Below are 56,630 nucleotides of genomic sequence, written 5' to 3' on the forward strand. Positions count from 1 at the left end.
GTGCGCCACGTATCTCTTGAGTGTCTGTTGAAGCCTGCCGCAGCGCGCGGCGTGAAGGATCGGCGACGGGAACGGCGGCAATCAGCTTGCGCGTGTATGGATGTTGCGGGTTTTCGAAGACCGACGAGCGGGGCCCTATTTCAACAATCTGCCCCAGATACATGACTGCAACGCGATGGCTGATCCGTTCGACAACCGCCATGTCGTGCGAGATGAATAGGTATGAGAGACCGAGGCTCTCCTGAAGGTCGATCATCAGGTTGACGATCTGTGCCTTGATAGAGACGTCGAGCGCCGAGACGGACTCGTCGGCAATGATCAGCTTGGGCTCGAGCGACAGCGCACGGGCGATGCAGATGCGCTGCCGCTGACCGCCGGAAAATTCGTGCGGGAAACGTCCGGCCATCTCGGCTGACAGCCCGACACGTTCCAGAAGTTCGACGACACGCTCCTTCGCACGGGAGCGCGAAACGAGCCCGTGCGTAAGCATTGGCTCGGCAATCGACGTTCCCACGCGCGATCGCGGATCGAGGCTGGCGAAGGGATCCTGAAAGATCATCTGCATGCCCCGCCGGGCAGAGCGCAGTTCAAAAGGCTTCATCGCGAGTATGTCCAGCCCGGCGACACGGATCGTGCCCGACGTCGGTTCGGTCAGACGCAGTATCGAACGGCCTGTGGTCGACTTGCCGCAGCCGGACTCGCCGACCAGCGACAGCGTCTCTCCCGGCATCAGCCGGAACGATACGTCCTCCACTGCGTGTATGCGGCCGCGCAGTCGCCCGAAAAGTCCTTTGCGCACGGAGAAGCGTGTCGTAAGCCGTTCGACCTCCAGAACCGGTTGACTATCCGTCCTTACGGTCGCGGTCGCCGATGAGGCGTGCGTTTCGAAAGGCAATCCAGTTGTTGGATCGATCAGCGGGAAGCGCGCCGGTTTGTCGGTGCCGGCCATTGAACCAAGTGCCGGGACGGCCGACAGCAACGCGCGTGTATAAGCGTGCCGGGGCGCGGCGAATATCCGCTCGGTCGGCCCCTGTTCCACCGCCTCGCCGCGATACATGACCACCGTTTCGTCGGCGATTTCGGCCACGACGCCCATGTCGTGCGTGATGAAGAGGACCGACATGCCGTCCTCTTCCTGAAGGCTTTTTATGAGGGCCAGCGTCTGAGCCTGGATCGTAACGTCAAGAGCCGTTGTCGGCTCATCGGCGATGAGGAGCCTGGGCCTGCAGGCCAGCGCCATTGCTATCATCGCACGCTGGCGCATGCCGCCGGAGAAGCGATGAGGATACTCGTCGAAACGTGCGGCTGCTTCCGGAATGCGAACCTTCTCCATAAGTCGGATAGTCTCGGCGCGTGCGGCGGAGAAGGACAGCCCGCGATGCCGAACCAGAACTTCGGCGATCTGATAGCCAATGGTGAGGAGCGGATTGAGGCTCGTCATCGGCTCCTGGAAGATCATTGCGATATCGTTGCCGCGGACGGCCCGCATCTCCTCCATCGACAGTGTCGTCAGCTCGCGCCCGGCGAGCTTTATGCTGCCCCTCGTGGTCGCATTCGCCGCCGGCAGAAGCCGCATGACGGACAGCGCGGTGACGCTTTTGCCGGAACCCGACTCACCGACGATGGCAACGGTCTTGCGTGCACCGATCGAGAAGGAGACGTCCTTCAGAATGGTCCGAATAGAGCCGTCCTTCGACCTGAAGGCGGTACTCAGTTTTTCAACGGCCAGAACTGGCGTTTCATCAGGTTTCATTGCTCGCTCCCTCCTGTCCGCGAGGCGTTTGCCCTCTTGCCGTAGGCCTTCAGGAAGTGCTCGATAAGCTCTCGGTTCTGGTGGAAATGCGGGACCATGATGTTCTCATTGGCCGCATGGTCGTTGGAGCCTTGCCAGGAACATCCGGGATCCTGGACCAGGCTGTAGCCGAGATGGCGCCGGAAGAGGTGTCGCGGGCCTGATCCGGCGCCCATGGGATGAAGGCAATAGGGTTCTTCCAACCGTTCGCAGGCCTCGACCAGGGCGCGCACGACCGGGTCGGACAGGTCGCACTTGTCGGGGTCCCCGCCGCCTTCCTCGCTCAGGATCACATCGCCGAATCCCGCTTTCGCCAGATGGTCACGGACGCGTTGAAACGTTTTGTCGGCGCTCTGTCCGGGCACCAGGCGAATGTCGAGAAAGGCGGTGGCCGATCCGGGTAGGACAGTGGCGCCACCGGGGCCGGCGTCGAGCCATGCGATATTGAAAGTCGGCTCGAACATCAGATGGCGCAGGGGAGATTCGAGGGTATCCTCACGCAACCGGTCGTAGCCAGCTTCGCGGAGAAAGGCGTCGGGGTCGAAGCTCAGTCGCGCAAGCGCCGCCTCGTCTTCGCGGTCCGGACCGGTGATCCCCTCTCGAAACCCCTCTACGAGAATCTCTCCGCTGGCACCATCGCGAAGCGAGCCCAGGGCCGCGACGAGTCGCCATGCCGCGGCAGGCAGTAGGGCTGCCCATTTAGAATGGTTGTCCTTTTCACCTGCCCTGACTGTCATGCGAATACCGCAGCGCCCTTTGCATCCCGCGCGGACTACCATTGCGCCGTCCTCGTCGCGTGCGCCACCCGAATACAGGCCCCCGGCGGCTGCTAGTCGGTCGCGCTCGGTCAGTATGATCGTCTCCAGCGAGGGGCTTCCGATCTCTTCTTCGCCATCGACGAGGAAGGTGACGCCGACGGGTAGCTCTCCGCGCGCTTTCAAGCGCCTGACAGCGGCAAGCCGGGCTATGAAGCTCGCCTTGTGGTCGGACGCGCCTCGTGCCGTCAGTCGGGAGCCATCGAGGTGCGGCTCAAACGGATCATGATGCCAGCGGTTGCGCTCACCGGGTGCAACGACGTCATAATGATTGTAGAACACGAGCCGCTCCGGGCTTGGCGCGTCGAGCGTAGCGACAAGAGCCGGAGCCTCGGCGGGACCGGCAATCGTCACCACGAAGCCAGCCTGCTGCAGGAGGTCCCGGCAGGCAAGGGCGGCTGCCTTCTTCGCTGCCTCGTTGCCGGCGTAACTCGGGATGCGCAGAAGATCGACGAGCTCGGAGATGCCGTCAGTGTCGAACGAGCGCGTCATCACTCGCTCCTTGGGTCGAAGCGATCGCGCATCCAGTCGCCGATGAATATCAGCGACAGCGTGAGCAGGGTTATCATGATCCCGGGGAACGCAGCCAGCCACCAGGCCGTGGCAACGTAGTTCCGTCCGTCAGCGAGCATCCGGCCCCATGTCACCGTGGGAGGCTGCACACCGAAGCCAAGAAACGACAGGGACGCTTCGAGAATGATCAGCATCGCCACGTTCATCGTCGCGATCACGATGATTGGTCCGATGACGTTTGGCAGGACATGCTTGAAAAGTGTCACGACCGGTCGTTGCCCGATCGTTCGGCTGGCTTCGATGAACTCGCGCCTCTTGATCGTCAACACCTCGCCGCGGACGACGCGTGCGAAAGTCGTCCAGTTGATGCAGCCGATTATCAGCACCAGAAGCAGAAGGCTCTGGCCGAAAACCGCGAGCACGGTCAGGTAGAGAAGCGTGTTGGGGATCGCGAGCAGCGAATTCACGATGCCCATCAAAACGGCGTCGAACTTTCCGGAAAAATAACCGGAGACGAGGCCCACGGCGACGCCGATCACCATTGCGACGATGACACCGAAAAAGCCGACGAGCAACGCCACGCGGCTTCCGAAGATCAGACGCGAAAGCATGTCACGACCAAGATGGTCTGTCCCAAGCAGATGTCCGGGTACTCCGCCATCTGTCCAGAAGGGCGGGGCCAGGCGGGCTCGAAGATCGGGCACCGAGGGGTCGTATGGGGCGAGCAACGGTGCGAAAATCGCCATCGCGACGAAGCCGATGACAAGGATGATGCCAAACATAGCGAGGGGGGAAAGACGCGGGCCGAGCCGCGCTGGAGGGCCGCTCCGGGGAGCAGCGATGTTTACGTCAGCCATGCTGGATCCTCGGATCGACAAGGGAATAGAGGACATCGACCAGAAGGTTGACGACCATGACGATCACTGCCGCCAGGATCACGATCGTCTGCACGACTGCCATGTCACGTGAGTTGATCGCCTGGATCGCCAGCAGCCCGATCCCCGGCCAGGCGAAGACCTGCTCCGTGACGACTGCCCCGGCCATCAGCGACGAGGCCTCCAGGCCGACGACCGTCAGGTAGGAGAGGATCGCGTTTCGCATGCCGTGCCGGATGATAACGACCGTCGGAGTAAGGCCTTTGGCGCGCGCCGTGCGAATATAGTCCTGGCTCATCACCTCGATGAGCGAGGAGCGCAGGAGGCGCGTGAGAACCGCGGCAAGACTGGCCCCGAGCGCCAACCCCGGTAGTACGACAGCGAAGGGGTGTTCTCGTCCCGAGACGGGGAACCACCCGAGGCCGATGGCGAAGAACAGGATCAACATGATGCGCAGCCAGAAGTTCGGCATAGCCTGGCCAAGGACTGAGAGAAACGAGGCGACATGGTCTGGCAGGCGCCCACGATAAAGGGCGGCGATAATACCGGCAGGGAGCGAGATGACGATGGCGAACACGAGCGCCGTACCGGCAAGGCTCGCCGTGGCCGGCAGGCGCTCCAGGACAACATCTAGCGCCGGCTGGTTGTTGTAGCGGATCGACTGGCCGAAATTGCCGGTCAGAAGATCGCCCATGTATCGCAGATACTGCGTGTAGAGCGGCTGGTCGAGGCCGTAGGCTTCGCGAAGCTGGGCGATCTGCCCCTGTGTCGCGTCTTCGCCGAGCATCAGCGAAACCGGATCGCCCGAAACCCGCAGCAGCAGAAAGACGATGAGGGTGATCCCTAAGAGAACGGGGATCATCTGCAGGATGCGCCAGAAAACATACCCGATCATACCGACGATCCCCGTTCCTTAGACATCCGAAGCTACCGGCCTCAATCGGCGGGCTTGGCCGCGTACATCCAGAGCTGTTCGTCCGGGCTCGGCGTCCAATCGACGTCGTTGCCGATACCAATGATGTTTTCCGACTGGTGCAGGTAGATGATCGACCGCGAGTCCGACAGGAGCTTGAAGGCCTCCGCAAGCATCCCGGCCCGCAACTCCGGGTCGACGGTGACGGCCGACTTTTCCACCAGTTCGTCGAAGCGGTCGTTGCACCAGCCGGTCCGGTTGGCGAAATCGTAGCCGCAGCGCGCACGCTGGACCGCGTGATAGCCGTCCTGCAGAGAGTTGGCATGCCCGATCAGCCCGAGATGTTCCACCTTGTAGGGCTCCCAGACGCGACTCTGATAAGAACTCCATTCCAGCGCTTCGATCTCGGTGTTGATGCCGACCGCATTCAGCATCACTGCGACGATTTCCATCGTCTCGACGTCGAGGGGGTAGCGGCCACTTGGCCCCTGGATCTTGAGCGTCAGCTCGTTCGGGCCGTAGCCCGCCTCCTGAAGCAGTTTGACGGAGCGCTCGGGATCGTAAAGGAACGTGTCATGGTACTCCATCGGCACGGCCGAAAGGCCGGGCGTGACGGCGGCCCGTACCGGCGTACCCAAGCCATCGAACACGGTATCTATCAACATCTGGTTGTCGATGGCCAGATCGACCGCTTCCCGCACCTTCGGGTCGGCCATTGGCGAACCCTCCTTGGTGTTGACGAAGAGCGTCATCACACGAAAGCTCGGCCAAGGCTTGGTTTCGGCGACTCCGGATTCCGCGACGCGCTGGATGTCCTGGCTCGGTATGTTGGTGGCGATGTCGACACCGCCACTGACGAGTTCGCCGACCCGCGTGGAATCTTCCGGGATTGTGCGGTGGATCAGCCGATCCCAAACCGGAGCGCCACGCCAGTGATCCTTGAAGCCCTCCATGATGATGCGGTCGTCACGCCGCCATTCGACCACACGGAAAGGGCCCGTGCCGATCGGATGCAGTGCGAACTCGTCCCAGCCGACCCTGTCCACATAGGCTTTGGATACTATTCCAGAGCCGATGCGGCTCAGCCGGTTGAGCAGGATCGGGTCTGGCCCGTCGGTGTGTACGATGATCTCGTGCTCGCCGACGATTTCCACTTCGCGGATCGTATCGTAGAAGGAATGCTGAATGACGCTCTCATCCAGGGCCGGACGCTCGATGGAGAACTTGACGTCCTGCGCCGTCAACGGCGTACCGTCGTGGAACAGGACGTCATCGCGCAAGGTGAAGCGCATCGCGGTGTCCGAGATCTGCTCCCATTCGCGGGCAATCGCCGGCTGAAGCTTGCCCGCTCCATCCCGCATGACAAGATAGTCGAAGATATTTACATGAATGGCTTCGATTGCGGCGGTGGTGTGCGCATGGGGATCGAATCCGGACGTATCGATTCCCTGCGCGATGACCAATTCGCGCTCCTGCGCCATGGCCGGAGTGGAAAGAGCCAGGGCCGTAGCGAGGCTCTTGAGGACGAAGCTCGAATGTAACATACGTGCGATGCTCATTACTTTCCCCCTTGGTCACCCTGAAAATTCAGATCGCACTTCCCGTCAGACGGCGGCGAACTTCTCCATGATGCGCGCGACCTGTTTGGTCGTGTAGAACTGGTCCTCGACTGCGATGTTCTCATCAGGCGCGTGCGCGCGGCTGTTGGCGTGTCCTACGCCCAACGCGATGATCGGCATGTCTGGCTGGTGGCGGAAAACAAAGCGCGGACCCGTCCCCGGAGAGCTCGGCAGTACCACTACGGGTTTTCCATAAACCTCGGACCCTGCCTCCGCGACAACCTTGACGAAGGGATGGTCGGTGGCGGTGTAGCTTGGCCAGGCGCCGGCCTTCTTGTTGACGATTTGAATGTCGCCGTAGCCGTGCTTCTCCAGATGGGTAGCGATCATCGCGGCGACGGCGTCGGGATCCTGTCCCTTTACCAGGCGACATTCCAACCGTGCGAAGGCGGTCGATGGGTTCACGGTCTTATGGCCCGGCCCAGTGTAGCCGCCCTCGATCCCCTGGATATTCATGGACGGCGTATAGAACAGCGCACGATTGACCGAATAATCGTCGTTGCCCGGAACCAGTTCGTCAAGACCAAGCTTAGTAGCCTGCCTCAGGCCGTTGGCGGGTGTTTCACGGCAGATAGCCTCGTCCGATGCGCTGAGCGGCGTCACCGACTCGTAGAAGCCGTCCACGAGCACCTTGCCCTGCGGATCGCGCATGCTGGCGAGCGCCGAAACCAGGCGCCAGATGGCGTTCGGATATAGATTGGCCTTTCCCGAGTGGGAATCGGCGCTTGCGGTACGGGCGCGCAACTCGAAAGAGTACATGCCCTTGTTGCCGAGGGTCATGGTAGGGTTGCCGGCGTCGTCTCGGCGGGCGTTTTCCCAGATACAGGCGTCGGCTTTCAGCAGATCCCTATTGTGATCGACGACAACTGGAAGGCTTGGCGAACCCGACTCCTCCTCGCCCTCGATCAGAAACTTGACGGTGACAGGCAGCGTACCACGCTCCTTCAGGAGCGCTTCGACGGCGTGGATACGCGACATCAGCGCACCCTTGTTGTCGTCGGACCCGCGCGCATAGAGCATGCCGTTGCGAACCACAGGCTCGAACGGATCAGAGCTCCAGGCGTCCAGCGGCTCGGGCGGCTGCACGTCGTAATGGTTGTAGAAAAGGATCGTTCGGTCGCTATCGCCCCTGATCTCGGCATAGACAACGGGCATCCCGGGGCTATCGAGCAGGCGCGCCTGAGCCCCGAGGCTCTCCAACCTGGCTATCAGCCAGTCGGCGGCCTTTTGCATGACTGCAATGTCGTTGCGCGCCGAAACTGTCGGGAGCCGAAGAAACTCGACGAGCTCGTCGAGATAGGCATCACGAATATCGTTGCGATCCAGGTAGGCTGACATCGGTCCATCCCAAGGCTGAGGCAGGGCTTGGCCGGCCTTCCCAAAGCAGAGTGGAGGGGAGCCGGCGTCCCAAGCGAGCCGCGATGTGCCGTCTATGTCAAACTGATTTCGATAACGCGCATTGATGCAAATTTGTTATTGGCCGAAATTGTTGAATGACATTAGTTGTCAAACGTCTGCGTTCTGTTGCTTTTGCGTCTTTGGTCGCGCGTGGTCATGTACAAGGATGCGTCCGGAAGAATTCGGACACGACCTGCATGAACGATTCGGCTCCCGGGCTCATAAGCCTGGACTTCAGGCGTACGATGGCGATCTGGGAAGTAAGGCGCGGCGGATCGACGGGGCAGGCGGCGAGCTTCTCATTCAAATGCGAGCGAACGCTGGCGCCGTTCTGGATTGCGATCCCGGCTCCGCTTTCCACAAGGCTGAAGATCGACACCGGCGAGCTGACGATAACCTGGTGATTGAGCGTGTATCCCTCTCGTGCGGCCGCACCGTCGAATATCTGGCGAATGATCGAGTGGGGCGGCAGGGAGATCAGTGGCTCGCCGCTCAACTCTTTCAAGGACACCTTCTGGCGGGTGGCGAACCCATGCCCGGCAGGCACCACAACGTGATAGGCCACGTCGCAGAGTTCTTCGACGACCAGGTCATCGTCGCCTTCCATGAAGGAGGCCAACCCAAAATCGACGACGCCGAACCGGATCTGGTGCACAACTTCCGAACGCAGCGCCTCGCGGATCTCGACAGTGACGTCCGGATGATGGTGACGAAAATTCGCGACGATCTCGGCAAGCATACGGTTGGCGATCGACATCGGCGAGGCAACGATCACATGCCCTTGATGCGATGAGCGCATCGACGAAAGAGCGGTGGCTGCAAGGTCAAACTCGGCGAGCATACGATCGATCACCGGCAAGAGCTGCAGGCCCGCGCTCGTCATGATCACCTGGCGTGTGCTGCGGTGGAAGAGAGTGACGCCGAGTTCCTCCTCGGCGGTGCGGATGAGGCGCGATATTCCAGGTTGCGACATGCGCATATCGACGGAGGCAGCGATGAAGCTCGAATAGCGCGCAACCGTCTGAACGGCGCGCATTTGCTTGATGCTGAGGTTGGGATCGATTGTCGACATGAGAAGCTCCATCATGGCGCATCCCGCTTCCGCGAGTGCGACAGCCGCCGCCTGCGTGCCAGTCGCCGAGTCGCAACGGACCCGAGTTCACCACATCCAAGCCACGAAGGTCTCTTGAGGAATGTTACCGCAGTTGTCCCGTGTCAACGAACCAGCCGGAATTCGGGTTCGATATCATGGCCCGGCAGGTGGGAAAGCGGCAGGCCGGACGAGGAGAGACGTGCCCGCGGCACGTAAGGTCCGGTAGAATAACGTCCGTGAGAAGGCTGGAGCTGACGGAACACCGGTCTCGCAGAGCGGTTTGGAGGCCTCGGCCGGAATCGAACCGGCGTGCAAGGATTTGCAGTCCTCTGCGTAACCACTCCGCCACGAGGCCCCAACGGCGCTGTACCTACTGGCACGAGGTGGGATGCGCAAGGGGCTTTCTCATGGAAAACGTCGTTCAGGTCGGCGACCTAATGTCGGCGCCCCTTGCCCGTCGGTTCTATATGCGGAAGCTGGCCGATGATTCTCTGCGGACGACCCTTGCGCCGTCCCCAGCGCACCGTCGTGCGGCGTCGCCAGCGGCGCACCGAGGCGAAATCGACCGAAAGGATCAGCAGCCCCACCGGAAGCATCCAGATGCCGAGGACCGGCAGGAAGCTGAAGATGCCTCCCGTCACGAAGGCGGCACCCGTGGCAACGCGCGCGGGACGTGAAGCGGGCAGGCGTACGCTGCGACCGAAAACCTCGATCGCATTGCCGCGCAGCCTGACATAGCTGCCGCCCTTTCGCTTTTCCTTGTCCATGTCCGGTGATCAATCTTTCAACAAAAGAGCGTGCGCCCCACCAGTCCCTATAAGCGGTTAATCATGGCAACTTCTAGGGAGCGGACGTGACGGACCGACAGATTTTTTGCGATAGGGTGCTTGGCAAGACGGCGAGGGGTTTGCTATAGGCACCCTCGCTCAGGCAGAGCCAGAGCATTCCCCGGTAGCTCAGCGGTAGAGCAATCGACTGTTAATCGATTGGTCGCTGGTTCGAATCCGGCCCGGGGAGCCACTTCTTCTTATCTCGTTCGTTCCGAAGATGGTGACCGCTTTGCGCAGGCGCAAGCGCTCTGGACGTGTGCGGCCCGGTAAACGCATTCGGTAAAATCGGCTCGCTTCGCGGCGCTCGCTTGCACCCTACCGCCAGCGGATTTATGGAAGCCTGCATATCGAATTGCAGGAGATCGCCGGCATGGATTTCTCAGAGGCGCGTATCAAGATGGTGGACAATCAGGTCCGCACCTCGGACGTGACGGACCATGCGGTCCTGCGCGCGATGCTGACCGTGCCGCGCGAACGCTTCGTCCCCGAGGACAAGCGAATCTTCGCCTATATCGGCGACGAGATCTCCCTCGGCGGGGGGCGCTTCCTGATGGAAGCGGCGCCGTTCTCCAAGCTTCTGCAACTGGCCCGGATCCAGCCCTCTGACGTCGTTCTCGATGTCGGGTGCGGTCTGGGTTATTCCGCCGCGGTGCTGGCCGAAATCGCGGGCTCGGTCGTCGCGCTCGAGGAAGATGCCGCCCTTGCGGATGCGGCAACCCGGAACCTGAGCGCGACGAACACCCTGTCCTCGGTCGTCGTCAACGGTCCATTGAACGAGGGATACGCCAAGGAAGGCCCCTATGACGTGATCCTTTTCGAGGGAGCGGTGGATGCGGTTCCGCCCGTCTTCTTCGATCAGCTGCGCGAGCGTGGGCGCCTGGTGGTTGTGGAGGGGCGCGGCAACGCGGCTGCGGCGCGGCTCTACTCCAAGGAGGACGGAATCGTCTCCAGCCGTTTCGGGTTCAATTGCAGCCTTCGGCCATTGCCCGGTTTTGCGGCGAAGCCGCAATTCGTGTTCTAGGCAAGCAATTTGCGGTAGTGATTATCCGGGCTGCCGACCGGACGGCGCATAACTGTTATCCATCGGTCACACCTGCCGCCCAAAAGGTGAATTGCAATTGGGTTCGCACTGGCGTCCGGTTAACGCAAAGTGCATTTCTGTGATGCTGAGGGGCGTGGCGCGGCGATCGTCGTCGCGTGCGAGTAAATATGGAGGCGTCCGGTACGCTTCCGTGAAGCGGGGTATTTCAATGCGGAAGAGTTTCTTCCTCACGTCGGCGATGTCGCTGGGCCTTCTTGTTGCCAGCATGGGAGTGGCAAGTGCCGATACCCTGCGCGAGGTTCTCGCCAAGGCCTACTCCAACAATCAATCGTTGAACGCATCTCGTGCGGCCCTCCGCGCCACCGACGAAAACGTGCCGCAGGCGCGCGCCGGCCTGCGGCCCACGCTTTCGCTGGGCGCCAGCGCCACGGCAACGCGCAGCCGGACGACGCGTGGCGATGGCCTGCCGCGGATCAACGGCCGCGGTGGTGTGCTGAGCAGCGGCATCGAGCTCAACCAGGTCCTGTTCGACGGCTTCCAGACGCCGAACAATATCCAGTCCGCCCAGGCTGCCGTGCGCGCCGGGCAGGCCGATCTTGCCAACACCGTGCAGAATACGCTTCTCGACACGGTCACGGCCTACATGGACGTGATCCGCGATCGCCAGATCGCGGAGCTTCGCCGCCAGAACCTGGCCTTCCTTCGCGAGCAGGTCCGTGCCGCCAATGCCCGCTTCGACGTGGGCGAGGGTACGCGCACCGACGTCGCGCAGGCCGAGTCCGAGGAGGCCCTGGCGACGGCGCTTCTGAACAGCGCGCTCGCGCAGGTCGCCTCCAGCGAGGCCGTGTACCTGCAGGTGATCGGCGACCCGGCCGGAGACCTGTCGCCCGGCACGCGGCCGCCGTCGCAGCTTGAGCCGAAAAGCATCGCAAACGCCTTGTCGATTTCGCAGTCCGAGCACCCCGCTATCGCCGCCGCCCTCTTCGCGGTCGATTCCGCCGCCTACGAGGTGAAATCTCGTGAGGGCCGCGCTTTGCCTCAGGTGAGCGTGGGCGCTTCGGTCGACAACAGCTATTCGTCGAGCTCGCCGGCCGCCGCGACCGGGCTGCCGGGCGTCGATATCGATGTCGGCTCCTCCAACGAATTGTCCGCCAGCGTGGGCGCCACGCTGACGATACCCCTGTATCAGGGCGGCCTCGTCGCCTCGCAGGTGCGCCAGGCCAAGGAAGTTCTCGGTCAGCGCCGCATCGAGGTGGACAGCATTCGCGATCAGGTTCGCGCGGCGGTGGCATCCGCCTGGGCGCTCATTCAGGCGGCCGAAGCCAACGTGACCGGCTACCGGGCGCAGGTCGCGGCGGCGCGCCTTGCGCTGAACGGCGTCCAGGAAGAGCGCACGGTCGGCCAGCGCACCACGCTCGACGTCCTCGACGCGCAGGCCGACGTCATCAGCGCCCAGATCCTGCTGGCCGGTGCGCAGCGCGACGTCATCGTGCGCTCGTATGAGCTGCTTTCGGCGGTGGGCCGCCTGTCGGCGACCCAGCTTGCGCTGAACGTGCAGACCTACGATCCGGAAGTTCATTACCAGGCCGTGCAGAACAAGTGGCATGGCATGAAGACTCCCGACGGACGCTGACCTCTAAGAAAGTGTTGAAAAATCCCCTCAAGGTTTAACCGACAACCTTGGGGGGATTCATGTAAGGCGGCTTGTCGGTTACGCTGTTCCCAATGATTCTCGCGGCTTTCGCGAGGCGATATCGGGGATTGCGGGATGCGTAGGGCAAACGGCGCAGCCGAGCCGTCGATGGACGAGATACTGGCGTCCATCAGGCAAATCATCGAAAGCAATGACAGCGAACGGGTTTCGACGCGGAGCGTCGAGCCGCTTCCTGCCGATGTCGCTGCAGATACGTCTGCAGGTGCCGCCAACTGGAACGAGTACGGCGAGGCGGCCTACACGCTGCGGCCATCCTATGAAGGGTCGGTCGCCTATGATCTCGCGTCCGACGATCGTTGGTACGCGGAAGAGCCCGCCGCCGAAGAGGGGCCGGAAGCCGGCACCGTAGCCGATGCATGGCCCGAGGGCGGCGATCTGGAGCCAGCCTTCGCCGCCGAGCCGGAAGAGCCCGGCTTCCCCGCACACGCGGCCAATAACGACGATCCCCGGATGCGCGAGTATCGCGACGCCATTCTTCAGGACCGGAGGTTCGACGAAGCACGCGTTACGTCCGAACCGCTGATCTCCGAGGATTCGGAAGCCGCCATCAATGCCTCCTTCGCCGAGCTGACGGAGGCGATCCGTGCCGGTGAACTGCGCTCTTTGGAAGAGATGGCGCAGGAGATGCTGCGGCCGATGATGCAGCAATGGCTGGAAGAAAACCTGGCGCGCACCGTGCAGGAGATCGTGCGCGAGGAAATACGGCGCGCAGTCACCCGGGGGCGTTGATTCCGGCCGGGCAGAAGCGCACCGACGCGTTGCCGGCGCGGCCCTTTCCGTTGACAGGGCCGAAAGCTTGCCTGTAACCGATGGCCGACCACGTCTGGCCGCAACGGACCCGCATCATGATCGACAAGACATACGACGCCGCTCAGGTTGAGCCCCGTATCGCAAACCTGTGGGACGAGGCGGGCGCGTCGCGCGCCGGCGCCGGTGCGCGTCCGGGCGCGGAAGCCTATTCGATCGTCCTCCCGCCTCCGAATGTGACGGGGTCGCTGCATATCGGCCACGCCCTCAACAATACGCTGCAGGACATCCTTGTCCGGCATAAGCGCATGCTGGGTGCAAATGTGCTGTGGCAGCCCGGGCTGGACCATGCCGGCATCGCCACGCAGATGGTGGTGGAGCGCCAGATGGCGGCTCGTGGCGAGCCTGGTCGGCGCGAGATCGGCCGGCAGGCCTTCATCGACAAGGTTTGGGAATGGAAAGCCGAGTCGGGAGGGACCATTCTCGGCCAGTTGCGCCGGCTCGGCGCCTCATGCGACTGGTCGCGCGAGCGGTTCACCATGGATGAGGGCCTGTCGCGCGCCGTTCGCAAGGTCTTCGTGCAACTGTACCGCGAAAGCCTGATCTACAAGGACAAGCGGCTGGTCAACTGGGATCCGAAGCTGCGGACGGCCATCTCGGACCTCGAGGTCGAGCAGCGCGAGATCCAAGGCCATCTCTGGCATATCCGCTACCCTGTCGACGGGCAGTCCTACGACGCGTCCGACCCCACCAGCTACGTGGTGGTGGCCACGACGCGGCCCGAGACCATGCTTGGCGACAGCGGAGTGGCCGTCAATCCGGAAGACCATCGCTATGAGGACCTGGTCGGGCGCAAGGTGCGCATACCGCTGGTCGGGCGCCTCATCCCGGTGGTGGCCGACGATTATGCCGATCCTGAAGCCGGCTCCGGCGCGGTGAAGATCACCCCCGCGCATGATTTCAACGATTTCGAGGTCGGCCGCCGCAACGGCCTGCGCGCCATCAGCATACTGGCTCCGGACGGCACCGTATCGCTGCGCGACAACGCCGAATTTCTGGAGGGGCTGTACGACGAAGACGGCGAGCGGGCCATCGGCATGTTCGAAGGCCTGGATCGCTTCACGGCGCGCAAGCTGCTTGTGGACTGGCTGGAAGAGGAGGGCTACCTCGCCAAGGTCGAGGACCATGTCCACATGGTGCCTCACGGCGACCGTGGCGGCGTGCCGATCGAGCCTTACCTGACGGACCAGTGGTACGTGGATGCGGCGACGCTGGCAGAGCCGGCAATCGCCAGCGTGCGCGCCGAACGCACGAAATTCGTGCCCCGCAACTGGGAGAAGACCTATTTCGACTGGATGGAGAACATCCAGCCCTGGTGCATCTCGCGGCAATTGTGGTGGGGACACCAGATACCCGCCTGGTACGGCCCGGACGGGGAAATCTTCGTCGCCGAGGAGGAAGAGGAGGCCTTCGCCGCGGCATTGGCCCACTATGTAGTGAACGGCACGCTGACGGACGCGGCCGCGCGTGCAATGGCCGACGATCCGGATGGCATACAGCAATTGCTGACGCGGGACGAAGACGTGCTGGACACGTGGTTCTCTTCGGCGCTGTGGCCCTTCTCGACTCTGGGCTGGCCGGACGAAACCAAGGAGGTCGCCACCTACTACCCGACCAGCGACCTCATCACCGGGTTCGACATCATTTTCTTCTGGGTTGCCCGGATGATGATGATGGGTCTCCATTTCATGGACAAGGAGCCCTTCGACACCGTCTACGTCCACGCGCTGGTGCGCGACAAGACCGGCGCCAAGATGTCGAAGTCGAAGGGCAACGTCATCGATCCGCTTGAGCTGATCGACGAGTACGGGGCCGACGCGCTGCGCTTCACGCTGGCCATCATGGCAGCCCAGGGGCGTGACGTGAAGTTGGATCCGCAGCGCATCGCGGGTTACCGCAATTTCGGCACCAAGCTCTGGAACGCCACGCGCTTTGCTGAAATGAACGGTGCCGTGCACGGGAAGGCCCTGTCCGCGCGGGATGTCCAGCTTCCGCTGAACCGGTGGATCCTGACGGAACTTGCGCGCACGGTGTCGAGCGTCGACGAGGCCCTTGCCGCCTACCGGTTCAACGATGCGTCCGGGGCGCTGTACCGGTTTGTCTGGAATACCTACTGCGACTGGTATCTGGAACTCGCCAAGCCAGTGTTCATGGCCAATGACCCGCAGGCGCAGCAGGAAACGCGCCTGGTCACGGGGTATGTGCTGGACAGGATCTATGCGCTGCTCCATCCGTTCATGCCCTTCCTGACGGAGGAACTCTGGTCGGTCACCGCGCCGAAAGACGGGGGCCGGCCGGCGCTGCTGTGCCTTTCGGAATGGCCGAGGGACGAGTTTACAGACGAGGCATCCGCCGCCGACATCAACTGGCTGATCGACCTCGTCACCGAAATCCGGTCCGTGCGGGCCCAGATGAATGTGCCGCCCGCCGCCGAAGTCCGGCTGCTGGCCCTTGGTGCCGACGAGGCAACTTGCGAAAAGCTCGTACGCCACGAAGCGTCGTTGCGCCGTCTGGCGCGCCTGTCCGATATCGAGAACGGCGCCCAGGCTCCCGACAATGCCGCCCAGATCGTCAGCGCCGGCGTCGCCTATGCGCTTCCTCTGGAAGGCATTATCGACATTGCCGCAGAGAAGGCCCGACTGGCCAAGGCCATCGCCAGGCTGGAGGATGAAATTTCGCGCATAGACAAGAAACTGCAGAACGAGCGCTTCGTGGCCAACGCGCCGGAAGAGGTGGTCGAGCAGGAGCGTGAAAAACGGTCGGCCTACGAGCAGGAGCGCGACGCGCTTGCGCAGGCGACGCAGAGCATCGGCTAAACTGTTGTTTCAGCGCAACATGGACTTCTAACTCTTCCGTTTACGGAAGAAAGCTGCAGGCGGACGGCGATAGCGGTCCGCCTGTTTTTTATTTTAGAATCAGCGTGAAAAACATAACCGCTCATACGGCGGGTTAGCTGCCGTCTGGTATTCGAGCCCGTAGAGGCGTGTTGCAAATTCTGCGTGACATCATACCGTCGCATGAAAGAGTGCCGGGCTGGCGGCACCCAGGGGGGGAATGCGACATGGGTAGACTGGGCGGGCTTCTGGCATCGGCAGCGACGTTTGTGGCAGCTGGATCGGGCGCCGCTTCGGCGGCCGGCTTCCAGCGGGGTATCGCCGATACGGATATCTTGTACGAGCCGGGGATGTTTTCCGCGCGCTTCGGCATGACCTATGTCAGCCCGGAACGCGGCTTCTCGTCGATCGAAGGTGTTTCCGGCGATTATGGTCAGTATACCGGCACCTACCGGTTGCCGAGCCCCGCGATCAAGTTCGGCAACGGGCCATTCGCCTGCGCCGGCACCTACATCGAAAGTTTCGCAGCCGAGGCGAACTACTCCAGCCTTCCGGGCGGGGCCCAGCCGGTAGACCCGGCGACGGGATCGCGCGTCCAGAGCCTTGAGTTCGATTCGAACGAGTGGGGCGTCACCTGCCGTGCGAGCTACGATGCCGATATCGGCCGGTTCAGCCTTCTTGGCGGTGTCTTCTTCGAGGACTTCAATTTCGCGGGCACCAGCTTCGGAAGCGCAGCCGTGCCTGCCGCAGCCGTCAACCCGGCGCTACCGGCAACCGCGGCGCTGGTGATTCCCGTTTCGCTTTCCGTCGATGCGCGCGGTGATTACGAGCCCGGCTATCGCATCGGCGTGGCTTACGAAAAGCCGGAAATCGCCCTTCGTGCGCAGATCCTCTACCGTTCGGAAGTCACGCATTCGAGCCCGGACGGAACGGGCGTGGCCACCGTGACCGGCCCGGGGCGCATCATCAGCGCATCGGGCGCGACCCTCGGCATCGTGCCGGAATCGGTCTTGCCGACGTTGCCGGCCGGCGTTGCCTTTCTTAACGATGTCGTCAGCCCGCAAAGCCTCTACGTCAACTTCCAGACGGGTATCGCCGAGGATACGCTTCTTCTCGCCAATTTCCGCTGGACGGACTGGAGCACCAACCGGGACGTCCTTGTGACGTACCGCTCGGCGCTGGGCGTGCGCGAAAACAACAGCCCTTACTACTGGGATGACGGATATTCGTTCCAGATCGGCCTTGGCCGCGCCTTCAACGAGGAGATTTCGGCTGTCGTCATGCTTGGCTACGACAGCGGCGTGTCGACCGGCGCTGAAACCACCTATACGGACCTGTATACGGTTTCCGGCGGCGTCTCCTTCAAGCAGAACTTCGGCGAAATCCGCGTGGGCGGCTTGGTCGGTTACTGGACGGATGGTTCGCAGTCCGTCGACCGGGGCGCGATCTTCAACGCCGAAGTGGGTGACGACTGGGTCTACGCCGCGACTGCGTCATTCAAGCTGAATTTCTGAAAACGGCCATAACTCGTTGTCAGATAACGGGGTGTGCCAATTACCTTGGCGCATCCCTTATGTTTTGTCCGTGCGGCTGCAGGCGTAACGATCCGTTTTCCATTTCTCGGCCGGTGGGCACCTTGTTGTCCGCAAGCAACACCATTGCAAAACAGCATCGGCTATAGATGCAGACACTGGCAATGCCGCGCTGCTGCCATAAACGGGCATCACTTCAAATGCCGATACGGCAGATCGAAGCGTCCAGTCATGGAACCTGCTGCCGGCATTGATGGAACGGGTGGAGCATCGCGGTGAAGCATGTCCTGGGACGGGTAGTGGGTTGCTTGATGGTGCTGACCGCCAGCGCCGCCGCCCCGATTCCGGCCAACGCCCTGGACGCTCCGTTCGACGCGATCATCGGCATGTCGCCGGGAGAGGTCTTTGCGCTCGGCTTCAACGCCTACAAGCGCGGCGAGAAGGTTGAGGCCCTGGAGGCTCTTCGCTTCGCGGCCGATCAGGGGCACCCCGGCGCGCGCTGGAAACTTGGACAGATGTATGCCGACGGCGACGGCGTACCCGAGGACGATTATCAGGCGTTCCAGATGTTCGAGCGGATCGTCCGCGACCAGGACGATGAAATGTCCGGGTCCACCGACGCCGCTTACGTGTCCAGCGCGGTGATCGCGCTGGCTGAATATTTCCGCAAGGGCATCCCCGGTACGCCGGTCCATGAGGATGCGGCGCAGGCCCGCGCCTTGTACAGCCATGCCGCTTCCTATTTCGGCGATGCGCGCGCGCAGTTCGAGCTGGGGCGGATGCTGCTGGCGGGCGAGGGCGGCAAGGCCAATGCGCGCCAGGCGGCACGATGGCTCAAGCTGGCGTCGCACAAGGGCTTTCCAAGGGCCGAGGCGCTGCTTGGCTATCTCATCTTCGACGGCAAGGCCATTGCCATCCGGCCCGAGCCGGTACGCGGCCTTGCGATGCTGACGCGCGCGCTGCGCGACGCCGCGCCGGACGAGCGAAGCTGGATCCAGCCCTTGCAGGAAGAGGCCTTCTCGCTTAGCAGCGAAGACGAAAGGCGCACCGCGCTGGCCTACTCGCAGTCCGAAGGCCCCCTGATCGACCTTCCCTGATGCTTCTCAGTGAAACTGCGCCACCACGGGAACGTGGTCGGAGGGTTTCTCCCATCCGCGGACATACGCGTCGATTCCCACCGAGCGCAGCCGCGATGCCGCTTCCGGCGACAGAAGCAAATGGTCGATCCGGATCCCGTTGTTCTTCTGCCAGGCGCCGGCCTGATAATCCCAGAAGGTGAAAACCTCCTTCCGGTCGGTCGTGGCGCGGACGGCGTCCGTCATGCCAAGGTTGACGAGGCGGCGGTAGGCAGCCCGGCTTTCCGGCTGGAAAAGCGCGTCATTCACCCATGCAGCCGGATTTTTCGCGTCTTTCGGCTCCGGAATGATGTTGTAATCCCCCGCCATCACGAAGGGAATTTCTTCTTCCAGCCGCCGGGCGGCATGTGCCTCGAGCCGGCGCATCCAGGCCAGCTTGTAGTCGAATTTTTCCGTGCCCATCGGATTGCCGTTCGGCAGATACAGGCAGGAAACCCGGATGCGGCCGCCGTTCGGAAGCGGGAACAGCCCTTCGATGAACCGCGACTGCACATCGTCGTCTCCGCCGGGCAGGCCCCTTTCGGCGCCCATTTCGAGCGGCGCCTGGCGTGACAGGATGGCGACGCCGTTGAACCCTTTCTGACCGTGGGTCTCGACGTGGTAGCCAAGCGCCTCGATCTCGCTGCGGGGAAACCCTTCGTCGACGCTCTTGATCTCCTGCAGGCAGGCGATGTCGGGCTTGCGCTCGCCAAGCCACGCCAGAAGCGCGTCGATCCTGGCCTTGACGCCGTTGATGTTCCAGGTCGCGACCAGCGTCATATGGAGAAGCTCGTCCCACAGCCGCAGGACGCGACGGCATTCGGATTGCGGATCTGGAAGGATTGCCCCATCAGGTCGTCCACGAAATCCACGACCGAGCCTTCCAGATAGGGAAGGGATATCTGGTCGATCAACACGCGGGCGCCATCCCGTTCGATGACGAGATCGTCGGGCTCGCCCGCTTCGGTGAGGTCGTACTTGTACGAAAAGCCGGAGCAGCCTCCGCCTTCCACCGATATGCGCAATGCGTTGGCGCCACCGGCAGATTTGAGGATGCTGGAAATGCGCTTGATGGCAGAGTCCGATACCTGAACCGTGGTGCCGTCGCTCATGGACGTATCCGGGGAATCTGCCCCGGCCTCTTCTTGTTGGAACAACGCTCCTAAAGTATGGACGGCCCAGCGCCGGGTCAACGGCGCGCCGGCGGCCTGTGCGCCGCAACCGAAGGGGAGCCGATGGTGCAGGAACTTGGGCACGGGTTCGGACGCGAGCCGCTGGCATCCTTTGCCGCGCACGCAGCCAGCTCTCGCGGGCGGCTCGTCGCGGAGGCGGCCAGCCCGACGCGCACGCCGTTCCAGCGCGATCGCGACCGCATCGTGCACTCCACCGCGTTCCGCCGTCTCAAGCACAAGACGCAGGTCTTCGTCTCGCACGAGGGGGACCATTTCCGCACCCGCCTGACGCATACGATCGAGGTTTCACAGATTGCGCGGGCGCTGGCCCGTGCGCTGCGGCTCGACGAGGATCTGACCGAGGCGCTGGCCCTTGCGCATGATTTCGGCCACACGCCGTTCGGCCATGCCGGGGAACGCGCGTTGGACCGGTGCATGGCCGGGGAAGGCGGGTTCGACCACAATGCGCAGACTTTGCGGATCGTGACCGCGCTGGAGCGCCATTATGCGGCCTTCGACGGGCTCAACCTGACATTCGAAACGCTCGAGGGGCTGGTCAAGCATAACGGTCCGCTGACCGGTCCGCACTCCGGCGGCGGTCCGGTTGCGCCGCCCATCCTGCAGTTCGATGCCGTCTTTCCGCTGGATCTCGGCCGGTTCGCCAGCCTTGAGGCCCAGGCCGCAGCGATTTCGGACGATATCGCCTACAACACCCACGATCTGGACGATGGCCTCAGGGCCGGGCTGATCGCCCTGGACGACCTGCGGGAACTGCCCCTGGCCGGCTCCATCCTGGCCGAGGTGCGTCAGGCCTGGCCCGACCTTTCTTCGGCGCGGATGGGGCACGAGATCATGCGGCGGCATATCACCCGCATGGTGGAGGACGTCCTGTCCGAGACGGTGCTGCGGCTGCGCCAGGACAAGATAGGCTCGCTCGACGATGTCCGCGACAATACGCGCGAAATCGTGGCCTTTTCCGACACGATGCGACAGGCCGTCGATGAAACGCGACGTTTCCTGTTTCGCAGGGTCTATCGCGATGAAACGGTGATGCGCGTCATGCGACGTGCCGAAGGTGTGGTCGAGCGGCTGTTTGCGGCCTATCTCGCCGCGCCGCACGAGATGGGAAAGGGGTGGGCCGGCGAGGATGCCACCGCCGCCGGCACCGGCGCCCGGACCGTGGCCGATTATCTTGCCGGAATGACGGACACCTACGCGCTTGCGGAATACCGCCGTCTGTTTGACGAAACCGTCGATTTGCGATAGGCGCGCCGGTCTGAACAGGCTGGGAACGTCATGAACGTCTTTACCGATTTCGAGGCGCGGGTGCGCAGTGCCGTCGCCTCCGTCAACGCATCCGCGCAGCTCTCCGAGGCGGAGCTGGCGCGCGTCACGGTAGAGCCCCCGCGCGATCCGAGCCATGGCGATCTGGCGACGAACGCCGCGATGGTGCTGGCCAAGCCGCTGGGTCGCAAGCCGCGCGAACTGGCGGAAGAGCTTGCCGCGCAGTTGCGCCAGGATGCCGATGTGGTGACCGCCGAAGTCGCCGGCCCCGGCTTCATCAATCTGCGCCTGACGCCGGCCTACTGGCACCGCCATCTCGGGCAGCTTCTGGCGCTGGGCGAGGATTATGGGCGCGGGGCTCCGACGGGGCGCCGCGTGAATGTCGAATACGTGTCCGCCAACCCGACCGGCCCCCTGCATGTCGGCCATTGCCGGGGTGCGGTGGTGGGGGACGCCATCGCCAATATCGGCGCCTTTGCCGGCGACGAGGTGGCCAAGGAATACTATATAAACGACGCGGGTGCGCAGATCGGCGTGCTGGCGCGGTCGGCCTATCTGCGCTACCGCGAGGCGCTGGGCGAGAGCATCGGGGAGATCCCGGCAGGGCTCTATCCGGGCGACTACCTGAAGGCCGTGGGTGTGGCGCTGGCGATCCGCTACCAGCGCACGCTCCTCGACATGCCCGAAGCCGAATGGCTGCCGATCGTATCGGACTATTCGATCGACGCGATGATGATGTCGATCCGCGATGACCTGAAGCTCCTTGGCATAGAGCATGACGTCTTCTTCTCGGAGCGCACGCTGCACGCGGACAATGGCGGGCGCATCGCCGCCGCCATCGAGGCCCTGCGCGAACGGGGCTTTGTCTATCAGGGTACGCTGCCGCCGCCGAAGGGGCAGGCGCCTGAGGACTGGGAAGACCGCGAGCAGACCCTGTTCCGCTCGACCGAAGTGGGGGACGACATGGATCGCCCGCTGGTCAAGTCGGATGGCAGCTACACCTACTTCGCGGCCGACGTCGCCTACTTTGCCGACAAGTTCGCGCGGGGTTTCGACGAGATGGTCTATGTGCTGGGCGCCGACCATGGCGGGTACGTCAAGCGTCTGGAAGCCGTCGCCCGTGCCGTTTCCGGTGGCAAGGCGAAGCTCGATGTCGTGCTGTGCCAGCTCGTCAAGCTGTTCCGCAACGGCGAGCCGGTCCGCATGTCGAAGCGCGCCGGCGACTTCGTCACCCTGGCCGACGTGGTGGCCGAGGTTGGGCGCGATCCCGTGCGCTTCATGATGCTGTTCCGCAAGAGCGACGCGCCGCTGGATTTCGACTTCCAGAAGGTGACCGAGCAATCGCGCGAGAATCCCGTCTTCTATGTGCAGTATGCCTATGCCCGGACAGCCTCCATCATGCGGCAGGCCGAGGCGGAGGGGATTTCGGATATCAACTTCTCGTCGCTGGATGGCGAGACCATCGGGCGTCTTTCCGACGACAGCGAGCTGGCGCTGATCCGCAAGCTGGCCGAGTTCCCGCGCCTCGTCCGGCAGGCGGCGGAAGCCAAGGAGCCGCATCGCGTCGCATTCTACCTGTACGACGTCGCGCAAACGTTCCACAGCCAGTATAATCGCGGCAAGGATCAACCGGATTTACGCTTTGTTAGGTCTGACGATCCGATATTGACCAAGGCGCGCCTCGGGCTTGTACAGGCTGTTGCGCTCGTCATCGGCCGTGGGCTTGCGCTGGTTGGCGTGTCCGCACCACGGGAAATGCGCTGACGGGCCATCATGTTTTCACCAAGATCATCCCCTAGCGCGTTGTATTGTTAGCGAAAGTTCCGCTTGCCGCTGGCAGGCGGGCCGGGAAGGGGATCCCGCCTCAAGGCAAGGCCAGTAAGTGTGCCGGCTTGTGCCGCCGCCCTGATCTGCCATCGGCGTGGCTTCTCTCCCACCAGGGCATGTAGGAGTCAGCGTGAGGGAACCGCCAGTTTCTCGCTTCATCAGTCGGGCGACCCCGCAGGCATCCGGTGACGTGCCGGTGGAGCCGCGCGCCGTGGCCGACCGCGCCCCAGCGCCGCGTGCCGCAGGCACGCAGCAGCCGCGCGAGATGGATGCGGCCCTGTTCAACCTCAGCGAGCCGGCCCAGCCGCGTGACGCTTCCCCGACGGAAACCGCGTCCTTCGTTCCGGCCTCGCACGTTTCCGCCTATGCGCAGCAGCCCGAGGCCGCCCCGGTGCTGGACGATTTCGACAGGCTGATCGCCAGCGAGATGGCAGCCATGGGGGCGGGTCCTTCGGCCGCCCCGGGCGTAGCTGCGGCAGCCTCCTTCGATTACGATATCGCCTTCACCGACAATGATGCCGGCGCCGTCCATGCCGACGCGGCTTACGAGCCGGAAAGCCTCGAGGATTACGCCCAGCCTGACGACGACCCGGCGCTGGCGGGCGGCGTGCCCGTGGCCCGTCGCCGCAACCGCCGGCCTGGCCCCGTTGCCGTCGGCGGCGGCGTCAAGCGCGGTGTCACCTTCGTTTCCGGTGTGGCCGGTGTCGCGCTCATCAGCATCGTCGCGGCCATTGCCTGGAACAGCCTGTTCGGCAGCGGAGGCAGCAGCGGCGAACCGCTGGTGATCGCAGCCGATACCCAGCCCTACAAGACCCGGCCGGAAGATCCGGGCGGACGGGAGATTCCGAATCAGAACAAGGCCGTCTACCAGCGCGACGCCGGACAGGGTGCGTCGGCTCCGACCCAGGAGGCGTTGATCGCCTCCGAGGAAGAGCCGGTCGATATTTCGGCCGAGGATGCGTTCGAGTTGCCGGGCGTGGCGATCGGCCAGAGCCAGATACCGTTGAACGACGACGATCTCGATGCCCGGATGGCGGCGCTTTCCGGCGATGGCGATGGCGCGGCCTCGTCGGCCGAGGGCCGCACGGGCGTGCTCGAGCCGCGCCGCGTGCGCACAGTCGAGGTGCGCCCGGACGGAACCATCGTCGGGGCCGCGGCGCCGATACCGGCGGCGCCGGCGCCCGAAGGCGTATCGCCAGCCGGGCAGGCACCGGCCGACGAAGACCCGATGGCCGCGCTGATCGCTTCCGCCACGGCGGAGCGCGATGCACTCGCGGCCGGCCAGGTGTCCTTGCCTGCCTCCATGCCGGCCCAGCCGCTTCCTGTAGAGCCGCCGGCGGCCGAAGCTCTGCCGCCGGAGGTGAGCGTCGTGCCGACGCCGGCGCCCGCCCGTCGTCCGGCTCCAAGCCCGGGGCCATCCGCCTCGGCTGCCTCCACGGTCACGGCCCTGGCGCCGGAGCCGCGTCCGGCCCAGATGCCGGCGGCGCCGACCGGATCGGGGTTCTACGTTCAGCTCTCGGCCCAGCCGAGCGAGGCGCAGGCGCGGCAGGCCCTGCGCGATGCTTCGCTGCGCTATGCCAATATCCTGTCCGGCTCGCGGCTCAGCATCCAGACCGCCGCGGTGGAGAATCGCGGCACCTTCTACCGCGTCCGGGCCGAAGCACCGAGTTACGCGGAAGCGGAGCAGGTCTGCAGCCGGTTGCAGCGCGCCGGGGCCGAATGCTTCGTGACACGCTGACGCGAATGGACAGGAAGGCCTGGATATCCGGATGCTCGGGCACCGAGCTGACACCGGACGAGCGCGCTTTCTTCGCGGATGAGCGCCCATGGGGCTTCATCCTGTTTGGCCGCAATGTCGAAAGCGCCGGGCAGTTGACGGCCCTGTGCGCAAGCCTGCAGGCCTTCGGCGACGGGCCGGACCTGCCGATCTTCATCGACCAGGAAGGCGGAAGGGTGCGGCGGCTCAAGCCGCCCATGGCCCGCGCGCTGCCGGCCGGGCAGGCTCTCGGGCGTGTCTATGAAAAAGACAGGCAGGCCGGGATCGCCGCTGCGCGGGCGCACGGCCGTCTTCTGGCCGCGGACCTGAGGCGCTACGGCATCAATGCCGACTGTATCCCGTGCCTCGACCTCGCCTTCGACGGTGCGCACAGCGTTATCGGCGACAGGGCGCTGTCCGCCGATCCGGATGCCGTCTCGGCGCTGGGCCGCGCAATGGCAGAGGGCGCGCTGTCGCTGGGCGTGCTGCCGGTCATGAAGCACCTTCCGGGCCATGGCCGCGTCCAGGTGGACAGCCACTACGACCTTCCGCATGTGGACGCCGACCGGGCCGCGCTGGAGGCCGGGGACATGCGGCCCTTCAAGGCCCTGGCCGACCTGCCGGCCGCCATGACCGCCCACATCCTCTATGAGTCGATCGACCGGACGAGGCCGGCAACCCTGTCGCCGACCGTGATCGCGGAGGCGATCCGCGGCACCATAGGGTTCGACGGGCTTCTGATGACCGACGATATCTCAATGAAGGCGCTCAGGGCGCCGATCGCGGAATCGTCGGCGCAGGCCATCGAAGCCGGCTGCGATATCGTTCTGCATTGCAATGGCGATATGGCGGAGATGCGCGCGGTGGCCGGCGCCGTACCCGTTCTTTCGGGGCAGGCCGCGCGCCGCGCAGCGCGGGCGATGGCACTGGTTGGCCAGCCAGCGGCCGCGGATGCCGATGTCGCGGAAGTTTGGTCGGAATATCAAGGGCTTGTCGAGGCGGTTGCCTGAGGCTCCGTCGTTTATTGGCCATGATCGCGCCGTAAACGAGAATTTCATCGCGCTGTCCGGTATTAAGTCTTCTTCGGCCACCATCTCGCGTTGATCTGTGATGGATAATGGTGTTTGAAGTTGTCAGGCCATGCCGGGCGGCGGGGCATTGGAAATCGCATCCAGGAGAGCAGAATGGGCAGTCTCAGCATCTGGCATTGGTTGATCGTCCTTGCGGTCGTCTTGCTGCTGTTCGGTCGCGGCAAGATTCCCGAATTGATGGGCGACGTCGCCAAGGGCATCAAGAGCTTCAAGAAGGGCATGGCCGATGAGGACACGCCCGAGGCGGTGCAGGAGCGCCGTAACCTGGAGCATCAGGAGGGCGAAATCCTCCATCGCGACACCACGGCTGAAAAGACGCGTATCTGATCTCCGTGTCTTCGGCGGGCTTCGGCCCGCCGGCCGGTAATGCATACTCCGCTACGTTAGGCGCCCAATGTTTGAAGTCGGTTGGCTGGAACTGCTTGTCATCGCAGTCGTCCTTATTGTCGTGGTGGGCCCGAAGGACCTGCCGGGCATGCTCCGTACCTTCGGGCGCGTCACGACACAGCTACGGCGGATGGCGGGCGATTTCCGCAAGCAGTTCGACGATGCGCTGCGTGAGGCCGAGATGGAGGACGTGCGCAAGGCTGCGAGCGACCTCAAGAAGCTCGACCCTAGAAACGACATCCGCAAGGCGATGAACCCCATGAAGTCGGTCGGCGACGAGATCCGCTCGTCCCTCAAGGCCGCGACGCAGGCGCCGCAGCCCAAGGTCCCATCGGCTGACGAGGGCGCGCGCCCCATGGACGATGCCGATCCGGCCGCGGCGGTGCCGCCGTCCGGGACACCGGCCAACAACGTCGATGGGGCACCTTCGGCCACCGCCGCCGAGGCGGCTCCTTCGGCCACCGCTGCCGAGGCTGCGCCCGCCGGGTCGGGCGCGCAAAGACGCAATGCCGGAGAAGTCGCATGAAGAGCGGTCAGGATGAAATCGAGGCCTCCTCGGCACCGCTGATCGAACATCTGATCGAGTTGCGACGGCGCCTGATCTGGAGCCTTGTCGGGTTTTTCATCGCTTTCCTGTTCTGCTTCGCCTTCGCCAAGCAGATCTTCAACCTGCTCGTCATTCCGTACCAGATCGGGACGGCATGGGCCGGCCTGGACGCGACCAAGGTCGAACTCATCTACACCGCGCCGCAGGAGTTCTTCTTCACGCAGGTCAAGATCGCGGCATTCGGTGGTTTCTTCCTGGCGTTTCCGGTCATCGCCATGCAGCTCTACAAGTTCGTGGCGCCGGGCCTCTACCGCGACGAGCGGGAAGCTTTCCTGCCATTCCTGGTCGCAACGCCCATCCTGTTCCTGATCGGCGCGGCGCTGGTCTATTTCTTCTTCACCCCGATGGTGATGTGGTTCTTCCTGTCCATGCAGCAGGCCGGCGGAGGTGGGCAGGCCACCATCGCGCTGTTGCCGCGCGTCTCGGAATACCTGTCGCTCATCATGACGCTCATCTTCGCCTTCGGCCTGGTGTTCCAGCTACCGGTGGTGTCGTCGCTGCTGGTCCGCTCGGGCATCGTCTCTGCCGCGGGCCTTGCATCGAAGCGCAAATACGCGATCGTCATCGCATTCATCGTCGCGGCGGTCATCACGCCGCCCGATCCGCTGTCCCAGATCGGCCTTGCGATACCGACCATCATTCTCTACGAGATTTCCATCATTACGGCCCGGATGATCGAGAAGAAGCGTGCCGAACGCCTCGCCCAAAGGGAGGCGCAGGGCTGATGTGACGGCCATGGGCTCCACCTTCTCGGACAATCGGGCGATCGGTGGGGCGACATGCTGGACATCAAGTGGATACGGGATAATCCCGAGGCTCTCGACGCGGCTTTGAAGGACAGGGGTGCAGCACCGCTGTCCGCCGAGATCCTCCGTCTCGACGAGGCGCGGCGCGATCATCTGCGCCGCCTGCAGGAACTGCAGGGGCGCCGCAACGAAGTCTCCAAGGACATCGGCAAGGCCAAGGGCGCGGGCGATTCCGTGCGGGCCGAGGCGCTGATGCGCGAAGTAGCCGAAATCAAGGGCGCGGTGCAGGAGGGCGAGGAGACGGAACGCCGGCTCGACGCCAACCTGCAGGACGTCCTGTCGCAGATTCCCAACATCCCGCTGGATGACGTGCCGGTGGGCGCGGATGAAGCCGACAATGTCGAAGTGCGCCGCGTGGGCGACAAGCCCGTGTTCGATTTCACGCCGCTGGAGCATTACGACCTCGGCGAGGCGCTCGGCCTGATGGACTTCGAGGCGGCGGCACGCATGTCCGGCGCCCGCTTCACCGTATTGCGGGGTAAGCTGGCGCGGCTCGAGCGCGCGCTCGGCCAGTTCATGCTGGACAACTCCACCGGCAATTTCGGCTACCAGGAGGTATCGCCGCCCTTGCTGGTCCGGGACGAGGCCCTGTTCGGCACCGGGCAGCTTCCGAAATTCTCGGAAGACCTCTTCAACACGACGGATGGCCGCTGGTTGATTCCCACGGCAGAGGTATCGCTGACCAACCTCGTCCGGGAGCAGATCCTGGACGAGGCCGCGCTGCCGCTACGCGTGACGGCCCTGACGCCGTCCTTCCGCTCCGAGGCGGGCTCCGCCGGGCGCGATACCAAGGGCATGCTGCGCCAGCACCAGTTCTACAAGGCCGAGCTCGTCTCGGTGACGACGCCGGAAAACTCCGGCGCCGAACTGGAGCGCATGACCGAATGCGCGGAGCGTGTGCTGCAGATGCTGGGCCTGCATTACCGCGTCGTGACGCTGTGTACGGGCGACATGGGCTTTTCGTCCCGCAAGACCTACGACATCGAGGTCTGGCTGCCGGGGCAGGATACGTTCCGCGAGATCTCGTCATGCTCCGTCTGCGGCGATTTCCAGGCGCGCCGCATGCAGGCGCGTTATCGCCCGGCCGGGGAAAAGCAGCCGCCGCGCTACGTCCACACCTTGAACGGTTCCGGAACGGCTGTCGGACGCGCGCTCATCGCCGTCATGGAAAATTACCAGACCGCGGATGGCGGCATCATTATTCCTGAAGCATTACGCCCCTATATGGGCGGCCTGGACCGGATCGAGAAAGACGCCTGAGGCTCATGAGAATACTGCTGACCAACGATGACGGCATCCATGCCGAGGGACTGGCCGTCCTGGAGCGGATTGCCGGACAGCTCTCGGACGATGTTTGGATCGTCGCGCCGGAGACAGACCAGAGCGGGCTTTCGCATTCGTTGACCCTTTCGTCCCCACTGCGCCTGCGCCGCATCGCCGAACGGCGGTTTGCCCTGTCCGGCACGCCGACCGATTGCGTCATCATGGCGGCCAAGCATCTGATGCCGGCGCCGCCGGATCTTGTCCTGTCCGGCGTCAATGCGGGGCAGAACCTGTGCGACGACGTGACCTATTCCGGTACGGTCGCCGGCGCCATCGAGGGCACCATGCTGGGCCTGCGTTCGATCGCGCTCAGCCAGGCCTTCACGCCCGGGTCGGACAGGGAAACCCTTTGGGACACGGCCGAGCGCCATGCCCCGGACGTGATCCGCAAGCTGTTGTCGGCACCGTTCCGTCCGGGCACGCTGGTCAACGTCAACTTTCCGCCGGTGGCGCCAGAGGCGGTGGCCGGCGTGGCCGTCACGCGCCAGGGCAAGCTGGATTACAGCCTGGGCCTGGAAGAGCGGCGCGACGGGCGCGGCTTCCCCTATTACTGGCTGAAGTTCGGGCGCGAGGCGGGGGCAGACATGGAGCACTCCGACATCGGCGCCATCCGCGACGGCCGCATCTCGGTGACGCCGCTGCAACTGGACCTGACCGACCACGCGATGCGCCGCGAGATGGAGAACCTCTTTGTCTGACACGCGCGGCGCGCGCCCCGGCACCGAGGCGGACCGCGAGCAGCTTGCGGCCTTCCTCCTGTCCATGCGGTCTCGCCTCGGGGCCGACGGGCGGATGCTGTCGGCGCTGGAAACCGTGCCTCGGCGCGTCTTCCTGCCGGGCGTGAGGGGCGATCTCTATGCCGCCCAGTCCTTTCCGCTGCCCTGCGGAGAGACGATGCCCAGCGCCGAACTGACGGTACGCTGCCTGATGGCGCTGAAGGTGCAGCCGGACAGCCGCATCCTGGAGATCGGGACCGGCAGCGGCTATTGCAGCGCGCTGCTGGCGCGGTTGGGCGCGCGCGTCACCACGATGGAGCGGTATCGCACCCTGCACCGCGAGGCGAGCGAGCGGGCGAAGGCGCTCGGCTTCGAAAACATCACCTTCCTGCACGAGGATGGCGCGCGCGGCCACGCCGAAGGTGGCCCGTACGACCGCATCATCGTGCATGCGGCCATGCCCGGCGTGCCGAAGCCGCTTTTCGAGCAGTTGGCCTCGCACGGGGTGCTGCTGTGCGCCCTCGGGCCCGGCGGCGGCATGCAACGGCTGGTGCGCCATGAGAAGGCAGGCAGCAGGCTGGAGGAGGCGGTCGTCGGGACCGTGTGGTGGCAGCCGTTGAAGGCGGGCAAGGCAGCCGCCCTCTGAGGCGCCTGTTTTGACGCTTCTCTCCCGAAGTTGAACAAATTTCCTCGTAATCAATTGCCGGGCTTAACCGTGCGGTAAGATTAACGCGCTCTTATGTGTCCACTGTGATGGCGTAGGCACGGGGACGGAAATGATATTCGGCGAATTGAAAGTGACACGTGGCAAGATCATGCGCATTGCCGGTCTGCTGGCCGTCACCACAGCCGTCGCCGGTTGCAGCAGCGACGCGACCCGCCTGCAGGACAGCTTCTATACGGGGGCCATTCCGCAGAGCGCACCGCAGCAGCCGGCTTATGCCCAGGCGCCGCAGCAGCCGGCCTACGGCGCTTATCCGAGCCAGCAGGGCGGCGACACCTATACGCCGCAGCCATCTGCCGGATCGCCCGTAAGCCGGTCCGAGCTGCCGCCGCCGTCGGCCGCGCAAGCGGCCTCCGCGCCGCAGACCGTGGCCCCGGCCCAGACGGCATCCCGTGCGCCTTCTGGCGGCGGGATCACGGTAGAATCCGGTGACTCGCTCGGCGGGATCGCGCGGCGGGCCGGCGTCAGCGTCGCCGACCTGCGCGCCGCAAACGGCCTGACCTCCGATAACATCCGCATCGGCCAGGTGCTGCAGCTTCCGGCCGGCGCCAATGCCGGTGCAGCCAATACCCGCGTCGCCGCACTGGGCACGCCGCCCAGCACGCTGCAGGAGCAGGCGGCGCGCGTGACCCCCAGCGCGGCGCCCGCCACGACCCCTGCCCAGACGGCGCCGGTGCAGGCTACGGCAGCGCCGGTGCAGACACCGCCAGCCAGCCAGCCGCAGCAAAGCCAGCCGGCGGCCGTGGCAAGCACGACCGTCGAGGAGCAGACCGAGCAGCAGACGGCGGCGCTGGCCCCTGAATCCACCGGCATCTCGCAGTTCCGCTGGCCGGTCCAAGGGCGGGTCGTGAAGAGCTTCGGCGATAAGGTCGGCAGCCGCCGCAATGACGGCCTCAACATTTCCGTGCCGCGTGGCACGCCCGTCAAGGCAGCCGAGAACGGCGTCGTCATCTATGCGGGCGAGGGCCTGAAGGAATTCGGCAAGACCGTTCTCGTCAAGCACGACAATGGCCTTGTCACCGTCTACGGCCATGCCGACGAGATCCTGGTCGAGCGGGGCGCGAATGTGCGTCGTGGCCAGGATATCGCCAAGGCGGGCATGACCGGCGATACGGACGCGCCCATGCTGCACTTCGAAGTGCGCAAGGACTCGTCCCCGGTCAACCCGATGACCTACCTCCAGTAGCGTACTGCGTCCGTTGGAGCGTCGGCCCGGCTCGTCGTCCCGAGCCGGGCCTTTTTTCGTCCGCGCATCGTCAGTCGATACGGTGCCCGCGTTCCGCAGCGTAATCCTGCACGAACTGCCAGGCCACGCGTCCGGATCGGCTTCCCCGCGTCGTATACCATTCCAGCGCCGCGCGCCGGGCATCCTGCGCGTCATGCGGAACCGCATAGGCGGCCAGATAGCCGTCCACCATGGCCAGATACTCGTCCTGCGAGCAGGCATGGAAGCCGATCCACAGGCCGAAGCGGTCGGACAGGGAAACCTTCTCTTCCACGGCCTCGCCCGGCGAGATCGCCGTGGACTGTTCGTTCTCCATCATCGAGCGCGGCAGAAGATGCCGGCGATTCGACGTGGCATAAAAGACGACGTTGCGGGGCCTTCCCTCGACGCCGCCATCCAGGACAGCCTTCAGCGATTTGTAGCTGGTGTCGTCATGGTCGAACGAGAGGTCGTCGCAAAACAGGACGATGCGGTAAGGGCTCTCACGCAGGAAGCCCATCAATGCCGGCAGGTGGTCGATGTCCTCGCGGTGAATTTCGATCAGCTTCAGCCGGGCCTCTGGCACGGTGGCATTCACCTCGGCATGCACCGCCTTCACCAGGGAGGATTTGCCCATGCCGCGTGCGCCCCACAGGAGCGCGTTGTTGGCGGGCAGCCCCTCGGCGAAGCGCCGTGTATTGGTCAGCAGGATGTCGCGGGCGCGGTCGATCCCGGTCAGCAGCGATATCGGTACGCGGCTCACCTGCGGTACCGGGCGCAGCGTCATCGGCGGCTCGAAGACGAAGCAGTCGGCGATGGAAAGGTCGGGCGCACGGGCCGGGGCAGGGGCGATCCGCTCCAGCGCGGCCGCGATGCGCGACAGCGTCGATTCGAGGTCCTGTTGCCGGTGGATATCCATGATTGTGCACTCCTGCTCACATCCGGTTGCGGCACTCATCACGCCGACGCGATGGGACTATGACGCAGCCTTATTGCATTCGGACCGACCGTTCGTATATTGCGGCCACTTCGTAAAGACCCTCGAACACTGATCGATCAGGAGACACCATGTTCGTATCCCCGGCTTACGCCCAGACCGCAGGTGCCGCCGGCGGGACGGAAAGCCTGCTCATCACCATCCTGCCCTTCGTGGCCGTCTTCGCCATCATGTATTTTCTCATCATCCGGCCGCAGCGCCGCCAGATGAAGAAGCGCGACGAGATGCTGCGGAACATCCGCCGCGGCGATACGGTGGTGACGGGTGGCGGCATCATCGGCAAGGTGACCAAGGTTCTCGACAATGGCGAGGTCGAGGTGCAGATTTCCGAGCAGGTCAAGATCCGCGTGCTTCAGTCGACCATCGGCGACGTCCGCGTGAAGGGCGAGCCTGCGGCGGCCAACACGAAATAGCCTTTGTTCCGCCTGACAAGCGGTTGAACAGCCCGGGGTTCTCGACCCCGGGCGCTTGCGTTCAGCAATTCATTGATACGGTGTGCGCCGCGCAGGCGGCTTAAAGCCCTTTCCCGGAACGGCCATGCTCTACTTCTCGCGCTGGAAATCCATTCTCATCTGGTTGGTCGTTGCAATAGGCGTTCTCTTCGCCCTTCCCAACATCCTGAGCCAGCGCCAGTTGGACGCCATGCCGAACTGGCTTCCCGACAGGCCGATGACCCTCGGCCTCGACCTTCAGGGTGGCTCCTACATCCTGCTGGAGGTCGATCGCGCCTCGCTGGTGGCGGCGCGCCTCAACTCCGTGCGGGACGACGCGCAGCTGCAATTGCGCAACGGCAATGTCGGCTTCACCGACATGCGCGAGGTGAACGGCGGCGTCGAGTTCCGCTTGCGCGATCCGGCGCAGGCGGCCGCGGCCCGCACCGCGCTTCGCCCCCTGACCGATCCCGTCTCGTCAGGCTTGATGGCCGGCGGCACGATCACCGAGGTCGATCTTACCGAGCCGCAGTCCGGCGCCTTCCGCCTGACCCTGACCGAGCAGGGCATCAACCACCGATTGTCGACGGCCGTCTCCCAGTCCATCGAGGTGGTACGCCGCCGGGTCGACGAACTCGGTACGACCGAGCCCGTCATCCAGCGGCAGGGTGTGGACCGGATCATGGTGCAGGTACCCGGCCTGCAGGATCCCGCCCGGCTGAAGGCCCTGTTGAACCAGACCGCGCAGCTCACCTTCCGCCTCGTCGATCTGCAGCATTCGGCCGAGGCCGTCGCGGCCGGCCAGCAGCCCGCGCCTGCCGGATCGCAGTTGCTCTACACCACCGATAATCCGGCGATGCCCATCCTGGTGCAGCGCCAGGTGATGGTGTCCGGCGAAAACCTGACCGATGCACAGGCCGGCTTCGACCAGCAGACCAACGCGGCCGTGGTCAACATCCGCTTCGATTCGCGCGGCGCGCAACGCTTCGGCGCGGTCACCCAGCAGAATGTCGGGCGTCCCTTCGCGATCGTCCTCGACGACAAGGTCCTGTCGGCGCCCAATATCCGCGAGCCCATCCTGGGCGGGCAGGCGCAGATTTCGGGCAATTTCACCGTGCAGACCGCCAACGATCTGGCCGTGCTCCTGCGCGCCGGCGCGTTGCCTGCAAATCTGAACATCCTGGAAGAGCGCACCGTCGGGCCTGGCCTTGGCGCGGACTCCGTCGCCGCCGGACAGATGGCCGGCATGATCGGCGGCATCTTCGTGATCGTGTTCATGTTCGCGGCCTATGGCTTCCTTGGCCTCATCGCCAACATCGCGCTGATCATCAACATCGTCCTGCTGGTCGCGCTTCTGTCGTTCCTCGGCGCGACGCTGACCCTGCCGGGCATCGCGGGCATCGTGCTCACCATGGGCATGGCCGTGGACTCCAACGTGCTCATCTATGAGCGAATCCTGGAAGAGCGAAAACAGGGCCGCTCGGTGATCCAGTCGATCGACGCCGGCTTCCACAAGGCGTTCGGCACGATCATGGATGCCAACATAACCTCGCTCATCGCGGCGGCGGTCTTGTTCTTCCTCGGCTCCGGTCCCGTGCGGGGCTTTGCCGTCACGCTGGCGCTCGGCATCCTCACCACCATCTTCACCGCCATCACCCTGACGCGCTGGATGGTCGCGTTCTGGGTCAAGCACCGTCGCCCCAAGGAAGTGCATCGCGGCTTCTTCACCTTCGTTCCCGAGAAGACGAATGTGCGCTTCATGGCGGTGCGCCGTATCGGTTTCGCCATCACCATCATCCTGTCGCTGGCATCCATCGGCGGTCTGGCCACGATGGGTCTCAATTACGGCATCGATTTTACCGGTGGCACGGTCATCGAGGCACAGTCCAAGGGGCCGGAGGCCGACGTCGCCGCCATCCGCGCGGCGCTCGTGCCCATCATCGAAGGCGAGGCACAGGTGCAGGAGTTCGGCTCCGCGCGCGATGTGCTGATCCGCTTCGGGGCGCAGAGCGTCGACCAGGAGACGCCGCAGACCAGCATCAATGCCGTGCGCGCGGCCCTGTCGGCGGATTACGACTTCCAGCGAGTGGAGGTCGTCGGTCCATCCGTTTCCAATGAGTTGGCCATCGCGGCCGTGCTTGGCATTCTCGGCGCCATGTTCGGCATCATGGTCTATGTCTGGGTGCGGTTCGAATGGCAGTTCGCCATCGGCGCCATCGTGTCCACGGCGCACGACGTGATCATGACCATCGGCTTCTTCGTGCTGATGCGGGCCGAATTCAACCTCACCAGTATCGCCGCGGTGCTGACCATCGTCGGCTACTCGCTCAACGACACCATCGTCGTCTTCGACCGCATGCGCGAGAATTTGCGCAAGTACAAGAAGATGCCGCTGGATACGCTGATCGACCTGTCGCTCAACGAAACGCTGAACCGGACGATCATGACGGGCGCCACCATGATCCTCGCCCTGGTCGCACTGTACTTCTTCGGCGGCGACGTGATCCGCAACTTCGTGGCTCCGATGATCGTCGGTGTCATCGTCGGCGTCTACTCGTCGGTCTTCATCGCCGGCCCGATGCTGATCTACTTCAAGCTCCGGCCGGAAAAGGCCGCGATGGACAAGGCCGAATCCGCGTCCGCGGGCACGGCAAAGGAAGCCTGAGCCTTGGCGCACGACACCGCCGAAACGCGCGATGCGCACCTGCCGCGGCAGGTGCCCATCGACGCCTACGGCAATGGCGGCTTCCGCTTTGCGGGCATGTCGCATCGTGGTTCGCTCCTGTGCCTGCCGTCCGGCCTCTATGGCTGGACGGGGACGGCAGAGGCGCCCTTCTCCGGCGAGCGGCTGTTGAGAGCGCTGGAAGAAACGGACATCCGCTTCATGCTTTTCGGTACGGGCAGTGACATCAGGCGCGTCCCGGCCGCACTGGCGGCCCGCTTCAACGCCGCCGGCATGTCTTGCGACGCCATGTCGACAGGGGCCGCGGTGCGCACTTACAACATCATGCTTCTCGAGGGGCGCCCGGTCGGTGCCGCCCTCGTCGCGGTGGACTGACCTTGGACGAGGGCCTTGCCGCCGATTTTGCCGAATGCCGCCGGCTGGTCGACGAGGGCGATGCCGACCGCGCCGTATCCCTGGCCTATGCGCCCGATGACCGCAGGGATGCGTTGGCGGCCCTCTATGCGTTCGATATCGAGACAGGGCGCGTGCGCGCACATGTGAGCCAGCCCCTGCCGGGGGAAATCCGCCTGCAATGGTGGCGGGACCGGTTGGCGGACCCGCAGGACGAAGGGCAGGGCGCGCCGGTTGCGCATGCTCTGCAGGATACGATCCGGCGATACGACCTGCCGCGCGATGCCTTCGAGCGCTATCTCGACGCACGCATCTTCGATCTTTACGACGACCCGATGCCCGGGCGGGCCGAGTTCGAGGTCTATGCTGGCGAGACGGCATCCACAATCATCATGCTGGCGGCGATGATCCTCGGCGGCAGGCCCGATACGGTCGTGGCCGATGCCGCCGGCCATGCCGGGGTTGCAACCCTTGCGGCCGGACTTCTGCGGTGCGAACCCCGGTTGCGAGGGCTGGGGCAGAGCTTCGTTCCGGGCGACCTTCTGTCCGCCGCCGGCGCGGACCATGGGGGCTGGGCGGCCGGGCCGGAGGGGTTGGAGGCCGCACGGCTGGCGCTGGCGGCTTATGCGCGGGACCATCTCAACGCCGTCACGGACCGCCTTTCCCAAATCGCTGCCGCGATCAGGCCCGCCTTCCTGCCGGCCCTTGCCAATAATGAGGCCTTGCGCATGGTGGAACGCAGCGGCGGTCGGCCCTATGTCGAGTCCCGGTTCGCGGCGGTGCATCGCCTGTGGAGCTATTGGCGGGCCATGCGCGCCTGAACAGGCATTCGGGAAGGGGCAGACATGGTGTCCATGCGACACGGCGGCCGGGCCGGAGGGGTTGGAGGCTGCACGGCTGGCGCTGGCGGCTTATGCACGGGACCATCTCAACGCCGTCACGGACCGCCTTTCCCAAATCGCTCCCGCGATCAGGCCCGCCTTCCTGCCGGCCCTTGCCGATAATGCGGCCTTGCGCATGGTGGAACGCAGCGGCGGTTGGCCCTATGTCGAGTCCCGGTTTGCGGCGGTGCATCGCCTGTGGAGCTATTGGCGGGCCATGCGCGCCTGAACATGCATTCGGGAAGGGGCAGACATGGTGTCCATGAGACACGGCGGCCGGGCCGCGTTCCTGACGGCGCTGCCATCGCGCATCCTCAGCGCAGCCGGCGGCGCGGTGTCGCGGTTTCCATTCACCGTCCTGTGTCTCGTCGTAGCGGCGCTGCTTTCCAACGCCTGGATCGCGGGCTACGGCGAGTTGTCCGGCAGCCAGCAGCGCCACATTCTGGCGGCCCTGTCCGTTGCGGTGCTCTGGTCGGTCGGCATGTCGTCCACCTTGGCAGCCGCGGGGCGTCCCCGCGCGGTTTCGCATGCCGCCTCGGCCGCGACAGGGGTGGCGGCCGGCGGCATAGCCTGGCTTCATGAGCCGTTCGAGGGCGCCTCCTCGGTTCTCCAGCTCGCTTCGCTGCTGTTCCTGTTCGTCATGCCGTTTATCCGCAGGTCCGAGCCGGTCGGCCTGTGGAGCTTCGTGCTGCGCAGCTTTGCCGCCTTCGGCCTTGCCTTCGTCGCGGTGCTTGCCTTCGTGTCCGGCATGGTGCTGCTGGTCGAACTGTTTCGGCTGCTGTTCGGCATCGGACCGGGCTGGGAAACCTATGCCCATGTCTATGCGACGGCGCTGTTGCTGGTTGGGCCCATGGCGACCCTGGGTCTCTTTCCGGAAGCCGGGACGAGCCCGCCGTCCGCCCGTCTTGAGGGGCTGGCCCGCAATTTCCTGAGCTTCGTGGCGGTTCCCCTTCTGATCGCCGCGCTGATCGTGCTGCACCTCTACGCGGTCAGGGTCGTCGTGACCGGAGATCTGGCCGTGCGCGACATGGTTTGGATCGTGCCGGTTCTCCTGCTCGATCTGGCCTTCGTCCGCTTCCTGTCGGTGCCCTTCGACGGGGCACGGGCGCCGCGGGCGGTGCGGGCCGTGCGGCGCTTCTGGCCGATGGCCCTGCCTGTGCCGCTGGTGCTGTTCACGCTTGCGATCAGCGCCGAGTCGGCGCGCGGGTGGTCGCTGGGGATGTACTACGCGGCGCTGTTCTGCGTGGTTTGCGCCATGCTCGGCGTCATGCAGTTCATGCCGGCCATGCGCGGCGATCCGCGTTGGTTCCTTGGCTTGCCGGCGGTTGCGCTGGCAGCCTCGCTTTTCGGTCCGTGGGGCGCGGCGGCGGTTACCTCACAGATGCCAGTCCGGCAACCGGCGGCTCCGGTGCCTTCCTTCAGCGACTATAATGCCCCTGCCGCACCGGCCCTGCCGGTGGGCGGGTTCGATCTCGTGCTGGCGGATGTCGCCCTTGGCCGGGAGGCGGGCAACGCCAGCCTGGACTTTTCCGCCCGCTTCGAGGACGGCGACCTCGTGCTGCGCCGTTCCGGCGGGGCGCCGGTCCGGTTTGCGATGACGCCGGTCATGGAGGCGATCGCCGCAAGGCCGGGTGCGCCTCAGCGCGGCACGTTGGCCGCGGCGTCGGGGCAAACCCTGTTCTACGATGTGAAGTTTCTGCGTCTGGTGGACGGCCAGCCGCAAATCGGCCGGATGACCATCCTGCTTCGTGCGGCCGACTGGCGGTAGCGGCCCGCGCCTAGCTTGCCTCGGCCAGCGTATGCGCCGCGTTCCAGGCGGCGAAGTCGGACAGGGCGCGCCCCGCCATCGCCTTCTTCTTGGCAATGGTCTTTTCCTTGCCGCGAAGACGCTTGCCTTCGATCTTCGGCGCATCCATCGGCGGAAACAGCCCGAAATTGATGTTCATCGGCTGGAACGAACGCTTGCCGGGCTCTTCGTCGGTACTGATATGCCCGCCGGTGATATGGTTCAGCAGGGCGCCCATGGCAGTCGTAACCGGCGGCGGCGTTGGCGCGCGGCCAAGAGCCTCCGCAATGGCGAAGCGCCCGGCCATCAGGCCGACGCTCGTCGATTCGACATAGCCTTCGCAACCGGTGATCTGGCCTGCAAACCGAAGATCGGGGCGCGCCTTGAGGCGCAGCGTCTGGTCCAGAAGGACGGGCGAGTTCAGGTAGGTGTTGCGATGCAGGCCGCCCAGCCTTGCAAACTCCGCGGTCTCCAGGCCGGGGATCATGCGGAAGATGCGTGCCTGCTCGGCATATTTCAGTTTGGTCTGAAATCCGACCATGTTGTAGAGGGTGCCGAGGGCGTTATCCTGCCGCAACTGCACCACGGCATAGGCCTTGATGTCGGGCTGATGTGCGTTCGTCAGCCCCATCGGCTTCATCGGGCCGTGGCGCAGCGTTTCCGGCCCGCGTTCGGCCATGACCTCTATGGGGAGGCAGCCGTCGAAATAGGGCGTCCCCTCCCACTCGCGGAACTCTGTCTTGTCGCCCTCCAGCAAGGCGGCGATGAACGCCTCGTAGGTCGGCTTGTCGAGGGGACAGTTGATGTAATCCTTGCCGGTGCCGCCGGGGCCGACCTTGTCGTACCGGCTTTGAAACCAGGCCTTGTCCATGTCGATCGATTCGAAATGCACGATGGGCGCGATGGCATCGAAGAAGGCGAGCGAATCCGCCCCGGTTTCCCGCGCGATCGCGTCGGCAAGGCCGGGGGCGGTCAGGGGGCCGGTCGCCACGATGGCGCCGCCCCACTCGGCGGGTGGCAGGCCGGTCACCTCTTCGCGGCGAATGTCCACCAGCGGATGGGCTTCCAGCGCCTGCGTGACCGCACGCGCGAACCCGTCGCGGTCGACGGCGAGGGCGCTGCCTGCCGGAACCTGGTTGGCGTCCGCCGCGCGCATGATGAGGCTGCCGGCCAGGCGCAGCTCCGCATGCAGGACGCCGACGGCATTGCCCTCGGCATCGTCGGAGCGGAACGAGTTGGAGCAGACGAGCTCGGCCAGGTCGTCCGTCTTGTGCGCATCGGTGCCGCGCACGCCGCGCATTTCATGGATGATGACGGGAATTCCCGCTTCGGCGATCTGCCAGGCGGCTTCCGAACCGGCAAGGCCGCCGCCGACGATGTGGATGGGTCTGTGTGCCATGGCGGATGCTCTACAGCATTACCCCCGAAAACGACAACACCCGCCGGGGGAGGACCGGCGGGTGTCGTTTGGAAACCTGCGATTTGGGAGGAGGAGTTCGCAGGTTCTATTCGCAGCGGCTATTGGGAGGAGAAGCCGCGGCGAAAACTGGTAATTTCAAGTTCAGCGCGTAGCTGCCTTCGCGATCGAAGGAATATCCGCGCGGGAGATGCCGAGATCGGCAAGTTCACGCTGCGAGAGACGGTTAAGTTCCGTGCAGGTCTCGCGGTAACGGCGCCAGCTGGCGTAGGAGCGAACGATGTTCATATGACCCAACAGCCTTTGACTGTATTAGAGTTTAAATCGATTGAAGCTTTAAGTCCGGGTGGTCCGTTGCTTCGATGGTTGGAATGTAGCTGCGCGCCCCGCGCATCACCAGAGCCGGTTTCGCATAGCAGCCTTGCGGATGGTGCAACGCAACACGTCCCGCTGCGGCGTCGTTGCGGCGTTTCCTGTTTGACGTCAAATCTGGCAGTGATATAGAGACGCGCGCTACGCGATGAGCCAAGGCGCTGTGCGGGTGTGGCGGAATTGGTAGACGCACTAGATTTAGGTTCTAGCGCCTATGGTGTGGGGGTTCGAGTCCCTCCACCCGCACCAGCTCCTAGAGTTTCTCGCATCGGAATTGAAATCGACTTCGGCGGTTTTCCGTCGGTCAACTTGAAATCGAAGGGTTTAGAATGCAGGTAACGGAAACCAAGGCCGAGGGCCTTAAGCGCGAGATCGAAGTCGTCGTGCCGGCCGCGGACCTCGAGGCACGGCTCCAGACCCGGCTGTTTGAAGCGAAGGATCAGGTGCGCCTCAAGGGCTTCCGGCCCGGCAAGGTGCCGGTGTCCCACCTGCGCAAGACCTATGGCCGTTCGCTGATGGCCGAGATCGTCAACCAGATCATCAACGAGACGCCGCGCAAGGTCATTGCCGATCGCAACGAGCGGTCCGCCATGCAACCCGAGATCGCGATGAGCGAAGACGAGGCCGAGGCCGAGAAGGTTCTGGGCGGCGGCACCGACTTCCGCTTCACCCTGCGCTACGAGACGCTGCCCTCCTTCGACGTCAAGGACACCTCGGGCATCGCCATCGAACGGCCCGTGGTCGAGGTGGCGGACGAGGAAGTCGAGGAGCAGGTCAAGCGCATCGCCGAGAACGCCCGCACCTACTCCGACAAGGACGGCGCGGCCGAGAACGGCGACCGCGTCACCATGGACTTCGTCGGCAAGATCGACGGTGAGGCCTTTCAGGGCGGCTCGGCGGAAGATTCCAACCTCGTCATCGGCTCGGGTCAATTCATTCCCGGTTTCGAAGACCAGCTCGTCGGCGCCAAGGCCGGTGACGAGCGCGAGGTGAAGGTTTCCTTCCCCGAAGATTACGGCGCGGCGCATCTGGCCGGCAAGCAGGCCGTCTTCGACGTCAAGGTGAAGGCCGTGGCCGCACCTGGCGAGCTGGAGCTGAACGACGATCTCGCCAAGCAGATGGGCCTTGAGTCCATCGAGAAGCTGCGCGAGATCGTGCGCGGCCAGATCGAGAGCCAGTTCGGCGCCATGACGCGCCAGAAGGTCAAGCGCCAGCTTCTGGATGCCCTCGACAAGGATTACGATTTCCCGCTGCCGGAAAAGCTCGTGGAAGCCGAGTTCAACAACATCTGGTCGCAGGTCAGCCGCGAGCTCGAGCAGAGCGGCAAGACCTTCGAGGATGAGGACACCACCGAGGAGAAGGCCCGCGAGGACTATCGCAAGCTGGCCGAACGCCGCGTTCGCCTGGGCCTCGTCCTGTCCGAGATCGGCGAGAAGGCCGGCGTGACCATTTCCGACGAGGAGCTGCAGCGCGCCTTGTTCGAGCAGGTCCGCCAGTATCCCGGCCAGGAGCAGCAGGTCTACGACTACTTCCGCAAGACGCCGGAAGCGATCCAGAGCCTGCGCGCGCCGATCTACGAGGAGAAGGTCGTCGACCACCTGCTCGGTTCGGTCAAGGTGACGGACAAGACCGTCAGCCGCGAAGAGTTGATGAAGGAAGACGAGGAAGAGACCAGCGCCGCCGCCTGACGGCGTCCCGCCACCTCGTGACTCGAACGAAAATAAAGGGCCGCTTCGGAAACGAAGCGGCCCTTTTCACGTCTGGAGGTTCGGCCTGGGTGTCAGGCCGAACCCATACGGCTCTGCCGCTATGCCTCGACTGCCTGCAGCTTGCGCTCGCGCCGGTAGACCGAATAGGCGGCCCAGGCGCTCCAGATGAGGATGAGCGCGGTGACGGCCAGTACGGCGCCGCTGATCGGCCGCTCCACGAAGGTCATCAGGTTCCCGCGCGAGATCAGCATGGCACGGCGGAAATGCTCTTCCATCAGTGGGCCGAGTACGAAGCCCAGCAGCAAGGGGGCGGTGGGCAGGTCCAGCAGGCGCATGACGTAGCCGAGGCCGCCGAAAAAGACCACGAGCCACACGTCGAACGGATTGTTGTTCACCGTGTAGACGCCGATGCAGATGAACATCAGCACGGCCGGGTAGAGCAGGTGGTAGGGGATCAGCAGCAGCCGCACCCACAAGCCGATCAGCGGCACGTTCAGCACCACCAGCAGGAGATTGCCGATCCAGAAGCTCATGATGAGGCCCCAGAACAGGCTGGCCTGCTCGGTCATGAGCTGCGGGCCGGGCGCTATGCCATGGATAATCAGCGCCCCCAGCATCAGCGCCATGGTGGGGCTGCCCGGAATGCCCAGGGCAAGCGTCGGGATGAAGGACGTCTGGTCGGCGGAGTTGTTCGCCGATTCGGGAGCCATGATGCCCTCGATCGCGCCCTTGCCGAACCGCGACCTGTCCTTTGCCACCCGTTTCTCCACCGCGTAGGCCATGAAGGCCGCGACGGAGGGTCCGGTGCCCGGAAGCGTCCCGAAGAACGAGCCGATGCCGGTGCCGCGCGCCATCGGGCCGATGGACCGGCGCAGGTCGTCCCTTGTGGGCTTCATCGCCCTGAGCGTGACGCTGGAGCGATCGATGGCGTTGGCCGATACGTTGCGGATGCCGACGATGATCTCCGAGACACCGAACAGGCCCATCGCCAGCGCCACCAGGCTGATGCCGTCGGCAAGCTCGAGCCAGCCGAAGGTGAATCGCTGGCCGCCCGAATAGATGTCCATGCCCACGCAGCCGAAGGCGATGCCAAGGACCACCATTGCCAGGCCCTTGATCGCCGAGCCGTCTGAGATGGTCGATGCGGCGACGAGGCCCAGCACCATGAGCGCGAAATAATCGGCCGACCCGAAGGAGAGGGCGTAGGCCGCGATGGTCGGCGCAAACAGCATCATCAGGATGATGCCGATGGTTCCGCCGACGAAGGAGGCGACCGTCGTCATCAGCAGTGCGACGCCGCCGCGCCCCTGCTTCGTCATCGGATAGTCGTCGAGGCAGGTGACGGCGTTTGCCGGCGTGCCGGGGATGTTCAGCAGGATGGACGCCGTATTGCCGCCATAGCTGGTCCCGTACCAGATGCCGGCCAGCATGATCAGCGCCGCCGTCGCATCCAGATGGAAGGTGATGGGAAACAGCATCGAGATGGCGGCCAAGGCCCCCAGGCCGGGGATGACCCCGACGACGGTGCCCAGGAAGACGCCGACGAAGCAGTAGAAAAGGTTGTTGAGGCTGAGGGCCGTGGACAGGCCCAGGGCGACGTTGCCGTAGAGCTGTTCCATCAGTGCGGCCACCGCGCCATGGTCAGCGGAAGGCCCAGCCCTGCCTTGAAGATCAGCCAGGCAAGCGTCGCCATCACCACGATGCTGGCCAGGATGGACACCGGGCGGAAGGTGCGCTCGGCAAGCGCCGCGACAAGGACCAGTGCGGCGATGGCCGGGATGAGGCCATAGGGCCGGATGACCATCGCAAAGGCGGCGATGCTGGCGAGCACGGCGAGGGTGGATCGGATCTCGATTTCCTCGAACGTGCCTTGCCGGAAGAAGGCCGGTATCATGATGGCGATGCCGAACAGCGCCAGAATGATGCCGACGGCGACCGGGAACATGCCCGGGCCCATCCGGCGCACGCTGCCGAGGTCGAGCGTGCCCTGCGCATAGAGCGCCATCCACACGCCCGCTGCCATCAACAGCGCGCCCGCTATAATGTCTCGATAGTCTCGCGACAGCAATATCGCCTCCCTTATTGCCGGTTCGAATGCGCCTTGCTGCCGAATTGCCGTCGGCCAGTCCAACCCGGGGGCGATCAAGACTATTCACAAGGTCGTCAGCTCAAGGCCCGGCGCAGGGGGCGGGGCGTCTTGCACAAGGTGCGGCTTCGGCCCTATCTACAGGAGGAGACGCCCCCCGTCGTGATTCTGGCTCCCCGGTCATGATCGCCGGGCGGCGACAACATAGACGGAAGCCAAATTTCATGAAGCATCCAATCGAAACCGCGCTCAACCTGGTACCGATGGTGGTCGAGCAGACCAATCGCGGCGAACGGGCCTATGACATTTTCTCCCGTCTCCTGAAGGAGCGCATCATCTTCGTGACCGGCCCCATCGAGGATTCGATGGCGACGCTGATCTGCGCGCAGCTCCTCTTCCTCGAGGCGGAAAACCCCAAGAAGGAGATCGCCCTCTACATCAATTCGCCCGGCGGCGTGGTGACGAGCGGCATGGCGATCTACGATACGATGCAGTTCATCAAGCCCGCCGTATCGACGCTGTGCGTCGGACAGGCGGCCTCGATGGGCTCGCTGCTTCTCTGCGCGGGCCACAAGGACATGCGGTTCGCGACGCCGAACGCGCGTATCATGGTGCACCAGCCCTCGGGCGGCTTCTCCGGCCAGGCTTCCGACATCGAGCGCCACGCCCAGGACATCATCAAGCTGAAGCGGCGCCTGAACGAGGTTTACGTCGAGCATACCGGCCAGGATTACGAAACCATTGAACGCACGCTCGACCGTGACCATTTCATGACGGCGGAGGAAGCCCAGTCCTTCGGTCTTATCGACAAGGTCTACTCATCGCGCGATGCGCTCGAGGCCGCACTCTCAAGCGGGCAGTGACGGCGTCTTTCGCTGCGGCGCGACACGAAGCAAGGGTCGGTCAAGCTGTCCCGGCTAACGTGAGCTAGAGCAAAACTGTCACATTCGCCCATTGGAATACGGATTGGGCCCGAAGGTCATATTGTGGGCGCCCGGAGAAGCGAATAGCTTTCTTTGCAGCCCACCGGCGGAACCGCCGCAAAGGCGGTTCCCGAGCGGAAGGAACGGAACATGAGCAAGATCAGCGGCGGCGACTCCAAGAACACGCTCTATTGCTCTTTCTGCGGAAAGAGCCAGCATGAGGTTCGCAAGCTGATTGCGGGGCCGACGGTCTTCATCTGCGACGAATGCGTTGAGCTGTGCATGGACATCATCCGGGAAGAGAACAAATCTTCCATGGTGAAGTCCCGGGAGGGCGTGCCCACGCCCCAGGAGATCATCGCGGTTCTGGACGATTACGTCATCGGCCAGTCCTTCGCGAAGAAGGTCCTGTCCGTCGCGGTGCACAATCACTACAAGCGGCTGGCCCATGCGGCGAAGAACAACGACGTCGAGCTGGCGAAGTCGAACATCCTGCTGATCGGCCCCACCGGCTGCGGCAAGACGTTGCTTGCCCAGACGCTGGCGCGCATCCTCGATGTGCCCTTCACGATGGCCGACGCCACCACGCTGACGGAAGCCGGCTATGTGGGCGAGGATGTCGAGAACATCATCCTCAAGCTGCTCCAGTCCGCCGACTACAATGTCGAGCGGGCGCAGCGCGGCATCGTCTACATCGACGAGATCGACAAGATCAGCCGCAAGTCCGACAATCCGTCCATCACGCGCGACGTGTCGGGCGAGGGCGTGCAGCAGGCCCTTCTGAAGATCATGGAAGGAACGGTCGCGTCGGTGCCGCCGCAGGGAGGCCGGAAGCATCCGCAGCAGGAATTCCTCCAGGTCGATACCGCAAACATCCTGTTCATCTGCGGCGGTGCCTTCGCCGGGCTGGATCGGATCATCTCGGACCGGGGCCGGAAGACCTCGATCGGGTTCAGCGCAAACGTGCTGTCGCCGGAAGACCGGCGCACGGGCGAACTGTTCCGGCAGGTCGAGCCCGAGGATCTGCTGAAGTTCGGCCTGATCCCCGAATTCGTCGGCCGCCTGCCCGTTTTGGCAACGCTGGAGGATCTGGACGAGGTCGCTCTCGTGCAGATTCTGGTGCAGCCCAAGAATGCGCTGGTGAAGCAGTATCAGCGGCTGTTCGAGATGGAGAATGTCGAGCTGTCGTTCCACGAGGACGCCCTCAAGGCGATTGCCCGCAAGGCCATCGAGCGCAAGACCGGCGCACGCGGCCTGCGGTCCATCATGGAAGCCATGCTGCTGGATACCATGTTCGACCTGCCGACGCTGGAAGGCGTCCGGGAGGTCGTCATCTCGGAGGATGTCATCGACGGCAATGCCCGGCCTTTGTACATCTACGCGGACCGTAAGGACGAGAAGGAGAACGTCAGCGCCTGACGCAGACGTTTGCGGCAATCCGCCAGCCGGCACGGCTGGTGGACGCCCCCTTATCCGGCAGGCCCGCGTCGCGTGCAGCGGCGCGGGCCTGTTGCGTTTCATGCCCCGGCGCATGGCGATTTTGCAAGGCAGCATGACGCTTGAATGTCGGTGGGTTTGAGACCACATTGAGATTGGTAGTGGGCGGTACGCCGGGTGCTTCGACGAAGGCCCGGCCGGCCGGCCCAAGGCGGCCTTGCCGCAGAAAGGATAGTTGATGTCCATCGATCAAACGGTACAAGCCGGCTCTCCCGAGACCCTGTACCCTGTGCTCCCCCTGCGGGACATCGTCGTCTTCCCGCACATGATCGTGCCGCTGTTCGTGGGGCGCGAGAAATCCATCAAGGCTCTCGAAGAGGTGATGGGCGCGGACAAGCAGATCCTGCTGGCGACGCAGCGCAACGCGACCGACGAAGATCCGGCGCCCGACGCCATCTACGAGATCGGCACGCTTGCCAACGTCCTGCAGCTGCTGAAACTCCCCGACGGGACCGTCAAGGTCCTGGTGGAGGGGATTTCGCGCGCGCATATCGATCGCTTCACCGACCGTGCCGATTGGCATGAGGCGGTTGCCAGCATCGTGCCCCCGCGCGACGAAGATCCGGTCGAGATCGAGGCGCTGGCGCGCTCGGTGATCTCGGAGTTCGAGAATTACGTAAAGCTCAACAAGAAGATTTCGCCGGAAGTCGTTGGCGCAGCTGGCCAGATCGACGATTACTCCAAGCTGGCCGACACGGTCGCTTCGCATCTGGCGATCAAGATCTCCGAAAAGCAGGAGATGCTGACTCTCGTCGGGACGCGTGAGCGGCTCGAGAAGGCGCTTGCCTTCATGGAGTCGGAGATTTCCGTCCTGCAGGTGGAAAAGCGCATCCGGTCCCGGGTCAAGCGGCAGATGGAGAAGACCCAGCGCGAGTACTATCTGAACGAGCAGATGAAGGCCATTCAGAAGGAGCTCGGCGACGGCGAGGAAGGCCGCGACGAGATGGCCGAGATCGAAGAGCGCATCAAGAAGACGCGCCTTTCGAAGGAGGCCAAGGAGAAGGCCAATGCCGAGCTGAAGAAGCTTCGGCAGATGAGCCCGATGTCGGCCGAGGCGACGGTGGTCCGTAACTATCTGGATTGGCTGCTGGGCCTGCCCTGGGGCAAGTTTTCGCGTGCCAAGATCGACCTCAGGAAGGCCGAGGCCTTGCTCGACGCCGAGCATTACGGCCTCGACAAGGTCAAGGAGCGCATCGTCGAGTATCTCGCGGTGCAAAGCCGCCAGACCAAGCTGAAGGGGCCGATCCTCTGCCTCGTCGGGCCTCCGGGCGTCGGCAAGACGTCGCTCGCCAAGTCCATCGCCAAGGCGACGGGCCGCGAGTATGTGCGCGTGGCGCTGGGCGGCGTCCGTGACGAGGCCGAGATCCGCGGCCACAGGCGCACCTATATCGGCTCCATGCCCGGCAAGGTCGTGCAGTCGATGAAGAAGGCGAAGAAGGCCAATCCGCTGTTCCTGCTCGACGAGATCGACAAGCTGGGCCAGGACTATCGGGGCGATCCGTCTTCGGCGCTGCTCGAGGTGCTGGACCCGGAGCAGAACTCCACCTTCATGGATCATTACCTGGAGGTCGAGTTCGACCTGTCGTCCGTCATGTTCGTCACGACGGCCAACACGCTGAACATCCCCGGGCCGCTGATGGACCGGATGGAGATCATCCGCATCGCCGGCTACACCGAGGACGAGAAGGTCGAGATCGCCAAGCGGCATTTGCTGCCGAAGGCCATCCGCGACCATGCCCTGCAGCCGCATGAGTTCTCGGTCAGCGACGACGCGCTGCGGGAGATCGCCCGTCGCTACACGCGTGAAGCCGGCGTGCGCTCCTACGAGCGTGAGGTCATGACGCTCGCCCGTAAGGCGGTGACCCTTATCCTGAAGGGTGAAACCAAGCGGGTGGACGTGACAGCCGCCAACATCTCGGACTATCTCGGCGTGCCGCGTTACCGTTATGGCGAGGTGGAAGCCGACGATCAGGTCGGTGTCGTGACCGGTCTGGCCTGGACGGAGGTCGGTGGCGAGCTGTTGACCATCGAAGGCGTCATGATGCCCGGCAAGGGCCGCATGACGGTGACGGGCAACCTGCGCGACGTGATGAAGGAATCGATCTCCGCTGCCGCATCCTATGTGCGCAGTCGTGCGGTCGATTACGGGATCGAGCCACCGCTCTTCGACCGCCGCGACATCCACGTGCACGTACCGGAAGGTGCGACGCCCAAGGATGGTCCGTCGGCGGGCGTTGCGATGGCAACGTCCATCATCTCGGTCATGACGGGCATCCCGGTGCGCCGGGATATCGCCATGACGGGCGAGATCACGTTGCGCGGGCGAGTGCTGCCGATCGGCGGGCTCAAGGAGAAGCTTCTGGCCGCATTGCGGGGCGGGATCAAGAAGGTCCTTATCCCCGAGGACAACGCCAAGGACCTTGTCGATATTCCGGACAATGTGAAAAACAATCTGGAAATCGTGCCCGTGTCCCGCATCGGCGAGGTGCTCAAGCATGCGCTGGTCCGCCAGCCCGAGCCGATCGACTGGGACGAGTCGGCGCACCCCCTTCCGGCGGTCGACAATGCCGACGATACGGCCGTTACGACGGCCCACTAAGCCGCATTTGCGACACAATGTGGAAAAATGCCGCCTTCGGGCGGCATTTTTTGTGCGCAAAGGCCAGTTTTCCGGGCTTTCGGGGCTTGCAGAGCTTGAATGATGTAACGCTTTTGACCATCGTCTGCAGCCAACCGGTGCGGTGCGCCGTAGTCAGGAGGATACTGATGAACAAGAATGAACTCGTTTCGGCCGTGGCTGAAAAGGCCGGTCTCAGCAAGGCGCAGGCGACCGAAGCGGTCGACGCCGTCTTCACCTCGATCGAGGGTGCGCTCTCCGGCGGTGACGACCTGCGTCTCGTCGGCTTTGGCACCTTCTCGGTTTCGCGTCGCGAAGCCAGCAAGGGCCGCAACCCGTCCACGGGCGCGGAAGTCGATATTCCGGCACGTAACGTACCGAAGTTCACGCCCGGCAAGGGCCTGAAGGACGCGGTCAACAAGCGCTAAGCATCTGGTGCAAAAGTTTCGCCAGCCATAAGGCTGGCCAAAAGGGGTGGGTGCCATTGGCGTCCACCCCTTTGTCTTGTCCGTTCCCGGCACCCCCGGGATCGACACAAGAAGCCGGTCGGGCCGCTAGGCGTCGCAACACGCCGATCTGTTCGCGACATGCCCCTTGTAGCCCCGGGCAGGCGTGAGAGCCCAGGCGATTACCGCCAGCCCCAGGGCGATCAGCGACAACACGGCGCCGGCCCAGTTCGGAGAGGCGATGCCGAGCCCGGCGGTAATGGTGACCCCACCGACATAGGCGCCGATGGCGTTGCCCAGGTTGAACATACCGATGTTCACCGATGCGGCCATCGTCGGGGCACCGGCACTGGCTGCGCGATCCATCACCAGTTTCTGGAGGGGCGAGCAGGTGGCAAAACCGAATGCCGCCATGAGAAAGACCGAGATGCAGGCGACGGCGCTATTGTCCGCCTTCAGCCAGAAGATGAAAAGAACGGCGGCCTGCGCGGCCAAGGTGACGAACAGTGTTCCGAACAGCGACCGGTCGGCGAAGCGCCCGCCGAACCAGTTTCCGACGGCGAGGCCAAGGCCGAAGAGAATCATGATCTGCGCGACGCCGGCTTCCGTGAACCCGGCCACTTCGATCATCATCGGCGCAATGTAGGTGATGGAGGTGAAGAACGCGGCAGGGCCGAAGACGGTGATCGCCATGGCCAGCAGGACCTGGGGATCGACGAAGGCCCGCAGTTCCGATTTCAGTTCTATGGCCTTGCCGGCCTTGATCGGCGGCACGAGCAGCGCCACGCTGACGACGGTTGCAACGCCGATGGCGGCCGCCAGCCAGAACGCCAGCCGCCAGTCGTACATCTGCGCCAGCCACGTTCCGGCGGGTACGCCGAAGAGATTGGCGAAGGTCAGCCCCGAGAACATGAAGGCAATGGCACTTGCCTGCCTGTCCTTTGCCACCAGCGAGGCTGCGATGATGGAGCCGATCCCGAAAAAGGTGCCGTGATTGAAGGCCGTCAACACGCGGCCCGCAAGGGCGACGGTCAGGTTCGGCGCAAGCGCGGTGACGATATTTCCGAGGGTGAAGACGATCGACAGGACGACGAGCATCGTCTTGCGTGGAACGCGCGATCCCAGCACCGTCAGGATCGGGGCGCCAACGAAGACGCCGAGGGCATAGATGGTGGCCATCAGCCCGGCTTGCGGAATACCGACGCCGAAATCACCGGCGATCTGGGGCAGGATGCCGGCGACGACGAATTCGGTCAATCCGATGCCGAATGCGCCGATCGCCAGCGCAAATAGTGCGACTGGCATGGCAGTCTCCATAGAGTGTGCTGGACACCGAACCTCGTTCGGTCGTAGCCTTAATAGGAGACATAAAATCCGGTTAGAAGGCTGTTATGGGCATGTCCTATAAAGAAACAGACGTCATTCGGCAGGCGCGGCATCATCCGGCCGAACTGGACCGGATCGACCGAAGGATATTAGGCGCGCTCGCGCAGGATGCTTCCCGCAGCTACGCGGAACTCAGCGCGTTGGTGAATCTCTCCGCGCCCGCCGTGCATGACCGGGTAAAGCGCCTCAAGCGGGACGGGGTCATCAAGGGCACGGTCGCGGTGCTGGATGGCTGCAAGCTGGGCCGCACGCTGCTGACCTTCCTGGTGGTCGACACGAGCAGCTACAGCGCGACACGACATCTCCTGAAGTTTGCGGATCGGCCCGAGGTGGAAGAGCTGCACACCGTGGCGGGCGACGGGTGCGTGTTGATCAAGGTGCGTGCCGTCGACACCGAGGGATTGGAAAGTTTCCTGATGGAGATCCAGAGCCTGGAAGGTGTCCGGTCTGTCCGCAGCTACATCACCCTCTCGACCTTTCTCGAGCGAGGCCCCGCCCCGGAGCAGGGCACGCCATAGAGGCGGTAAGACAAGTTCGTGCTGCGATGCATGCAGCCGAGACCGCAGGTGTGGCGCAGGTCTGCTGCTTAGCCAAACAGCGTTGGACGCCCTGACTCATGGTCGAGCAGCCACTGCTTTCGCGACAGGCCGCTTCCGTAACCCGTCAGGGATGCGTTGGCTCCAACTACGCGGTGACACGGAACGACGATGTTGATTGTGTTGAGCCCGTTTGCCGATCCAACCGCGCGAAAGGCGGTCGGACGTCCGATGCGGCGTGCAAGTTCACCGTAGGTGATGGTGGTCCCGACAGGAATTCGGAGCAGCTCGTTCCAGACGCTGCACTGGAACGGTGTCCCGTTCATACGCACCGGAAGCGAGGAGAGGGCGCCGACCTCACCTGCGAAGTAAGCCTCAAAGGCGCAGTAAGCGGCAGACCGTCCCGCCCGGGCGATGATTGCGACCGAGCCGTACTGGAGAAAGAGGCGGCGGTGCATCCGGACCTCGTAGTCGACCCAATCGGCGACACGAAGGCGGTCGTCGACATCGGTCAACAGGACCAGCTGCCCGATAGGAGTGCGTTGGCGCTCAAGGAAGAACGTTTCGACCAACGTTGTATTCTGTTCGCCAGCGTCTCCGGGCAACTTCGGCATGATCAGGCCGTTTTCGGGAGTTGTGTGCTCGGCAGGAAGGCCGCAAGGACGCCGATGATCGGTAGAAAGGCGCAGGCCTGGAATACGAAAGCGATGCTGGTGTAGTCGGCCAGAACGCCAAGGAGTGCTGCTCCAATGCCACCGATACCGAAGATGAACCCGAATAAGAGCCCGGACACCATGCCGACCCTTCCTGGCATAAGCTCCTGTCCATAGACCACGATGGCTGGGAAGGCGGACGACATGACGAAGCCGATTACAACCGAAAGAACCGCCGTTAGCGTCAGACCGGCGTATGGAAGCAGCAGGGTGAACGGCAATACGCCGAGGATCGATACCCAAATCACGACCTTGCGTCCCAGCCTGTTGCCGATCGGCCCACCCGCCACCGTTCCTGCCGCGACCGCCGCGAAGAAAACGAACTGGTAGACCTGTGCGATCTGGGTCGAGAGTGCGAAACGCTCCATCATGAAGAAGATATAATAGCTCGTGAACGACGCGAGATAGACGTACTTCGAAAACAGGAGCGCGATCAAGATCGTCATCGCCGTCGAGACCTGGCGACGGGAGAGAATGGGATGCCCTGCCGGAGCCGTGCCGGACGGTTTCTTCGCGTGGCCGTTCTGTTCGTACCAACGCCCGAGTGCCGTCAGGATCAGGATGCCTGTCAACGCTGCCACGGCAAACCAGGCCGGGCCAGTCTGTCCTCGCGGCAGCACGAAAAGGCGGCGGCGAGCGGCCCGAGCGCGGAGCCGAAATTGCCACCGACCTGGAAGATGGACTGCGCCAGGCCGTGCCGTCCCCCGGATGCCAGGCGGGCAATGCGCGAGGCCTCGGGATGGAAGATCGCCGAGCCGAGGCCAAGGAGAATCCCGCCGATGAGAAGTATGGTGAAGTTCGGGGCGTAGGCCAGCGTCAGCAGTCCGGCCAGGGACGACGCCATGCCGACAGGGAGCGAGTACGGAAGGGGATGGCGATCGGTATAGTGACCAATGAACGGCTGAAACAACGAGGCAGTGATCTGGTAGACGAAGGTCAGTAGCCCGACCTGGGTAAATGACAGGCCGAACTCGTCCTGGAAGATCGGATAGGTCGCCGGCAAAAGTGCCTGCATCAGGTCATTCAGAAGGTGGCAGAGGCTGGCTGCACCGAGAGCGGAGACAACATCCGTTGTCGGTGCCGTGGTGATCGTCGTGGTCTGACTCATTGTCCCGAGCCCTGTGATCCTGATCTTGGACGCAAGGAGTTGCGCACCCGAAAGGCCATAGATAGAAAATTCCGGAGTTGGCCCGCCACTCGATACGAGCCTATCGGCTTGGTGAGTGGGCCAGGATGCGCGAAATCCACATCGACACTATCGACATCACGCCACGGTCGATCGTAGCCATCGCCAAACGCTACCCGTCGGGGCATTACATCGAACCGTACGAACACCGACGTGGCCAGTTCATGACCGCAGGCCGTGGCGGTATCCTGCTGACCACGCCGGAGGGCGCATGGCTGATGCCGCCTGAGCGCGGGATGTGGATTCCCCCTGGCACCGTGCACAACGTCCGCATGATCGGGATCGTCGAGATGCACAGCCTTTACATCGACGCGAATGCCGCGCCCGACATGCCCGGGACATGCCAGGTGGTCGGACTGTCATCGTTCATGCGGACGTTGATGATGGAAGCGGTCGACTGCCCGCTGGGATACGACCTTGAGGGCCGCGACGGTGCGTTGATGGAATTGATCCTACACGAGGTCAGGTGCATGCCGGCGCTGCCCCTGTCTCTGCCGTATCCAAGCCACGAGGCCCTTGCGACACGCTGTCAGGCATTCATCTCCGAGCCGTCGATCAGCGAGACGATCGATGACTGGTGCGCCGAGCTTGCCATGAGCCGCCGTACGTTTACGCGTCTCTTTCGGGCGCAGACAGGACTAAGCTTTGCCGCCTGGCGTCAGCAGGCCTGCCTCATGTCCGCGATGACGAAGCTGGTTGCCGGAGCGTCGGTGACGTCCGTGGCAGGAGAACTCGGTTACGACAACCCGGCCGCCTTCACGACCATGTTCAAGCGGGCGTTCGGCGCACCCCCCTTGGCCTACCTCCGCGTCCGTGCGTCGGCGCGCCAGGCAGCATGAGCATCGTCCGCGCGGCCGTTACCGACCCTGCAACGGGCGACCAGTTCGCCGACCCTTGCCGCCGCATGAATTGCGGCATCGCTGACCCGGTCGAGGTTGGCCACGAGGCGTCCGGTGGGTCCGGCCAGCTTGATCGCGGCAAAAGGCGTCCCCGTCGCATTCGGGACGGCAACGGCAACACAGGCGACACCGTCGATCTCGTGCGAGTTGTGTAACACGTAGCCATCCTTGCGAGCATCGCTGACACTTGCCTGAAGAGCGTGTGCCTCACGCGCAGTCAGCCGTGCAGCTTCGATTTAGCGGGCGATGACCGCAGGCACGCTTGCCATGAGAATCGCAATGCCGCACGCGTCCTCCTCAAGGCGCGGCGTTGCACCAATCGCCGGGTCGCAAACGATCTGTTGCCCGGGGAGGCATTTGCGGAGGAAGCGGATGTTGTGACCGTCGACGGCGGCTAGGATACCGGTCTCTCCGGCGGAGTGTACCGCCTCTTCGAGGATCGGCGTTGCGAACACCTTGAGCGCGCCATGTCTTCCTGCCTGGATCGCGTGGTACCCCGGCAAGTGAATCAGGCTGTAGCTTCCGTCCCCACCCTTCTGCAGGTAACCGCGATCGAACCCGGAGCATGAGAAGCGCACTGGACTTCGGCATGTTCAGGGCCCTGGCCACGTCAGACAGGTGAGCGGCATCGGAGACCGTTCCGAACCATTCGAGCATGTCCAGCACGCGATTGACGCCAGGGCGAGTCCGCGAGGGAAGCCTATGAGATGCGCTTTCGCAGGAGCATCAAAGTCACGTAGCCAATGAACCACCAGAACGCGATCCCGCAAAGAAAACTGATCGCAATGAAGTAAGCCGGACCTTGATCTCCATCCATTGATCCAAATGCATGGAAGGCCACCGCAAACGGGTAGATCACAAACGAGACCGCCGTGCCTAGCAGTCCGCCCGGAATAACCAAGGCCATCAGAAATCCGGGACTTATGACGAAGTCACTGTTGGCTATCGTTAGGATAAGCGCCGGGACCATCAAAGCTAGCAACGCGCAAAATATGCGGCTCTGCACCAGTTGATTAATCGCCTGCATCGGCTTGTCTCTATATCGCGTCGTAAAATCCGCACCGTATCATGACAGGGGATAATCAAATCTCCAAATGCTGTGGCTATTCGCGTCCATTTAAAACCGTGCGTAGCGCCCGACCGGCAGGGCGCTGGTCCGAAGCTCCTGCTGCACAATCGCCCGGATGGAGTTTTCGGCAGCTTTCGCAGTCTGGCGCGTGAGGTCGGCATTCTGTTCCTGAGTGCCGCCATTGGCGCTAACGTTGATGACAGGCGCAATCGTGATGCTCTGCCCGGCGCTCGCCGACGCACCTGCGTTCCCGATATGGACGTAGATCGGCAGGGATACCCTTGCGGGCAACGTAGCTATTGCCCTTCGTGTGAAGGTGTCGTGGGTTCGCGGACTTCGCCATGCGCACTAGACCATTTTGGACCGATCTTGGGACCGGAAGCCCTTATGCGCAGGAAGTTTCAACGATTTCAAGGGGATAGATGGTGGGCGATGAGAGACTCGAACTCCCGACATCCTCGGTGTAAACGAGGCGCTCTACCAACTGAGCTAATCGCCCGCGCGCCTTGAAGGGCCGCGTCTGGAGCGATTGCCTACCGGTTCGTCCGCTGATTTGCAAGCCGATCTTTTCAGCTTGTCGGAAGGGCCATGACGATTCGGTCGGCCGCTTCGATTCGTCGATCGGGGCCGAAGGGGCGACCCGTCTTAAGTCATTGAAATGGCGTCTTCGGCCGAAGAAAGTTTCGAACGGTTCGCGATCCGCTTGACAGGGGGGCAGGGGTCCCTTAAACGACCGCTCACGCCGCCGACGCAAGCAGTCGTCGGCGCCAAGCGCGGGTGTAGCTCAGTCGGTTAGAGTGCCGGCCTGTCACGC

Annotated in this window: 49 protein-coding genes, 5 tRNA genes and 1 pseudogene (2 of these 55 running past the window's edge); 33 read left to right on the forward strand and 22 right to left on the reverse strand. The window is 63.9% G+C overall.

Features of this window, described 5'->3' with window-relative positions; all coding sequences use genetic code 11:
* The 9 genes from IGS74_RS10015 to IGS74_RS10055 form a co-directional block, all read right to left on the reverse strand.
* Window positions 1-1,753: the 5' portion of an ABC transporter ATP-binding protein gene (locus tag IGS74_RS10015; RefSeq protein ID WP_192391266.1), read on the reverse strand. It extends 98 nt beyond the left edge of the window; the window shows 1,753 of its 1,851 coding nt (coding positions 1-1,753); the start codon lies at window positions 1,751-1,753; the stop codon falls past the left edge of the window.
* Entirely contained in the window at window positions 1,750-3,099 is a 1,350-nt protein-coding gene (locus IGS74_RS10020) for a M20/M25/M40 family metallo-hydrolase (RefSeq protein ID WP_192391267.1), read from the reverse strand. Before IGS74_RS10020 ends, IGS74_RS10015 begins: the two co-directional genes overlap by 4 nt.
* The gene (locus IGS74_RS10025) at window positions 3,099-3,731 is read right to left on the reverse strand and encodes an ABC transporter permease (RefSeq protein WP_246723105.1); all 633 of its coding nucleotides are present in this window, start codon (window positions 3,729-3,731) and stop codon (window positions 3,099-3,101) included. Before IGS74_RS10025 ends, IGS74_RS10020 begins: the two co-directional genes overlap by 1 nt.
* Window positions 3,732-3,969: 238 nt before the next feature.
* Complete coding sequence (locus tag IGS74_RS10030) at window positions 3,970-4,890, reverse strand: ABC transporter permease (protein ID WP_192391269.1); 921 nt, start codon at window positions 4,888-4,890, stop codon at window positions 3,970-3,972.
* Window positions 4,891-4,931: 41 nt separating this feature from the next.
* Window positions 4,932-6,467: an ABC transporter substrate-binding protein gene (locus tag IGS74_RS10035; RefSeq protein ID WP_192391270.1), complete on the reverse strand. Its 1,536-nt coding sequence runs from the start codon at window positions 6,465-6,467 to the stop codon at window positions 4,932-4,934.
* A gap of 45 nt (window positions 6,468-6,512) precedes the next feature.
* Window positions 6,513-7,865 carry a M20/M25/M40 family metallo-hydrolase gene (locus IGS74_RS10040; RefSeq protein WP_192391271.1) on the reverse strand — a complete coding sequence of 451 codons (1,353 nt, stop codon included), beginning with the start codon at window positions 7,863-7,865 and terminating at the stop codon, window positions 6,513-6,515.
* A gap of 214 nt (window positions 7,866-8,079) precedes the next feature.
* Entirely contained in the window at window positions 8,080-9,012 is a 933-nt protein-coding gene (locus IGS74_RS10045) for a LysR family transcriptional regulator (protein WP_039190005.1), read from the reverse strand.
* A 287-nt stretch (window positions 9,013-9,299) separates the two neighbouring features.
* Window positions 9,300-9,373, reverse strand: a tRNA-Cys gene (locus IGS74_RS10050).
* Between the two features lie 79 nt (window positions 9,374-9,452).
* Window positions 9,453-9,785, reverse strand: coding sequence for a hypothetical protein (locus IGS74_RS10055; RefSeq protein ID WP_192391272.1), 333 nt, complete (start codon window positions 9,783-9,785; stop codon window positions 9,453-9,455).
* Window positions 9,786-9,963: 178 nt separating this feature from the next.
* Between IGS74_RS10055 and IGS74_RS10060 the strand changes: the two genes are divergently transcribed.
* From IGS74_RS10060 to IGS74_RS10090, 7 genes are all read left to right on the forward strand, one after another.
* Window positions 9,964-10,038, forward strand: a tRNA-Asn gene (locus IGS74_RS10060).
* 180 nt (window positions 10,039-10,218) lie between these two features.
* Window positions 10,219-10,869: a protein-L-isoaspartate O-methyltransferase gene (locus IGS74_RS10065; protein WP_192386034.1), complete on the forward strand. Its 651-nt coding sequence runs from the start codon at window positions 10,219-10,221 to the stop codon at window positions 10,867-10,869.
* A gap of 229 nt (window positions 10,870-11,098) precedes the next feature.
* The gene (locus tag IGS74_RS10070) at window positions 11,099-12,523 is read left to right on the forward strand and encodes a TolC family outer membrane protein (protein WP_246722519.1); all 1,425 of its coding nucleotides are present in this window, start codon (window positions 11,099-11,101) and stop codon (window positions 12,521-12,523) included.
* A 135-nt stretch (window positions 12,524-12,658) separates the two neighbouring features.
* Window positions 12,659-13,333, forward strand: coding sequence for a DUF2497 domain-containing protein (locus IGS74_RS10075; protein ID WP_192386035.1), 675 nt, complete (start codon window positions 12,659-12,661; stop codon window positions 13,331-13,333).
* A gap of 116 nt (window positions 13,334-13,449) precedes the next feature.
* Window positions 13,450-16,227 (forward strand): valine--tRNA ligase, encoded by a 2,778-nt coding sequence (locus IGS74_RS10080; RefSeq protein ID WP_192386036.1) that lies wholly within the window; start codon window positions 13,450-13,452, stop codon window positions 16,225-16,227.
* A gap of 245 nt (window positions 16,228-16,472) precedes the next feature.
* Window positions 16,473-17,759: a long-chain fatty acid transporter gene (locus IGS74_RS10085; RefSeq protein WP_246722520.1), complete on the forward strand. Its 1,287-nt coding sequence runs from the start codon at window positions 16,473-16,475 to the stop codon at window positions 17,757-17,759.
* A 293-nt stretch (window positions 17,760-18,052) separates the two neighbouring features.
* Window positions 18,053-18,874, forward strand: a complete 822-nt coding sequence (locus tag IGS74_RS10090; RefSeq protein WP_246722521.1) for a tetratricopeptide repeat protein — start codon at window positions 18,053-18,055, stop codon at window positions 18,872-18,874.
* Between the two features lie 6 nt (window positions 18,875-18,880).
* Here the strand turns inward: IGS74_RS10090 and xth are convergent, their stop codons facing one another.
* Entirely contained in the window at window positions 18,881-19,672 is a 792-nt protein-coding gene (gene xth / locus IGS74_RS10095) for an exodeoxyribonuclease III (RefSeq protein WP_192386037.1), read from the reverse strand.
* Window positions 19,669-20,004, reverse strand: coding sequence for an iron-sulfur cluster assembly accessory protein (locus IGS74_RS10100; protein WP_039190017.1), 336 nt, complete (start codon window positions 20,002-20,004; stop codon window positions 19,669-19,671). Before IGS74_RS10100 ends, xth begins: the two co-directional genes overlap by 4 nt.
* Before the next feature lie 123 nt (window positions 20,005-20,127).
* Here IGS74_RS10100 and IGS74_RS10105 point away from each other — a divergent pair, with 123 nt between their 5' ends.
* From IGS74_RS10105 to IGS74_RS10155, 11 genes are all read left to right on the forward strand, one after another.
* Window positions 20,128-21,330, forward strand: a complete 1,203-nt coding sequence (locus IGS74_RS10105) for a deoxyguanosinetriphosphate triphosphohydrolase (protein WP_192386038.1) — start codon at window positions 20,128-20,130, stop codon at window positions 21,328-21,330.
* A gap of 30 nt (window positions 21,331-21,360) precedes the next feature.
* On the forward strand, window positions 21,361-23,112 hold the full coding sequence (gene argS / locus IGS74_RS10110) for an arginine--tRNA ligase (protein ID WP_192386039.1): 1,752 nt from the start codon (window positions 21,361-21,363) through the stop codon (window positions 23,110-23,112).
* Window positions 23,113-23,305: 193 nt separating this feature from the next.
* On the forward strand, window positions 23,306-24,913 hold the full coding sequence (locus IGS74_RS10115) for an SPOR domain-containing protein (protein WP_192386040.1): 1,608 nt from the start codon (window positions 23,306-23,308) through the stop codon (window positions 24,911-24,913).
* Window positions 24,914-24,918: 5 nt separating this feature from the next.
* Window positions 24,919-25,941, forward strand: a complete 1,023-nt coding sequence (nagZ, locus tag IGS74_RS10120) for a beta-N-acetylhexosaminidase (protein WP_192386041.1) — start codon at window positions 24,919-24,921, stop codon at window positions 25,939-25,941.
* A gap of 174 nt (window positions 25,942-26,115) precedes the next feature.
* Window positions 26,116-26,349, forward strand: a complete 234-nt coding sequence (locus IGS74_RS10125; RefSeq protein WP_060607153.1) for a twin-arginine translocase TatA/TatE family subunit — start codon at window positions 26,116-26,118, stop codon at window positions 26,347-26,349.
* Between the two features lie 67 nt (window positions 26,350-26,416).
* Entirely contained in the window at window positions 26,417-26,935 is a 519-nt protein-coding gene (gene tatB / locus IGS74_RS10130; protein ID WP_192386042.1) for a Sec-independent protein translocase protein TatB, read from the forward strand.
* On the forward strand, window positions 26,932-27,741 hold the full coding sequence (tatC, locus tag IGS74_RS10135) for a twin-arginine translocase subunit TatC (protein ID WP_039190032.1): 810 nt from the start codon (window positions 26,932-26,934) through the stop codon (window positions 27,739-27,741). Before tatB ends, tatC begins: the two co-directional genes overlap by 4 nt.
* 54 nt (window positions 27,742-27,795) lie before the next feature.
* Window positions 27,796-29,082, forward strand: coding sequence for a serine--tRNA ligase (gene serS / locus IGS74_RS10140; protein ID WP_192386043.1), 1,287 nt, complete (start codon window positions 27,796-27,798; stop codon window positions 29,080-29,082).
* 5 nt (window positions 29,083-29,087) lie between these two features.
* Window positions 29,088-29,843 carry a 5'/3'-nucleotidase SurE gene (gene surE, locus IGS74_RS10145; protein ID WP_192386044.1) on the forward strand — a complete coding sequence of 252 codons (756 nt, stop codon included), beginning with the start codon at window positions 29,088-29,090 and terminating at the stop codon, window positions 29,841-29,843.
* The gene (locus IGS74_RS10150; protein WP_192386045.1) at window positions 29,836-30,507 is read left to right on the forward strand and encodes a methyltransferase domain-containing protein; all 672 of its coding nucleotides are present in this window, start codon (window positions 29,836-29,838) and stop codon (window positions 30,505-30,507) included. The genes surE and IGS74_RS10150 overlap by 8 nt, the downstream gene beginning before the upstream one ends.
* Before the next feature lie 151 nt (window positions 30,508-30,658).
* The gene (locus IGS74_RS10155; RefSeq protein ID WP_246722522.1) at window positions 30,659-31,771 is read left to right on the forward strand and encodes a peptidoglycan DD-metalloendopeptidase family protein; all 1,113 of its coding nucleotides are present in this window, start codon (window positions 30,659-30,661) and stop codon (window positions 31,769-31,771) included.
* A 70-nt stretch (window positions 31,772-31,841) separates the two neighbouring features.
* Here IGS74_RS10155 and IGS74_RS10160 read toward each other — a convergent pair whose 3' ends face one another.
* The gene (locus tag IGS74_RS10160) at window positions 31,842-32,708 is read right to left on the reverse strand and encodes an ATP-binding protein (RefSeq protein WP_192386047.1); all 867 of its coding nucleotides are present in this window, start codon (window positions 32,706-32,708) and stop codon (window positions 31,842-31,844) included.
* A gap of 149 nt (window positions 32,709-32,857) precedes the next feature.
* Between IGS74_RS10160 and yajC the strand changes: the two genes are divergently transcribed.
* From yajC to IGS74_RS10190, 6 genes are all read left to right on the forward strand, one after another.
* A complete protein-coding gene (gene yajC, locus IGS74_RS10165) occupies window positions 32,858-33,199 on the forward strand; it encodes a preprotein translocase subunit YajC (RefSeq protein ID WP_039190044.1) in 342 nt (113 codons plus the stop codon).
* A 124-nt stretch (window positions 33,200-33,323) separates the two neighbouring features.
* Complete coding sequence (secD, locus tag IGS74_RS10170; protein WP_192386048.1) at window positions 33,324-35,882, forward strand: protein translocase subunit SecD; 2,559 nt, start codon at window positions 33,324-33,326, stop codon at window positions 35,880-35,882.
* A gap of 3 nt (window positions 35,883-35,885) precedes the next feature.
* Window positions 35,886-36,275: an MTH938/NDUFAF3 family protein gene (locus IGS74_RS10175; protein ID WP_039190051.1), complete on the forward strand. Its 390-nt coding sequence runs from the start codon at window positions 35,886-35,888 to the stop codon at window positions 36,273-36,275.
* A 2-nt stretch (window positions 36,276-36,277) separates the two neighbouring features.
* Window positions 36,278-37,114, forward strand: a complete 837-nt coding sequence (locus tag IGS74_RS10180; protein WP_192386049.1) for a phytoene/squalene synthase family protein — start codon at window positions 36,278-36,280, stop codon at window positions 37,112-37,114.
* Between the two features lie 61 nt (window positions 37,115-37,175).
* A complete protein-coding gene (locus tag IGS74_RS10185) occupies window positions 37,176-37,403 on the forward strand; it encodes a hypothetical protein (RefSeq protein WP_192386050.1) in 228 nt (75 codons plus the stop codon).
* A 24-nt stretch (window positions 37,404-37,427) separates the two neighbouring features.
* Window positions 37,428-38,942: a DUF4153 domain-containing protein gene (locus tag IGS74_RS10190; protein ID WP_192386051.1), complete on the forward strand. Its 1,515-nt coding sequence runs from the start codon at window positions 37,428-37,430 to the stop codon at window positions 38,940-38,942.
* Window positions 38,943-38,952: 10 nt separating this feature from the next.
* Here IGS74_RS10190 and trmFO read toward each other — a convergent pair whose 3' ends face one another.
* Both trmFO and IGS74_RS10200 read right to left on the reverse strand, forming a co-directional pair.
* Window positions 38,953-40,359, reverse strand: coding sequence for a methylenetetrahydrofolate--tRNA-(uracil(54)-C(5))-methyltransferase (FADH(2)-oxidizing) TrmFO (trmFO, locus tag IGS74_RS10195; protein ID WP_192386052.1), 1,407 nt, complete (start codon window positions 40,357-40,359; stop codon window positions 38,953-38,955).
* Between the two features lie 162 nt (window positions 40,360-40,521).
* Complete coding sequence (locus tag IGS74_RS10200) at window positions 40,522-40,665, reverse strand: DUF1127 domain-containing protein (protein WP_073469294.1); 144 nt, start codon at window positions 40,663-40,665, stop codon at window positions 40,522-40,524.
* Between the two features lie 249 nt (window positions 40,666-40,914).
* On the opposite strand from IGS74_RS10200, the gene IGS74_RS10205 reads away from it, so the two are divergent.
* Window positions 40,915-40,998, forward strand: a tRNA-Leu gene (locus IGS74_RS10205).
* 80 nt (window positions 40,999-41,078) lie between these two features.
* On the forward strand, window positions 41,079-42,437 hold the full coding sequence (tig, locus tag IGS74_RS10210) for a trigger factor (protein ID WP_039190068.1): 1,359 nt from the start codon (window positions 41,079-41,081) through the stop codon (window positions 42,435-42,437).
* A gap of 119 nt (window positions 42,438-42,556) precedes the next feature.
* Here tig and IGS74_RS10215 read toward each other — a convergent pair whose 3' ends face one another.
* Entirely contained in the window at window positions 42,557-44,077 is a 1,521-nt protein-coding gene (locus IGS74_RS10215) for a tripartite tricarboxylate transporter permease (RefSeq protein WP_192386053.1), read from the reverse strand.
* Window positions 44,077-44,604, reverse strand: a complete 528-nt coding sequence (locus IGS74_RS10220) for a tripartite tricarboxylate transporter TctB family protein (RefSeq protein ID WP_348641863.1) — start codon at window positions 44,602-44,604, stop codon at window positions 44,077-44,079. Before IGS74_RS10220 ends, IGS74_RS10215 begins: the two co-directional genes overlap by 1 nt.
* A gap of 164 nt (window positions 44,605-44,768) precedes the next feature.
* Here IGS74_RS10220 and IGS74_RS10225 point away from each other — a divergent pair, with 164 nt between their 5' ends.
* The 4 genes from IGS74_RS10225 to IGS74_RS10240 all read left to right on the forward strand — a co-directional run bounded on the left by IGS74_RS10225 (window position 44,769) and on the right by IGS74_RS10240 (window position 50,009).
* A complete protein-coding gene (locus IGS74_RS10225; protein ID WP_039190077.1) occupies window positions 44,769-45,407 on the forward strand; it encodes an ATP-dependent Clp protease proteolytic subunit in 639 nt (212 codons plus the stop codon).
* A gap of 210 nt (window positions 45,408-45,617) precedes the next feature.
* On the forward strand, window positions 45,618-46,886 hold the full coding sequence (gene clpX / locus IGS74_RS10230; protein WP_039191114.1) for an ATP-dependent Clp protease ATP-binding subunit ClpX: 1,269 nt from the start codon (window positions 45,618-45,620) through the stop codon (window positions 46,884-46,886).
* Window positions 46,887-47,142: 256 nt separating this feature from the next.
* On the forward strand, window positions 47,143-49,563 hold the full coding sequence (gene lon / locus IGS74_RS10235; protein WP_192386055.1) for an endopeptidase La: 2,421 nt from the start codon (window positions 47,143-47,145) through the stop codon (window positions 49,561-49,563).
* 17 nt (window positions 49,564-49,580) lie between these two features.
* On the forward strand, window positions 49,581-50,009 hold the full coding sequence (locus IGS74_RS10240; RefSeq protein WP_281412999.1) for an HU family DNA-binding protein: 429 nt from the start codon (window positions 49,581-49,583) through the stop codon (window positions 50,007-50,009).
* A gap of 126 nt (window positions 50,010-50,135) precedes the next feature.
* Here IGS74_RS10240 and IGS74_RS10245 read toward each other — a convergent pair whose 3' ends face one another.
* A complete protein-coding gene (locus tag IGS74_RS10245) occupies window positions 50,136-51,332 on the reverse strand; it encodes an MFS transporter (protein ID WP_192386056.1) in 1,197 nt (398 codons plus the stop codon).
* A gap of 86 nt (window positions 51,333-51,418) precedes the next feature.
* On the opposite strand from IGS74_RS10245, the gene IGS74_RS10250 reads away from it, so the two are divergent.
* Complete coding sequence (locus IGS74_RS10250) at window positions 51,419-51,931, forward strand: Lrp/AsnC family transcriptional regulator (protein ID WP_192386057.1); 513 nt, start codon at window positions 51,419-51,421, stop codon at window positions 51,929-51,931.
* Window positions 51,932-51,999: 68 nt separating this feature from the next.
* Here IGS74_RS10250 and IGS74_RS10255 read toward each other — a convergent pair whose 3' ends face one another.
* Both IGS74_RS10255 and IGS74_RS10260 read right to left on the reverse strand, forming a co-directional pair.
* Window positions 52,000-52,521 (reverse strand): methylated-DNA--[protein]-cysteine S-methyltransferase, encoded by a 522-nt coding sequence (locus IGS74_RS10255; RefSeq protein WP_246722523.1) that lies wholly within the window; start codon window positions 52,519-52,521, stop codon window positions 52,000-52,002.
* Window positions 52,522-52,565: 44 nt separating this feature from the next.
* Window positions 52,566-53,770: pseudogene (locus IGS74_RS10260) on the reverse strand (MFS transporter).
* A 125-nt stretch (window positions 53,771-53,895) separates the two neighbouring features.
* Between IGS74_RS10260 and IGS74_RS10265 the strand changes: the two are divergent.
* Window positions 53,896-54,687 carry a helix-turn-helix transcriptional regulator gene (locus tag IGS74_RS10265; RefSeq protein WP_192386059.1) on the forward strand — a complete coding sequence of 264 codons (792 nt, stop codon included), beginning with the start codon at window positions 53,896-53,898 and terminating at the stop codon, window positions 54,685-54,687.
* Here the strand turns inward: IGS74_RS10265 and IGS74_RS10270 are convergent.
* From IGS74_RS10270 to IGS74_RS10285, 3 genes are all read right to left on the reverse strand, one after another.
* Entirely contained in the window at window positions 54,648-54,983 is a 336-nt protein-coding gene (locus IGS74_RS10270) for an IclR family transcriptional regulator C-terminal domain-containing protein (protein ID WP_192391724.1), read from the reverse strand. The genes IGS74_RS10265 and IGS74_RS10270 overlap by 40 nt on opposite strands.
* Window positions 54,984-55,447: 464 nt before the next feature.
* Entirely contained in the window at window positions 55,448-55,774 is a 327-nt protein-coding gene (locus IGS74_RS10280; RefSeq protein ID WP_192386061.1) for a hypothetical protein, read from the reverse strand.
* A 465-nt stretch (window positions 55,775-56,239) separates the two neighbouring features.
* A tRNA-Val gene (locus IGS74_RS10285) sits at window positions 56,240-56,315 on the reverse strand.
* A 274-nt stretch (window positions 56,316-56,589) separates the two neighbouring features.
* Between IGS74_RS10285 and IGS74_RS10290 the strand changes: the two genes are divergently transcribed.
* Window positions 56,590-56,630 (forward strand) — tRNA-Asp (locus tag IGS74_RS10290) (it continues 36 nt past the right edge of the window).

Source organism: Aureimonas sp. OT7 (assembly GCF_014844055.1).
Classification (GTDB): domain Bacteria; phylum Pseudomonadota; class Alphaproteobacteria; order Rhizobiales; family Rhizobiaceae; genus Aureimonas; species Aureimonas altamirensis_A.

What these genes read in the sequence shown, in the direction of transcription:
- IGS74_RS10020 (WP_192391267.1), bottom strand. Translation starts at nt 3,099, where the DNA reads ATGACGCGCTCGTTCGACACTGACGGCATCTCCGAGCTCGTCGATCTT.
- IGS74_RS10025 (WP_246723105.1), bottom strand. Translation starts at nt 3,731, where the DNA reads ATGCTTTCGCGTCTGATCTTCGGAAGCCGCGTGGCGTTGCTCGTCGGC.
- IGS74_RS10030 (WP_192391269.1), bottom strand. Translation starts at nt 4,890, where the DNA reads ATGATCGGGTATGTTTTCTGGCGCATCCTGCAGATGATCCCCGTTCTC.
- IGS74_RS10035 (WP_192391270.1), bottom strand. Translation starts at nt 6,467, where the DNA reads ATGAGCATCGCACGTATGTTACATTCGAGCTTCGTCCTCAAGAGCCTC.
- IGS74_RS10040 (WP_192391271.1), bottom strand. Translation starts at nt 7,865, where the DNA reads ATGTCAGCCTACCTGGATCGCAACGATATTCGTGATGCCTATCTCGAC.
- IGS74_RS10045 (WP_039190005.1), bottom strand. Translation starts at nt 9,012, where the DNA reads ATGATGGAGCTTCTCATGTCGACAATCGATCCCAACCTCAGCATCAAG.
- IGS74_RS10055 (WP_192391272.1), bottom strand. Translation starts at nt 9,785, where the DNA reads ATGGACAAGGAAAAGCGAAAGGGCGGCAGCTATGTCAGGCTGCGCGGC.
- IGS74_RS10065 (WP_192386034.1), top strand. Translation starts at nt 10,219, where the DNA reads ATGGATTTCTCAGAGGCGCGTATCAAGATGGTGGACAATCAGGTCCGC.
- IGS74_RS10070 (WP_246722519.1), top strand. Translation starts at nt 11,099, where the DNA reads ATGCGGAAGAGTTTCTTCCTCACGTCGGCGATGTCGCTGGGCCTTCTT.
- IGS74_RS10075 (WP_192386035.1), top strand. Translation starts at nt 12,659, where the DNA reads ATGCGTAGGGCAAACGGCGCAGCCGAGCCGTCGATGGACGAGATACTG.
- IGS74_RS10080 (WP_192386036.1), top strand. Translation starts at nt 13,450, where the DNA reads ATGATCGACAAGACATACGACGCCGCTCAGGTTGAGCCCCGTATCGCA.
- IGS74_RS10085 (WP_246722520.1), top strand. Translation starts at nt 16,473, where the DNA reads ATGGGTAGACTGGGCGGGCTTCTGGCATCGGCAGCGACGTTTGTGGCA.
- xth (WP_192386037.1), bottom strand. Translation starts at nt 19,672, where the DNA reads ATGACGCTGGTCGCGACCTGGAACATCAACGGCGTCAAGGCCAGGATC.
- IGS74_RS10100 (WP_039190017.1), bottom strand. Translation starts at nt 20,004, where the DNA reads ATGAGCGACGGCACCACGGTTCAGGTATCGGACTCTGCCATCAAGCGC.
- IGS74_RS10105 (WP_192386038.1), top strand. Translation starts at nt 20,128, where the DNA reads ATGGTGCAGGAACTTGGGCACGGGTTCGGACGCGAGCCGCTGGCATCC.
- argS (WP_192386039.1), top strand. Translation starts at nt 21,361, where the DNA reads ATGAACGTCTTTACCGATTTCGAGGCGCGGGTGCGCAGTGCCGTCGCC.
- nagZ (WP_192386041.1), top strand. Translation starts at nt 24,919, where the DNA reads ATGGACAGGAAGGCCTGGATATCCGGATGCTCGGGCACCGAGCTGACA.
- IGS74_RS10125 (WP_060607153.1), top strand. Translation starts at nt 26,116, where the DNA reads ATGGGCAGTCTCAGCATCTGGCATTGGTTGATCGTCCTTGCGGTCGTC.
- tatB (WP_192386042.1), top strand. Translation starts at nt 26,417, where the DNA reads ATGTTTGAAGTCGGTTGGCTGGAACTGCTTGTCATCGCAGTCGTCCTT.
- tatC (WP_039190032.1), top strand. Translation starts at nt 26,932, where the DNA reads ATGAAGAGCGGTCAGGATGAAATCGAGGCCTCCTCGGCACCGCTGATC.
- serS (WP_192386043.1), top strand. Translation starts at nt 27,796, where the DNA reads ATGCTGGACATCAAGTGGATACGGGATAATCCCGAGGCTCTCGACGCG.
- surE (WP_192386044.1), top strand. Translation starts at nt 29,088, where the DNA reads ATGAGAATACTGCTGACCAACGATGACGGCATCCATGCCGAGGGACTG.
- IGS74_RS10160 (WP_192386047.1), bottom strand. Translation starts at nt 32,708, where the DNA reads ATGGATATCCACCGGCAACAGGACCTCGAATCGACGCTGTCGCGCATC.
- yajC (WP_039190044.1), top strand. Translation starts at nt 32,858, where the DNA reads ATGTTCGTATCCCCGGCTTACGCCCAGACCGCAGGTGCCGCCGGCGGG.
- secD (WP_192386048.1), top strand. Translation starts at nt 33,324, where the DNA reads ATGCTCTACTTCTCGCGCTGGAAATCCATTCTCATCTGGTTGGTCGTT.
- IGS74_RS10190 (WP_192386051.1), top strand. Translation starts at nt 37,428, where the DNA reads ATGGTGTCCATGAGACACGGCGGCCGGGCCGCGTTCCTGACGGCGCTG.
- trmFO (WP_192386052.1), bottom strand. Translation starts at nt 40,359, where the DNA reads ATGGCACACAGACCCATCCACATCGTCGGCGGCGGCCTTGCCGGTTCG.
- IGS74_RS10200 (WP_073469294.1), bottom strand. Translation starts at nt 40,665, where the DNA reads ATGAACATCGTTCGCTCCTACGCCAGCTGGCGCCGTTACCGCGAGACC.
- tig (WP_039190068.1), top strand. Translation starts at nt 41,079, where the DNA reads ATGCAGGTAACGGAAACCAAGGCCGAGGGCCTTAAGCGCGAGATCGAA.
- IGS74_RS10215 (WP_192386053.1), bottom strand. Translation starts at nt 44,077, where the DNA reads ATGGAACAGCTCTACGGCAACGTCGCCCTGGGCCTGTCCACGGCCCTC.
- IGS74_RS10225 (WP_039190077.1), top strand. Translation starts at nt 44,769, where the DNA reads ATGAAGCATCCAATCGAAACCGCGCTCAACCTGGTACCGATGGTGGTC.
- clpX (WP_039191114.1), top strand. Translation starts at nt 45,618, where the DNA reads ATGAGCAAGATCAGCGGCGGCGACTCCAAGAACACGCTCTATTGCTCT.
- lon (WP_192386055.1), top strand. Translation starts at nt 47,143, where the DNA reads ATGTCCATCGATCAAACGGTACAAGCCGGCTCTCCCGAGACCCTGTAC.
- IGS74_RS10240 (WP_281412999.1), top strand. Translation starts at nt 49,581, where the DNA reads ATGTGGAAAAATGCCGCCTTCGGGCGGCATTTTTTGTGCGCAAAGGCC.
- IGS74_RS10245 (WP_192386056.1), bottom strand. Translation starts at nt 51,332, where the DNA reads ATGCCAGTCGCACTATTTGCGCTGGCGATCGGCGCATTCGGCATCGGA.
- IGS74_RS10250 (WP_192386057.1), top strand. Translation starts at nt 51,419, where the DNA reads ATGGGCATGTCCTATAAAGAAACAGACGTCATTCGGCAGGCGCGGCAT.
- IGS74_RS10265 (WP_192386059.1), top strand. Translation starts at nt 53,896, where the DNA reads ATGCGCGAAATCCACATCGACACTATCGACATCACGCCACGGTCGATC.
- IGS74_RS10280 (WP_192386061.1), bottom strand. Translation starts at nt 55,774, where the DNA reads ATGCAGGCGATTAATCAACTGGTGCAGAGCCGCATATTTTGCGCGTTG.